The 56,545-nt window shown below is 55.5% G+C and carries 55 protein-coding genes and 1 pseudogene (1 of these 56 running past the window's edge); 22 read left to right on the top strand and 34 right to left on the bottom strand.

All coding sequences use genetic code 11. From position 1 onward, the window contains the following. Positions 1-3 precede the first annotated feature (3 nt). Positions 4-438, top strand: coding sequence for a translesion error-prone DNA polymerase V autoproteolytic subunit (gene umuD, locus RVY89_RS08890; protein ID WP_024909162.1), 435 nt, complete (start codon positions 4-6; stop codon positions 436-438). Next, on the top strand, positions 422-1,684 hold the full coding sequence (umuC, locus tag RVY89_RS08885; RefSeq protein ID WP_484827575.1) for a translesion error-prone DNA polymerase V subunit UmuC: 1,263 nt from the start codon (positions 422-424) through the stop codon (positions 1,682-1,684). The genes umuD and umuC overlap by 17 nt, the downstream gene beginning before the upstream one ends. Before the next feature lie 12 nt (positions 1,685-1,696). Here the strand turns inward: umuC and RVY89_RS08880 are convergent, their stop codons facing one another. Further along, entirely contained in the window at positions 1,697-1,966 is a 270-nt protein-coding gene (locus RVY89_RS08880) for a hypothetical protein (RefSeq protein WP_484827574.1), read from the bottom strand. Between the two features lie 82 nt (positions 1,967-2,048). Then, entirely contained in the window at positions 2,049-2,936 is an 888-nt protein-coding gene (locus RVY89_RS08875) for a LysR family transcriptional regulator (RefSeq protein ID WP_484827573.1), read from the bottom strand. Positions 2,937-3,033: 97 nt separating this feature from the next. On the opposite strand from RVY89_RS08875, the gene RVY89_RS08870 reads away from it, so the two are divergent. After that, positions 3,034-4,089 carry an SDR family oxidoreductase gene (locus tag RVY89_RS08870; RefSeq protein WP_484827572.1) on the top strand — a complete coding sequence of 352 codons (1,056 nt, stop codon included), beginning with the start codon at positions 3,034-3,036 and terminating at the stop codon, positions 4,087-4,089. Positions 4,090-4,164: 75 nt separating this feature from the next. Continuing rightward, positions 4,165-4,611, top strand: a complete 447-nt coding sequence (locus tag RVY89_RS08865) for a hypothetical protein (protein WP_484827571.1) — start codon at positions 4,165-4,167, stop codon at positions 4,609-4,611. 66 nt (positions 4,612-4,677) lie between these two features. Here RVY89_RS08865 and RVY89_RS08860 read toward each other — a convergent pair whose 3' ends face one another. Then, positions 4,678-5,658, bottom strand: a complete 981-nt coding sequence (locus RVY89_RS08860; RefSeq protein ID WP_484827570.1) for an NAD(P)H-dependent flavin oxidoreductase — start codon at positions 5,656-5,658, stop codon at positions 4,678-4,680. A gap of 128 nt (positions 5,659-5,786) precedes the next feature. On the opposite strand from RVY89_RS08860, the gene RVY89_RS08855 reads away from it, so the two are divergent. Further along, positions 5,787-6,671: a LysR family transcriptional regulator gene (locus tag RVY89_RS08855; RefSeq protein WP_484827569.1), complete on the top strand. Its 885-nt coding sequence runs from the start codon at positions 5,787-5,789 to the stop codon at positions 6,669-6,671. Here the strand turns inward: RVY89_RS08855 and RVY89_RS08850 are convergent. Next, positions 6,643-8,097 carry an aminotransferase-like domain-containing protein gene (locus RVY89_RS08850; protein WP_484827568.1) on the bottom strand — a complete coding sequence of 485 codons (1,455 nt, stop codon included), beginning with the start codon at positions 8,095-8,097 and terminating at the stop codon, positions 6,643-6,645. The genes RVY89_RS08855 and RVY89_RS08850 overlap by 29 nt on opposite strands. Positions 8,098-8,193: 96 nt before the next feature. Between RVY89_RS08850 and RVY89_RS08845 the strand changes: the two genes are divergently transcribed. Continuing rightward, on the top strand, positions 8,194-8,961 hold the full coding sequence (locus tag RVY89_RS08845) for an arylamine N-acetyltransferase family protein (RefSeq protein WP_484827567.1): 768 nt from the start codon (positions 8,194-8,196) through the stop codon (positions 8,959-8,961). Between the two features lie 49 nt (positions 8,962-9,010). Here the strand turns inward: RVY89_RS08845 and yajD are convergent, their stop codons facing one another. Next, the gene (yajD, locus tag RVY89_RS08840) at positions 9,011-9,358 is read right to left on the bottom strand and encodes an HNH nuclease YajD (protein ID WP_006808895.1); all 348 of its coding nucleotides are present in this window, start codon (positions 9,356-9,358) and stop codon (positions 9,011-9,013) included. Positions 9,359-9,536: 178 nt separating this feature from the next. On the opposite strand from yajD, the gene RVY89_RS08835 reads away from it, so the two are divergent. Both RVY89_RS08835 and RVY89_RS08830 read left to right on the top strand, forming a co-directional pair. Continuing rightward, positions 9,537-10,562, top strand: a complete 1,026-nt coding sequence (locus RVY89_RS08835; RefSeq protein ID WP_484827566.1) for an LLM class flavin-dependent oxidoreductase — start codon at positions 9,537-9,539, stop codon at positions 10,560-10,562. A gap of 25 nt (positions 10,563-10,587) precedes the next feature. Beyond that, a complete protein-coding gene (locus tag RVY89_RS08830; RefSeq protein ID WP_484827922.1) occupies positions 10,588-11,535 on the top strand; it encodes a zinc-dependent alcohol dehydrogenase family protein in 948 nt (315 codons plus the stop codon). Between the two features lie 3 nt (positions 11,536-11,538). Here the strand turns inward: RVY89_RS08830 and RVY89_RS08825 are convergent, their stop codons facing one another. Then, complete coding sequence (locus tag RVY89_RS08825; protein ID WP_484827565.1) at positions 11,539-12,573, bottom strand: AI-2E family transporter; 1,035 nt, start codon at positions 12,571-12,573, stop codon at positions 11,539-11,541. A gap of 133 nt (positions 12,574-12,706) precedes the next feature. On the opposite strand from RVY89_RS08825, the gene RVY89_RS08820 reads away from it, so the two are divergent. From RVY89_RS08820 to RVY89_RS08805, 4 genes are all read left to right on the top strand, one after another. Next, a complete protein-coding gene (locus RVY89_RS08820) occupies positions 12,707-12,877 on the top strand; it encodes a protein YdgV (protein ID WP_085930315.1) in 171 nt (56 codons plus the stop codon). 117 nt (positions 12,878-12,994) lie between these two features. Beyond that, positions 12,995-13,357: a multidrug/spermidine efflux SMR transporter subunit MdtJ gene (gene mdtJ, locus RVY89_RS08815; protein ID WP_484827564.1), complete on the top strand. Its 363-nt coding sequence runs from the start codon at positions 12,995-12,997 to the stop codon at positions 13,355-13,357. After that, entirely contained in the window at positions 13,344-13,673 is a 330-nt protein-coding gene (mdtI, locus tag RVY89_RS08810) for a multidrug/spermidine efflux SMR transporter subunit MdtI (RefSeq protein ID WP_008502462.1), read from the top strand. The genes mdtJ and mdtI overlap by 14 nt, the downstream gene beginning before the upstream one ends. 84 nt (positions 13,674-13,757) lie before the next feature. Next, a complete protein-coding gene (locus RVY89_RS08805) occupies positions 13,758-15,920 on the top strand; it encodes a bifunctional diguanylate cyclase/phosphodiesterase (RefSeq protein WP_484827563.1) in 2,163 nt (720 codons plus the stop codon). A 1-nt stretch (position 15,921) separates the two neighbouring features. On the opposite strand, the gene RVY89_RS08800 is transcribed toward RVY89_RS08805, so the two are convergent. From RVY89_RS08800 to puuD, 10 genes are all read right to left on the bottom strand, one after another. Then, complete coding sequence (locus RVY89_RS08800) at positions 15,922-16,743, bottom strand: trypsin-like serine peptidase (protein WP_045910375.1); 822 nt, start codon at positions 16,741-16,743, stop codon at positions 15,922-15,924. A 102-nt stretch (positions 16,744-16,845) separates the two neighbouring features. Further along, positions 16,846-16,929, bottom strand: coding sequence for a small membrane protein YdgU (gene ydgU / locus RVY89_RS08795; RefSeq protein ID WP_021241182.1), 84 nt, complete (start codon positions 16,927-16,929; stop codon positions 16,846-16,848). Positions 16,930-17,022: 93 nt separating this feature from the next. Then, on the bottom strand, positions 17,023-17,490 hold the full coding sequence (asr, locus tag RVY89_RS08790; RefSeq protein WP_371897579.1) for an acid resistance repetitive basic protein Asr: 468 nt from the start codon (positions 17,488-17,490) through the stop codon (positions 17,023-17,025). A 174-nt stretch (positions 17,491-17,664) separates the two neighbouring features. Beyond that, positions 17,665-18,204, bottom strand: coding sequence for a thioredoxin fold domain-containing protein (locus tag RVY89_RS08785; protein ID WP_484827921.1), 540 nt, complete (start codon positions 18,202-18,204; stop codon positions 17,665-17,667). A gap of 156 nt (positions 18,205-18,360) precedes the next feature. Continuing rightward, complete coding sequence (locus RVY89_RS08780) at positions 18,361-19,848, bottom strand: carboxypeptidase M32 (RefSeq protein WP_484827562.1); 1,488 nt, start codon at positions 19,846-19,848, stop codon at positions 18,361-18,363. Between the two features lie 150 nt (positions 19,849-19,998). Next, on the bottom strand, positions 19,999-21,270 hold the full coding sequence (gene puuE / locus RVY89_RS08775; RefSeq protein WP_484827561.1) for a 4-aminobutyrate transaminase: 1,272 nt from the start codon (positions 21,268-21,270) through the stop codon (positions 19,999-20,001). Between the two features lie 25 nt (positions 21,271-21,295). Beyond that, a complete protein-coding gene (locus RVY89_RS08770) occupies positions 21,296-22,576 on the bottom strand; it encodes an NAD(P)/FAD-dependent oxidoreductase (RefSeq protein ID WP_484827560.1) in 1,281 nt (426 codons plus the stop codon). Beyond that, positions 22,573-24,066, bottom strand: coding sequence for an aldehyde dehydrogenase PuuC (puuC, locus tag RVY89_RS08765; RefSeq protein WP_484827559.1), 1,494 nt, complete (start codon positions 24,064-24,066; stop codon positions 22,573-22,575). Before puuC ends, RVY89_RS08770 begins: the two co-directional genes overlap by 4 nt. Before the next feature lie 157 nt (positions 24,067-24,223). Further along, on the bottom strand, positions 24,224-24,781 hold the full coding sequence (gene puuR, locus RVY89_RS08760) for an HTH-type transcriptional regulator PuuR (RefSeq protein WP_013096835.1): 558 nt from the start codon (positions 24,779-24,781) through the stop codon (positions 24,224-24,226). A gap of 25 nt (positions 24,782-24,806) precedes the next feature. Further along, complete coding sequence (gene puuD / locus RVY89_RS08755; protein ID WP_063143032.1) at positions 24,807-25,571, bottom strand: gamma-glutamyl-gamma-aminobutyrate hydrolase; 765 nt, start codon at positions 25,569-25,571, stop codon at positions 24,807-24,809. A 214-nt stretch (positions 25,572-25,785) separates the two neighbouring features. Here puuD and RVY89_RS08750 point away from each other — a divergent pair, with 214 nt between their 5' ends. From RVY89_RS08750 to RVY89_RS08740, 3 genes are all read left to right on the top strand, one after another. Next, positions 25,786-27,204, top strand: a complete 1,419-nt coding sequence (locus RVY89_RS08750) for a glutamine synthetase family protein (protein WP_029739362.1) — start codon at positions 25,786-25,788, stop codon at positions 27,202-27,204. 172 nt (positions 27,205-27,376) lie between these two features. Then, the gene (locus RVY89_RS08745) at positions 27,377-27,571 is read left to right on the top strand and encodes a YmjE family protein (RefSeq protein WP_484827558.1); all 195 of its coding nucleotides are present in this window, start codon (positions 27,377-27,379) and stop codon (positions 27,569-27,571) included. After that, entirely contained in the window at positions 27,561-28,952 is a 1,392-nt protein-coding gene (locus tag RVY89_RS08740) for an APC family permease (RefSeq protein WP_484827557.1), read from the top strand. Before RVY89_RS08745 ends, RVY89_RS08740 begins: the two co-directional genes overlap by 11 nt. A gap of 73 nt (positions 28,953-29,025) precedes the next feature. On the opposite strand, the gene RVY89_RS08735 is transcribed toward RVY89_RS08740, so the two are convergent. Next, positions 29,026-30,279, bottom strand: coding sequence for an MFS transporter (locus RVY89_RS08735; protein ID WP_484827556.1), 1,254 nt, complete (start codon positions 30,277-30,279; stop codon positions 29,026-29,028). A gap of 121 nt (positions 30,280-30,400) precedes the next feature. On the opposite strand from RVY89_RS08735, the gene RVY89_RS08730 reads away from it, so the two are divergent. The 3 genes from RVY89_RS08730 to bioD all read left to right on the top strand — a co-directional run bounded on the left by RVY89_RS08730 (position 30,401) and on the right by bioD (position 33,474). Then, complete coding sequence (locus RVY89_RS08730) at positions 30,401-31,333, top strand: LysR family transcriptional regulator (RefSeq protein ID WP_484827555.1); 933 nt, start codon at positions 30,401-30,403, stop codon at positions 31,331-31,333. 94 nt (positions 31,334-31,427) lie between these two features. After that, positions 31,428-32,648 (top strand): sugar metabolism global transcriptional regulator Mlc, encoded by a 1,221-nt coding sequence (mlc, locus tag RVY89_RS08725; protein ID WP_023311510.1) that lies wholly within the window; start codon positions 31,428-31,430, stop codon positions 32,646-32,648. A 130-nt stretch (positions 32,649-32,778) separates the two neighbouring features. Beyond that, positions 32,779-33,474: a dethiobiotin synthase gene (bioD, locus tag RVY89_RS08720; RefSeq protein ID WP_484827554.1), complete on the top strand. Its 696-nt coding sequence runs from the start codon at positions 32,779-32,781 to the stop codon at positions 33,472-33,474. On the opposite strand, the gene clcB is transcribed toward bioD, so the two are convergent. From clcB to RVY89_RS08675, 9 genes are all read right to left on the bottom strand, one after another. Next, entirely contained in the window at positions 33,409-34,719 is a 1,311-nt protein-coding gene (gene clcB, locus RVY89_RS08715) for a voltage-gated ClC-type chloride channel ClcB (RefSeq protein ID WP_484827553.1), read from the bottom strand. The genes bioD and clcB overlap by 66 nt on opposite strands. 101 nt (positions 34,720-34,820) lie before the next feature. Continuing rightward, on the bottom strand, positions 34,821-35,969 hold the full coding sequence (osmV, locus tag RVY89_RS08710; protein WP_473721994.1) for an osmoprotectant ABC transporter ATP-binding protein OsmV: 1,149 nt from the start codon (positions 35,967-35,969) through the stop codon (positions 34,821-34,823). Next, the gene (gene osmW / locus RVY89_RS08705) at positions 35,969-36,616 is read right to left on the bottom strand and encodes an osmoprotectant ABC transporter permease OsmW (RefSeq protein ID WP_023311514.1); all 648 of its coding nucleotides are present in this window, start codon (positions 36,614-36,616) and stop codon (positions 35,969-35,971) included. The genes osmV and osmW overlap by 1 nt, the downstream gene beginning before the upstream one ends. Positions 36,617-36,624: 8 nt before the next feature. Continuing rightward, positions 36,625-37,524, bottom strand: a complete 900-nt coding sequence (osmX, locus tag RVY89_RS08700; protein WP_484827552.1) for an osmoprotectant ABC transporter substrate-binding protein OsmX — start codon at positions 37,522-37,524, stop codon at positions 36,625-36,627. A gap of 18 nt (positions 37,525-37,542) precedes the next feature. Beyond that, on the bottom strand, positions 37,543-38,253 hold the full coding sequence (gene osmY / locus RVY89_RS08695) for an osmoprotectant ABC transporter permease OsmY (RefSeq protein WP_484827551.1): 711 nt from the start codon (positions 38,251-38,253) through the stop codon (positions 37,543-37,545). Positions 38,254-38,529: 276 nt separating this feature from the next. Further along, positions 38,530-39,267, bottom strand: a complete 738-nt coding sequence (locus RVY89_RS08690) for a YoaK family protein (RefSeq protein WP_484827550.1) — start codon at positions 39,265-39,267, stop codon at positions 38,530-38,532. A 159-nt stretch (positions 39,268-39,426) separates the two neighbouring features. Next, entirely contained in the window at positions 39,427-40,050 is a 624-nt protein-coding gene (locus tag RVY89_RS08685) for a glutathione S-transferase family protein (protein WP_484827549.1), read from the bottom strand. Between the two features lie 72 nt (positions 40,051-40,122). Continuing rightward, positions 40,123-41,319, bottom strand: coding sequence for an MFS transporter (locus RVY89_RS08680; RefSeq protein WP_484827920.1), 1,197 nt, complete (start codon positions 41,317-41,319; stop codon positions 40,123-40,125). 49 nt (positions 41,320-41,368) lie between these two features. Further along, positions 41,369-42,496, bottom strand: coding sequence for an alpha/beta hydrolase (locus RVY89_RS08675; protein WP_484827548.1), 1,128 nt, complete (start codon positions 42,494-42,496; stop codon positions 41,369-41,371). A gap of 113 nt (positions 42,497-42,609) precedes the next feature. On the opposite strand from RVY89_RS08675, the gene RVY89_RS08670 reads away from it, so the two are divergent. Continuing rightward, positions 42,610-43,494 (top strand): LysR family transcriptional regulator, encoded by an 885-nt coding sequence (locus RVY89_RS08670; RefSeq protein ID WP_484827919.1) that lies wholly within the window; start codon positions 42,610-42,612, stop codon positions 43,492-43,494. A gap of 43 nt (positions 43,495-43,537) precedes the next feature. On the opposite strand, the gene RVY89_RS08665 is transcribed toward RVY89_RS08670, so the two are convergent. Together RVY89_RS08665 and cspE are read right to left on the bottom strand one after the other, a co-directional pair. Further along, entirely contained in the window at positions 43,538-43,696 is a 159-nt protein-coding gene (locus RVY89_RS08665) for a YnfU family zinc-binding protein (protein WP_213329513.1), read from the bottom strand. 207 nt (positions 43,697-43,903) lie between these two features. Continuing rightward, a complete protein-coding gene (cspE, locus tag RVY89_RS08660) occupies positions 43,904-44,116 on the bottom strand; it encodes a transcription antiterminator/RNA stability regulator CspE (RefSeq protein WP_484827547.1) in 213 nt (70 codons plus the stop codon). A 425-nt stretch (positions 44,117-44,541) separates the two neighbouring features. Here cspE and RVY89_RS08655 point away from each other — a divergent pair. Beyond that, positions 44,542-44,856 (top strand): annotated as a pseudogene (locus tag RVY89_RS08655) (hypothetical protein); the annotation flags it as partial. A 75-nt stretch (positions 44,857-44,931) separates the two neighbouring features. Here the strand turns inward: RVY89_RS08655 and RVY89_RS08650 are convergent. From RVY89_RS08650 to RVY89_RS08630, 5 genes are all read right to left on the bottom strand, one after another. Further along, positions 44,932-45,342: a YybH family protein gene (locus RVY89_RS08650; RefSeq protein WP_484827546.1), complete on the bottom strand. Its 411-nt coding sequence runs from the start codon at positions 45,340-45,342 to the stop codon at positions 44,932-44,934. Between the two features lie 443 nt (positions 45,343-45,785). Further along, positions 45,786-51,680, bottom strand: a complete 5,895-nt coding sequence (locus RVY89_RS08645; RefSeq protein WP_484827545.1) for a DUF3320 domain-containing protein — start codon at positions 51,678-51,680, stop codon at positions 45,786-45,788. Between the two features lie 697 nt (positions 51,681-52,377). Beyond that, positions 52,378-52,569: a DUF6500 family protein gene (locus tag RVY89_RS08640; protein ID WP_484827918.1), complete on the bottom strand. Its 192-nt coding sequence runs from the start codon at positions 52,567-52,569 to the stop codon at positions 52,378-52,380. A gap of 119 nt (positions 52,570-52,688) precedes the next feature. Next, complete coding sequence (locus RVY89_RS08635; protein WP_484827544.1) at positions 52,689-53,006, bottom strand: YebG family protein; 318 nt, start codon at positions 53,004-53,006, stop codon at positions 52,689-52,691. Between the two features lie 77 nt (positions 53,007-53,083). Then, positions 53,084-54,064, bottom strand: coding sequence for a nitrilase family protein (locus tag RVY89_RS08630; protein ID WP_484827543.1), 981 nt, complete (start codon positions 54,062-54,064; stop codon positions 53,084-53,086). A gap of 100 nt (positions 54,065-54,164) precedes the next feature. On the opposite strand from RVY89_RS08630, the gene RVY89_RS08625 reads away from it, so the two are divergent. Next, on the top strand, positions 54,165-55,079 hold the full coding sequence (locus RVY89_RS08625; RefSeq protein WP_484827542.1) for a LysR family transcriptional regulator: 915 nt from the start codon (positions 54,165-54,167) through the stop codon (positions 55,077-55,079). On the opposite strand, the gene RVY89_RS08620 is transcribed toward RVY89_RS08625, so the two are convergent. Next, positions 55,003-55,353, bottom strand: coding sequence for a helix-turn-helix domain-containing protein (locus tag RVY89_RS08620; protein WP_484827541.1), 351 nt, complete (start codon positions 55,351-55,353; stop codon positions 55,003-55,005). The two genes, RVY89_RS08625 and RVY89_RS08620, sit on opposite strands and share 77 nt — an antisense overlap. A 337-nt stretch (positions 55,354-55,690) precedes the next feature. Here RVY89_RS08620 and oqxA point away from each other — a divergent pair, with 337 nt between their 5' ends. After that, a protein-coding gene (gene oqxA, locus RVY89_RS08615; RefSeq protein WP_484827540.1) for a multidrug efflux RND transporter periplasmic adaptor subunit OqxA crosses the window boundary here: on the top strand, positions 55,691-56,545 show its 5' portion. It continues 321 nt past the right edge of the window; only the first 855 of its 1,176 coding nucleotides appear in the window; its start codon is at positions 55,691-55,693; the stop codon falls past the right edge of the window.

The following is a 56,545-nucleotide window of genomic DNA, read 5'->3' as shown; positions in this document are numbered from 1 at the left end:
ATTATGGACACTCTCTTTTCTTATCACCCAAACCAATCTATTGAATTACCGTTGTTTGCAGAGCGTGTAGCCTGTGGTTTCCCCAGCCCGGCGCAGGATTATGTGGAGGATCGTCTCGATCTTAACCGGCTGGCAGTGAGACACCCCAGTGCGACCTATTTTATCAAGGTGAGTGGAGACTCCATGATTGGCGCGGGGATCGGCGACGGCGATCTGCTGGTGGTTGACCGCTCGTTAAATGCCGAACATGGGGACATCGTTGTGGCGTCGGTCGCCGGTGAGTTTACGGTGAAGGAGCTACAGACGCGCCCGGTTCTGAGGCTATTGCCACATAACGCCCGGTATCAGCCGATTACCTTTCAGTCCGAAGAGGAGCTGCAAATCTTCGGTGTCGTCACCCACACGCTTAAAACGCATAAACATGTTCGCGCTGGTTGATGTGAACAGCTTCTATGCCTCCTGCGAGAAGGTATTTCGCCCCGATCTTGAGGGGAAGCCCATCGTGGTGGTGTCCAACAACGACGGCTGCATTATTTCACTGTCGCGGGAGGCAAAGCAGTTCGGCATAAAAATGGGTGAGCCCTATTTTAAATTCAAAGAGAAGCTATACCCGTCGCGGGTTTACGTCTTTAGCTCGAACTATGCGCTGTATGCCGATCTCAGCAGTCGGGTGATGCAGACGCTGACCGATCTCGCTCCGGCCATAGAAATTTACTCGATTGACGAGGCGTTCGTGAACGTTTCAGGGATCGGTAACTGCCTTGCACTGGAAACGTTCGGACACCAGATGCGCACGCAGGTCTTAAAAAATACGGGCTTAACCGTTGGCGTCGGCATTGCCCCGACAAAAACGCTGGCAAAGCTGGCCAACTATGCGGCGAAACGGTGGGCCAGTACCGGCGGCGTGGTCGAACTGTCGGGCCGCGAGCGGCAGCGTAAACTGCTGGCAAAGGTTCCGGTAGAGGAGGTATGGGGCGTAGGGCGGCGCATCACGAAAAAACTGAACGCGATGGGGATTACCACGGCGCTGGAGCTGGCGGAGGCCTCCTCGTGGGTCATTCGCAAACATTTTAACGTGGTGCTGGAGCGTACGGCGCGCGAGCTTCGCGGTGAGCCCTGTCTTGACCTGGAAGAGTACACCCCCACGAAGCAGCAAATCATCTGTAGCCGTTCGTTTGGACACCGTATTACGCAATATGAAGAGATGCACCAGGCGATTTGTGCCTATGCGGAACGCGCCGCAGAGAAACTGCGCGGCGAGCATCAATACTGTCGTTTTATCAGCGTGTTTGTGCGCACCAGCCCGCATGCTGACAACGAAATTTATTACGGCAATCAGGCTTCCGTCACCCTGATGACGCCCACCAATGACTCGCGGGATATCATCCGCGCCGCCACGGAGGCGCTGGGGCGGATATGGCTCGACGGGTATCGCTATATGAAGGCCGGAGTCATGCTGGCGGACTTTTTCAGCAGCGGCGTCGCCCAGCTTAACCTGTTTGACGATAATCGCCTGCGCGCCAACAGCGCGGCGCTGATGGAGATGATCGACAGCGTAAATCACTCCGGCAAAGGGAAAATATGGTTTGCCGGGCAGGGAATTGAGAAATCCTGGGCGATGAAGCGTGAGATGCTGTCCCCGGCCTATACGACGCGGTACGCGGATTTACCGGTGGCGAAGTAGAGGATGGCTGCGTTATTTCTTTTGCGCCAACCAGGTTGCCGCAGCCGTCAGTACGCCGATCCACGGCATTTGGCCCGCTCCGGCCAGAAAGTTATGGCGATCGATCTCATTATTTTTGCGGATATCCGCAAGGCGGGTCAGCGCCTCTTTTTCATCCGCAGCGCCGATCTCCTCAAACTGTTTATCAAACCCCTGAGCGATGAGCTGAGCAGCCGCATCGGTGTTTGCGCTCTCAATCGCAATGAGGTTCGGGCCTTTTTGGAAAAAACGGTAATCCGGCATAAGTGCTCCAGAAAGAGGGTATACGGTAAAAACACTCTATTCTTTGCGGTTAAAAAATGCACGTGATTTACGGCGAAAACAATCAGTTTTTCTTTATTATTTCAGGCAGTAACTGCTCAATCACGCTGACGACCTTTCTGACGCGTTGCGGTATAAAGCGGGCATCTGGATAGACGGCGTAGAGAAAGCGATCGGGTAACCGCCAGTCGGGCAGCACCGGTACCAGCGTGCCGGTTTGCAGCGCGCGTGTCACGAGCGGCTGCTGCATGCCGCCGATACCAATGCCGGACTCCAGCGCCTGTAGCAGCGCCTCACTGGTGTTGGCACGGAAAACGGTATTCACGTTGACCTCGACCGTCTCCTCGTCAGACATCAGGCGCAGGGGAGCACCCAGCGGAATGCCGCTGAACCGCACGTGTGGCAGCGTCGCCAGCTCGCTGACGGCGCGTACCGCCTGAAAGCCGGGGGCGGCAAACAGCTTGGTTTCAATACGCCCCAGCACGCGAGCCGCGTGCGCCTGCGGAGGCTCGCTGCTCAGCCGTATCGCGACATCCACGCCCTCCGTCACCAGATCGGCAAGGCGGTCATCCAGGGAAAGCATCAGCTGCAGTTCGGGATGCAGACGCTGCAGCGCCAGCAGATGCGGCAAAAAAATCTGCCCCAGGCCGCTCGGCAACTGGACATGGACGCGTCCCTGAACGCTATGATCGACAGGATGTAAACGCCTCTCCGCTTCCCCTATGGCGTCCAGCACAAGCTGCATATCACGCCGGTAACGTTCACCCTGTTCGGTCAGCTTCATCGTACGCGTCGTACGGTGCAGGAGTACCACACCCAGCGATTCCTCAAGCGCCGCGATCTGTTGACTGACGGCGGACTGCTTAATACCGGTCTGACGGGCAGCCGCTGAAAACGAGCCCGCTTCAGCGACGCGCAGAAAGGTAGAAATGGCATTGAGCTTATTATTCATTTAATGATTCTGCTTATAAGTGCCATCAGTTTCAGGGGATATCTCCAGAAAAAATAATATATCACACTGCGTCTGTCACCCTTTCCGGAGAAACACCATGAATAATAGGCAACAACACAACGTCGCCCTGGTCGCGGGCGCCAGCGGCATTGTCGGCAGACAGATGGTCAACACGCTCCTGCACCATCAGTGGCAGGTGATTGGCCTTAGCCGCCATGCCGGGTCGCATCCTGACGGCATTCCGATGGTCAAGATCGATTTACTGGATGAAAAGGACAGCGCCCGGGCGCTGCGATCCCTGGACGGTGTCACCCATCTCTTTTACAGCGCCTGGGCGAACGCGCTGAACTGGGAAGACATGGTTGAGCCGAACGTCACCATGCTGCGTAACCTGGTCAGCACCCTCGAAACAGCGGCACCGCTGCAGACGGTAAGCCTGATGCAGGGCTACAAAGTCTACGGTGTGCATCTGGGGCCGTTTAAAACGCCGGCGCGCGAAAGCGATCCCGGCGTACCGGGTGCCGAATTTAACGCCGCGCAGCTCGCGTGGCTCAGCCAGTTTCAGCGGGGGAAAGGCTGGCACTGGAATGCCATCAGGCCGGGTGTGGTGGGGAGCGCGGTGCCGGGCAATGCCATGAACCTTGCGCTGAGCATCGCTCTGTACGCCTCCCTGTGCAAGGCGCTGGGGTTACCGCTGCGTTTTCCCGGTTCAGAACAGACCTGGCACAGCATCGTTGACCATACCGACGCCGGGCTGCTGGCCGAGGCCACATTGTGGGCCGCCGCGTCACCTGCGGCACAGAATCAGGCCTTCAACGTAAACAATGGCGATATATGGCGCTGGAGCGAGCTCTGGCCGCGCATCGCACGCTGGTTTGACCTGGACTCTGCACCGCCGGTGAGGCTGTCATTTCATCAGCTGTTTACGGACTATCGCGGCGTATGGCGCGAGCTTGCCGGAGAGCGGCTGGTGGAAGCGGATATTCTGCAGCTGAGCGACGGGCGGTTTGCCGATTTTGTCTTTAGCTGGAACTACGACATGTTTGGTGACGGGAGCAAGCTGCGCAGGGCGGGCTTTACGCAAATGCAGGCGACGGATGAGATGTTTTTCCACCTGTTCGCGCAGCTGAGAGCCGCGCGGATTATTCCCTGACCGTAAGGGTTGTTGTCATCAACGATCGGCGCGTTATACTCACGCGTTAAAATGAATGTATTGTGGGGCAGGGATATGCACGAAAGTCTAAAATTGATATCAGTCGCTCTGCCCCTCATTGCGCTTCTCATTCTGTTAAGCTTTTTGGTCAGACGCATTCGCCAGGCAAAACGTATCATTTCAGAACGTAACGGGATGAAAAAGATATCTGCCAACCCCTCAATATTTGGCGGGAATGCAGGTAAAACCTGGTTTTATGATGACCAGTTTTTATATGAAGTTAAAAACAACGCCACCCGTAAAATTGCGCTGGCTAACATCATTAAAATCAGACCGGGGAATACAGAGATAAACAGCAGACGGGTCTGGATTGTTATTTACCGTGATGGTGTTAGTGAAAAGCAGGTGCAGTTTTATAACAATCTCACCCTATGGAATCATAACTTCACGGCTTTTCTGGCGGCGATAAAAAGTGCCAATCCTGACGCTGTCATTAAAGAACGCTCATTCCTCAATCTATGAAAAAGGACCGCAGACGCTTTGCGGACGCCGCACGCGGGCAGCGTCCATAGCATCAGGGTTAAGAGCTTACTCAACCGTTAACGCATCGACAACCTCGGCCACGCTTTTCACGCTGCGGATATTCCCGATCCCCGTGCCGAGCGCGATATAACCTTCATCGGTATTATTTTCCAGCATGCCCAGGCGCAGGCCTCGTAATCCTCCCATCGCCTTGCCCAGCGCTTCGTTGCTTGCGCCTGCTATATCCATCGCCGCCAGTTTTTCCGCCAGCCTGCCGGGAAGAGAACGATAGTAGTGGGGAACGGTACGGAAAAGCAGCAGGTCCAGGCCGTTGGCGGCAACAATTTTCTCTTTGACCTCCTGCGGCACGCGGCTTTCTTCGGTGCTGATAAAGACCGAACCGGCAAACACGCCTTCCGCACCTAACGCATGCGCCGCTCTGGCGGTGCGATTATCGGTAATACCGCCCGCCGCCATCACCGGAACATGCTTCACGGCGTCGGCAATCAGCGGCACGATGGAAAAGGTGCCCAGCGCCGTTGCGGGTAGCGTCCCGCCCTCGTCAAAACCGGTGGCGACGATAATGTCTGCCCCCAGATCTTCTGCGAGACGTGTGTTCTCCGGCGTTGGGTTGATGTCGCGGTAGATAATGGCGATACCCGCCTCTTTTAACTCATTGAACAGCGCGGGAATAATGCTGCCTTCCCCGTAGCCCGTATACACAACGACCCTGACGCCTTCCTCTTTTACCACCTTAAGAATTGGCCCGGTCCAGACGTCATTAACGGCGGTGGGGATCAGGTTCACGCCGAAGGGTTTTTCGGTCAGCCGTTTGGTTTTCCGAATTTCCTCCCGCATTTTTTCGGCGGTCGCTTCCGGGGTGGAGACCGCGGTATCGGCGGTTAACCCTGCGTTGGGGCCCAGCACGCCGAGTCCTCCGGCATTGCTGACCGCGGCAACTAAGCGGGCATCGGTAAGCCAGGATAACGGTCCCTGAATAACAGGCTTTTCGATACCCAGGATCTGACAGATACGGTTATTTTTCATAGCAGACTCTCCCTTACGTTTGAATGGGGGAGAGTGTATGGTGCAATATTGTTAGGAAAAATAGCCTAAAAGATTCATCACTGTTATAAAATCAATAACAATATCCCGTTCGCGGTTTGAAATCCTTTATGCAAATAAACCTCTTTGAATCTATTCGAATTTTTATTGAAATTGTCGAGTCAGGCAGTCTTACCCAGGCTGCGGAGAATCTGCAGATCCATCGTCCGGCAGTCACCAAAGCGCTGCAGCTTCTGGAGCAACACAGCGGCACGCGGCTCCTGCAGCGCACAACGCGTCGGATTAGCCTGACGCCGGATGGGGAAGCGTTTTATCGCCGCAGCAAACCTCTGCTGGCACAGGCAGACGAATTACTGGAGGCGTTTGGTACGGACCGGGCAATACACGGTCAGCTGCGCGTGGATATGCCGGTCTCTTTTGCGACGCTGCGGGTGATACCCAATCTGCCTGATTTTTATCGTCAGCATCCTGAGATAGACATCATTCTGAGCAGCTCTGACCGCCGTCGGGATATGCTGCGGGATGGCCTGGACTGCGTGCTGCGGGTGGGCGAACTGGACGACGGCGACTATATCGCACGTAAAATCGGGGACATCAAAATCACGACCTGCGCCAGCCCGGCCTGGCTGGCAAAACACGGTACGCCAGAAACGCCGGATGATTTACGCAAGCATCAGGCCATCAACTGGATTAATACCAGAAGCAGACATATTCAGCCGTGGACGTTTACCACGCCAGAAGGCGTCGCGGAGATGACGTTGCCCGGTAAGCTCGTGGTGGATAACTCCGAGGCCTACATCGCGGCAGGCCTGGCCGGGCTCGGGGTAATGCAGGGGATGAATCTCTTTCTCCAGCCTTACATTAACCGCGGCCTGCTGGTTGAGGTCTTGCCAGCCTATCGCTCGCCGGACCGCAAGCTGTCACTGCTCTACCCACACCGTCATCTCTCCCGTAAGGTGCGGGTCTTTACCGAATGGCTGGAGAGTCTGGTGTGAAGACGGCCAGTTCATGGCATAAAGCCCCAATCTGCCCTACGGCATTGAGCAGTCGGGGCGTTGGTTCGTTTGCGCAGTTTAGCCGCAGAAAGTGCGTAAGTTCTGCGCCAGGAGAAAACAGGGGACCGGGGCTGACGCCAATTCCCAGCGCCAGCGCGCGACGATGCACCTCCAGCGCGTTGACCTGCTGAGGCAGTTCTACCCACAGCAGGAAACCGGCAGCGGGCACGTTAACGCGCGTACCGGGCGGAAAGCTCGCCTTGACCTGCGCCACGACGGCGCGAACGCCCTCTGCGATCCGGCGCTTCAGCCGCTTCAGATGGCGATCGTAGTCGCCGTTCGCCAGAACGTCGCTCGTCGCAGCTTCCAGCAGCGGCGCACCTGCCCAGTCTCCGGCCATGCGGGCCTGCAAGATATGCGTGTAATAGCGTCCGGCGGCGATCCAACCGATTCGCCACCCCGGCGCAAGCGTTTTAGACAGGGAGCTGCAGTAAATCACATTCCCGTTCTGGTCGAAGGCTTTGCAGGCCGGAGGGCGTTGCCCCTCGCCGACCAGGTCACCGTAAACATCGTCCTCAATCAGAGGAATCCCGGCCTCTTCAAGCAGGGCAACCAGTTCCTGCTTACGCGCGACGGGCATGCTGGCACCCAACGGGTTTTGCACGGTGGGTGAGGCCAGGACGGCAGCGGGGCGATGGCAGCGAATGGCGTCCGCCAGCGGTTCCAGCAGCAGGCCTTCCACAGGGTCGGTGGGGATCGCCAGGGCCTTCAGGCCTAAATCCTCCAGCAGCAGGAGCGTGCCGAAGTAGGCGGGCTGCTCAATCGCCACCACATCACCCGGCTGACAAACGGCACGCAGGGCCAGGCGCAGCGCCTGCGTCGCGCCTGCGGTGATAATAAGATCGTCCGCGCCGAAACGGGCTCCCCACTGTGCAGAACGCGCGGCAATCTTACTTCGCAAATCCCGCCTTCCCGGAGGCAGGCTGTAGCTCTGCCCATGCGCGTCCAGACGACGCCCCGCGGAGTGCAGCGCCCGCTGCAGCGCATCTCCTGGCAGCCACGCGGGATCGGGCAGGGCAGCACCCAGCGGGATCAGCCGGGCTTCTGCACTGCTGAACAGCGACCGGGCCACGGCGGACAGGGTGACGGGGACCGGGCCTGCCGGGGAACGCGCGGGCTCCGCACGCGGTGGCAGGCTGGTCTGGCGGATGTAATAACCCGAACGCGGGCGCGCAACGATCAGCCCTTCAGCCTCAAGGCAGCGAAGGGCCTCCAGCGCCGTCGGGAGGCTAACGCGCTCGCGCTCGGCGAGTTTACGCGCGGAGATCATCCTGTCACCGGCGCGCAGCGCGCCAGACGTAATGGTAAGACGCAGCATATCCGCAATTCGGCGATAGTGAGGAGAGGAGTGGGACGGGGCAGACATGGGTATCTGTTCAGGCTAATTTTCGATAAAACTGACTATACAGCCAATGATGCGCGCCATCTATAGTGTCCGCCATGTTCAGGACAAGGAGGCACTATGCACAGCGATAATTTCAATATTTCCACCTATTTCAAACGCATAAACTACACCGGACCGGCGGCTGCCGATACGGCCACCCTGCATGCGCTGATGCGCCATCAGCTCTTTTCCGTCCCCTTTGAGAATCTGGACGTGCAGGCGGGCAAAGTTGTCTCGCTGGAGCCAGACGAGATTGCCGATAAGGTGTTAACGCAGGGGCGCGGCGGCTACTGCTATGAGGTAAACGGGCTTTTTGCCATGGCGCTGGCGGCGTTAGGGATACCTTACCGCTTCGTGGCGGCGCGTCCGATGTTCTACCCTGCGCGGCGGCCGAAAACCCATATGGCGCTCATCGCTGAGGTAGATAGCCGACTGTGGCTTTGCGACCTCGGGTTTGGCAGCTACGGCATTCGTGCGCCGATGGCGCTGGACACGCTTGACGTAGATATCCCCCAGGATTTCGACACGTTTCGCCTGAGCCGCAGCGCGGAGGGTGAGTATTTGCTCGAGGCGAAGGTGGAAGGCGAATGGGCCCGGCAATACGGCTTCGATCTCACGCCTCAGGAGTGGATTGATTTCGTTCCGGCCAACTACCTGAACTCTACGCACCCGGATGCGATCTTTGTGCAGAAGCGGGTGGTGGTGCAGCACAGCCCGGAGGGCCGCCAGATTTTACTGGGCGATATGCTGAAAACCATCACCGCAAACGGCACTGAGACGCGGAAACTGGCGGAGGATGAAATTCGGCATGTCCTGAAGAACAGTTTTGCGCTGAAAGTCGCGTAAAACAGAAGGGGGCCTGTGCCCCCTGAAATGCAGGTATGGGTAGCGAAGGTTACTTCTTCTTATTCATCATCGCTTTTAAATCGGCAAACGGGTTAAACGTGGCGACGCCCACGTCTTTTTGCGCGTCTTCCCCGGCGACTACGGTGGTGCCGTACTGATCCGCTTCGGTGTATTTCGAATGCTCGTGATCGTGGCAAAACAGGCACAACAGCTCCCAGTTGCTGCCATCTTCCGGATTGTTGGTATGGTCGTGATCGATATGGTGAACCGTGAGTTCACGCAGATTGGAATAGACAAACTCGCGCGAGCAGCGTCCGCACACCCAGGGATAGATTTTTAATGCTTTTTCGCGATAGCCGCTTTCCAGCCGCGCGTAGTTTTTAGGGATCAGAGCCATTGCCGGTTTTACCTGCCATGAAAAAAGTGGGGGATATTATATCCCATTATGGGGCGGAATGACGAACCACGCTATTCTGTCAATTTATTTGATGCTTTCCGTTAAATAAACGGCATTTATTCTTACCGGGTAATGCGTAAAGTGGACAGAACGCAATGCATTATCAGGACACATGGTTATGAAAAAGATCGGGTTTTTATCCTTTGGTCACTGGACGCCTTCACCGCAGTCCGGCACGCGCTCGGCGGCCGATACGCTGCTGCAGTCCATCGATTTAGCCGTGGCGGCTGAAGAGCTGGGGGCAGACGGCGCCTATTTCCGCGTGCATCACTTCGCGCGACAGCTTAGCTCGCCGTTCCCACTGCTGGCCGCCATTGGCGCAAAAACGAAGACCATCGAAATCGGCACCGGCGTAATCGATATGCGCTATGAGAATCCGATGTACATGGCTGAAGATGCGGGTGCGGCGGACCTGATTTCCGGCGGTCGCCTGCAGTTGGGCATCAGCCGTGGCTCCCCGGAGCAGGTTATTGATGGCTGGCGTCATTTCGGCTATGTCCCGCAGGAAGGGGAAAACGAATCGGATATGGCGCGTCGTCATACCGAGGTGCTGCTTGAGGTGCTGCGTGGGGAAGGGTTTGCCAAACCGAACCCGCAGCCAATGTTCCCGAATCCGCCGGGGCTGCTGCGCCTGGAGCCTTATTCAGAAGAGCTGCGCGAGCGTATCTGGTGGGGTGCCGGTTCCAATGCGACGGCCGTGTGGGCAGCAAAACTGGGCATGAACCTGCAAAGTTCAACCCTGAAGGACGATGAAACCGGTGAGCCGTTCCATATTCAGCAGGCAAAACAGATCCGCGCGTACCGTCAGGCCTGGAAAGAGGCTGGGCATACGCGCGAGCCGCGCGTGTCGGTTAGCCGCAGTATTTTTGCGCTGATGGACGACCGTGACCGGATGTATTTCGGTGCCAGCCGTAACGACAGCGATAGCGTGGGGTATCTTGACGAGAAAACGCGCGCCATCTTCGGGCGCAGCTATGCCGCGGAGCCGGACAAGCTGGTTGAACAGCTGAAAAAGGACGAGGCGATTGCCGAGGCGGATACGCTCTTACTGACCGTACCGAACCAGCTGGGCGTGGATTATAATGCGCACGTGATTGAGTCTATTCTCAAACATGTCGCACCGGCAATGGGCTGGCGCGAGTAGTTCCGCTATCAGCCTTGAGATCGTAATGGAAAATCTGGCCCTCTGGTATCGCCGTTTTGGCGAGCCAGAATCTGTTCTGCAACCTGAAATCGCGCCGCCGGGCGCGCTTGCGCCGGGCCAGCTCCGCGTGCGGATGCTGTATTCCCCGGTCAACGCGTCCGATCTTATTCCCATCACCGGCGCCTATCGCCACAGAACCCCGTTACCGTCGGTAGCGGGGTATGAAGGTGTCGGGGTTGTCACCGAGGCGCCCGCCTCGTTTAAGCATCTGGTGGGCAAGCGCGTCCTGCCGCTGCGCGGTCAGGGCACCTGGCAGCGCTATGTGGATTGCCCGGCAGAGTATGCGATATCCGTTCCGGACGCTGTCGACGCACATCTGGCCGCGCGGGCCTATATCAACCCGCTGGCGGCGCAGATGATGCTGACCCGCTACCCGCCTCGTGGAAAGCGGGTCTTGCTCACGGCTGCCGGATCGGACTGCGCCATTCTGCTGGGGCAGTGGGCGCGTCAGGCGGGGGCGGAAGCGGTGTACGGAATTCACCGTTCTGCCGTGCATGCTGAACGGCTGGAGGCGATGGGCATCACGCCTGTCGCGCAGCATGACGCAAACAGAATCGGCACCGTCGCCGCCCGTAGCGATATCGTCTACGATGCCACCGGCGGGCCGCTTGCGGAAGCGATCCTCAGCGTCATGCCCGAGCAGGGCATGTTTGTCTGCTACGGGCTGCTGTCCGGGCAAACCTTCACACAGCGGCGGCCCGTGCCGCGCGTGGCGTGGTTCCATATCCGAAACGGTCTGGATGCGCTCGGCGCTGAGGCGTGGCGCGCGGAGTTCGATCGCATCTGGCTGACGTTGCCCGACAGTGAGTACAGCGATGTTAAGGTGTACCCGCTGGCGGATTGGCAGAAGGCGCTCAGCGCTTATCGTGAAGGAGGAAGGACCCGCAAGCCCCTCCTGTCGATGGCGGAATGACGGCTATTTATGGCTCATATCGCTCAGCAGCACGGCGATGCTTTGCCCGCCCGCCGTCTGCTCCAGGCTAATCTTGACGATGATGGTGAGCGGGACGGAGAGCAGCATCCCAACCGGCCCGAGCAGCCAGCCCCAGAATATCAGGGACAAAAAGACCACCAGCGTGGAGAGTCCCAGCCCTCGACCCATCATGCGTGGCTCAAGAATGTTACCGAACACCAGATTGATGACCAGGTATCCGGCCAGCAGGATCAGCGCGTCATAAAGCCCGCTGAAAACCAGCACCTGAAGAATAGGGGGGATCGCCGCCAGCACGGAGCCGATGTTGGGAATGTAGTTAAGCGCAAACGCCAGTAACCCCCAGACAAACGCAAAGCGAACGTCCAGCGCCAGAAGCATCACCCAGACGACAACGCCCGTCACCAGGCTAATGGCGGTTTTCAGCACCAGATAGCGGGAGACGCTGTCCAGCGCGCGCTGAATCGCCCCCATTCCTTCAACCGGACGGACCATTATCTGCTGCAGCTTTGCAGGAAGCTGCGGCACCTCCAGCAGCATAAACACCACCGTTAAGAACAGCAGGAAAATGGAGGTCATGGCATTGGAAAGCTGCGCCAGCAGGCTGGTGACGATCGTCATCGCCGCGTTGGGGTCGATATATTTCAGCAGTTCTTCAACCGAGACTTCGATACCCGCACGCTGCAGCCAGGGCTCCAGCTGCAGCAGCGGTATTGCCAGCGAAGAGCGGTATTTCGGCAGCGTTCGCGCCAGTTCATTGAGCGAGGTACCCAGATAAGCCACCAGCAGTACCATCGCCACGATAATGATGCTGATAAGCAGCGTGATGGCCAGCACGCGCGGAATGCGTAGCCGCGTCATGCGCTGTACCAGCGGGTTGAGGATCACCGCAATAAACAGGGCCAGAATAAAGGGCACAATAATGTCGGCGGCGAAGCGCACGCCCGTCAGTATGATCACCAGCATGCCCAGCATGATGACAATTTTTAACCCGTTCAGGGTAATGATGGGTTTAGCCATGGTGACTCCGAAATTTTCTTTATATTTATAATAAAGGTGAAAGGCATTGCAATAAACTAACCAAAATCAAACGGGATGGGTAAAGAATTGCAAAGACTTTGAGTAAAATCCTGGCTTATGGTACAAATTTGGTGTGTTTAACTACCGAGGACAATTTTCATCCGCAAAGACGAGAAGCAACAACGCGGATAATTGTAATTTTATGGACAATATGTTCAGGACGTACTCTTCAAACAATACTGCTGTATACTCCACCTCTTTCTGCCTGCTTTCTGGTGAGCAACACTGGCGCACCGCACTATAGTCATTTCTTCTGCCTGAGCTGGCGCTAAGCGCTTAGCTGTCTGATTTCAATTCGTATTTTTTGGTTTGCTGCACGCAGCGGGCCACGATGGATTATATTCTCAAGCAGGAGAAAAACATGTTTTACTGGATCCTATTAGCGCTGGCTATCGTCGCTGAAATTACCGGCACGCTGTCTATGAAATGGGCAAGCGTCAGCGATGGCAACACCGGTTTTATTTTGATGCTGGTAATGATTTCGCTTTCTTATATTTTCCTCTCGTTTGCGGTGAAAAAAATTGCGCTGGGCGTCGCGTATGCACTGTGGGAAGGGATCGGTATTTTGTTGATCACGCTGTTCAGCGTGCTGATATTTGACGAAACATTAACAACAATGAAGGTCGCCGGGTTAACGACGCTGGTCGCGGGTATTGTGCTGATTAAATCGGGCACCCGTAAACCTGCCAAACAGCAGAAGGAGCAGAACCATGCAACAGTTTGAGTGGGTTCATGCTGCCTGGCTGGGGTTCGCCATCGTGCTGGAAATTCTGGCGAACGTCCTGCTGAAATTCTCCGATGGTTTTCGCCGTAAACTCTACGGCCTGATGTCGATTGCCGCGGTTCTGGGGGCGTTCAGCGCGCTGTCCCAGGCGGTAAAAGGGATCGATCTTTCGGTGGCCTATGCGCTGTGGGGCGGTTTTGGTATCGCCGCCACGCTGGCCGCAGGCTGGGTGCTCTTCGGTCAGCGTTTAAATAACAAGGGCTGGATGGGACTCATCCTGCTGCTTGCAGGTATGATTATGATAAAACTTGCCTGACGTTCATAAAGCCATCCTTTACAGGCAGCGAAATTCGCTGCCTGTATTACGCTTAGAAAAGCAAAACCTTAAAGAGGATGGCTGATGTATCGCACATTAAGCTGGCGCAATATTCCCACCGCGAGAACGTTGTTTGCCATGGTCTTTATGGCGGGCATCGGCTTAATCATCTCCGTCGTCGCACTCCTCTATCTTTCCCTGCATCTTATCAGCACCAAAACCAATGAAATTGATGAACACCGCACGGCGCTTTCCGTACAGGGTGCCATTCAGACATCGGTTAACCGCGTCTCCTCGCTGGTGCTGGATAACGCCGTCTGGGACGATGCGGTGCGGGAGGCCTACCGTCCCACGCTCGATACCGACTGGCTGTATAACACCTGGGGCGCCGGCTTTAAAATCAACAACCTCTATGATGGCACCTTCGTGCTTGATGAGCATTTCAATGTCATCTGGGGATCGTATCAAAGTCAGCCATTTCAGGAGACGAATCTCGATTTTTTCGGTAAGGGGCTGAAAGCCCTTATTGCTCAGCACGCGCGCGCCCTATCAGGCGATAAAAATATCTATGCCGGGATCAGCAAAACGCGAAGCGGCGTCGCCTTTGTGGGTATTGGGCTGATTCGCCCGATGGTCGGAAGATTAAAGGTTACCGACGGAACGCGCCGCTATCTGGTGATCACCCGTCATCTGAACGCCAGGATCTTGTCCGAACTGGGGGCGACCTTTCAGATCGATAACCTTCACTTTACGCCGGAAAAAATTAACGAACTGAGTATGCCGCTGCGCAGTTCGGCAGGGGAGCTGCTGGGCTATCTTAACTGGCAGGCACGGCTTCCTGGGGCGCAGGCCGCCCGGGCGGCATCCTCTGATATCACGCAGATTGTTGTGCTGGCATCGGCCCTGATCCTGCTCTTTATTCTGGTGAGCAGCGTGGGGCTGTACAAGCTTGCGCGAGGAGAAAGCCAGGCGCGTCTGGTGGCGAGAACGGACTGGCTAAGCCATCTGCCGAACCGACGAGCGCTCATCGAAGCGCTGGATCGGGTGAGTTTGCGCGGGGATATCGACGTCAAAAGCGTGGTGTTTATCGATCTGGATGGTTTTAAAGACGTGAATGACATCTACGGCCACAGCGTCGGAGACGATCTCATCGTGGCGATTGCGAAAACGCTGAGTGAACGCGTGCCGCCGGGGGGAATGCTGGCGCGTATGGGCGGGGATGAGTTTGCCATGACCATCGGCGGTGATGATGCAGAGGCGCAGGCCACCGCCTTTGCCGTTTCGGTGCTGGATTTTCTCACCACCCCGATTCAGCTGGGGGAACGCACGATCCATATCGGGGCCAGTATCGGTATCGCCAGCGGAACTCTGATTGAATGCACCAGCTCCGAGCTGTTTCGCCGCGCCGATATTGCCATGTACCATGCCAAAATGAGCGGGAAAGGGCGTATCACCCACTACGACGCGGAGCTGAACAACGTCCGGGAACGCAAGCTGGCGATTGAAAATCAGATTCGTGACGGTCTGGAACGCGATGAGTTTGATGTCTGGTATCAGCCGATTATTGACGCCCACAGCCAGACAATGATCAGCGTCGAGGCGCTGGTCCGCTGGCCGCGTCGCCCTGACGGGCCGCTTGGGCCGGATATTTTTATCACCATCGCGGAGACCAGCGGTCTGATTTACAAGCTGGGCCAGTTTGTGTTGCAGCGGGCCTGCCAGGATCTGCAGCCGTACGGCGACTTAAAGCTCTCCGTTAATATCTCCCCCGCGCAGTTTCGCGATCCCGCCTTCGAAGACAAAGTGGCCAGCGTGCTGGAGACCACCCGTTTCCCGGCCCAACGACTGCAGCTTGAGGTCACGGAGTCCTATGTGCTGGAAAACCCGGAGCGTGCCCGCATGGCGATAGCCAATCTTAAAGCGTTGGGCACCGCGGTGGCGCTGGATGATTTTGGGACCGGCTATTCCAGCATTGGCTATTTGCGGCGTTTTAACTTCGACACCATCAAGATCGATAAATCCCTGGCCGGGCTGGTGGACCACGATGAACAGGCGGCCGCGCTGGTGAGCGGCACGGTGCGGATCGCCAATGCGCTGGGCATGGCTGTGGTGGCAGAAGGGGTGGAAACTGAGAAGCAAATGAAACTGCTGCGGCTGGCTGGCTGCGATCAACTGCAGGGTTTTTGGTTCAGCCAGCCGATGCCGATTGGGTCAATAAGAGCGTTACGAAAGGTCAGACGCTGCTGATTTACTGCTGCGCCAGCGCTTCCAGCTTGTCGCGAAAACCGGTCACGGACAAGGCCCGGTTATCTGCACGCCAGCGGTCTTTCGCTGCCGGTGCAGAGCTCTGGACACCAATCAACTGCCAGCCGTTATCTGTTTTCAGCATCAGCGGTGAGCCACTGTCACCCGGCAACGTATCGCACTGGTGCGAGAGTACGCTGGTTTGCGCCCAGCCCGTCACAATACAGTCGGAGTGCGTATAAAGCGTATCCAGATGATCGACAGGGTAGCCTGACTGCGTCACCTTTCGGTCGGCGGCCTTTAGCGCGGCGGTGAGTGCGTCTTTATCGCCGTCAAATAGCGGAAGCGGCGTAATGCCGGAAGGCGGGTAGCGTAAAACGATCAGGCCAAAGTCCCATGAGGCGGCTGCCGGTGGCACGATCCAGCCGTCACCATCCGGTTTCAGGCGTTTGCCGAGAGACGGATCGACCCGGCCTTCAATGCCGTGAATTTCATAGCGCCAGGTTCCTTTTTGCGACACAAACCGCAGGGCCACCGCTTTATCCGGCTTGCCGTTTGGCGGCGTTAACAAGCAGTGGCCTGCCGTCAGGGCAAGCTGAGGGGTGATCAACGTCGCAGTACATAAGTTACCGCTGGCGGTTTCCAGTTGACCTATAGCATCCCAGGGCGCCTGGGTGGGATCGGCGACGCGCGTGCGATCGTCATGACCGAAAAAAAGCGTCTTTAGCTCTTTCGCGCTAATGGTGTCATCACCGCCATCATCCGCATGTGAGAATCCAGAAAAAAGACCAAACGTTCCCAGTAACAACACAACAGATTTACGCATATCACACTCTGGTGGGGGTAATTATGATTATTAAAAGTGAACCCTATGAAAATACTATAGACGGGACAGCGCTAAAGTGGGAGTAAAATCAGCGTGCTACAATCAGGAAAGATAAAAATGGCTTGCGATGAGCGCGCATAAAATAAGCAGGATCAGAATCAGCTCAAACCGATAGCGTCGCAGCATACGCCCTCCGGATATAAAAAAACGGCGCGGAACCTGTCCGGTTCAGCGCCGGTTTACCAACGTGCCCCGAAGGGCACGGTTAAGCTTGTACTCTTACGCAGCTGGCTGTGCAGCTGGTTTAGCAGCTTCGTGTTTTACTGCTTTTTTGTGATGCTTTTTAGCAGCCTGAGCTTTCTGTTCTACAGCCGGTTTGGTCGCTTTTTTGTGGTGCTTTTTAGCGGCCTGTGCTTTCTGCTCTACAGCCGGTTTAGCGGCTTTTTTGTGGTGGTGCTTTTTAGCAGCCTGCGCTTTCTGTTCTACAGCCGGTTTAGCGGCTTTCTTGTGGTGCTTTTTGGCAGCCTGAGCTTTCTGCTCGGTTGGTGCTGCGGTTGCTGGTGCAGCGGCTTCTTTTTTCGCTGCAGCTTTGTGATGTTTCTTATGGTGAACCGCTTTTGCTGGCGCAGCGGTGGTGGTTGCAGCAGGTGCGGCAGCCGGTGCAGCAGTTGCGGTAGTGTCAGCAGCAAATGCAGCAGAAGACAGACCCATAGCAGCGGCAACAACCAGAGCTAATACTTTATTCATTCTCATACCCTCGAATTTGGTTTTTCATTTAACCCCACTGCGGGGCCGTTGAAATAACTATATCCCTGTAAATTCGAGGTTTCCGTGAGTGATTGGTATCGGCGTGTAACGGAATGTACAGAGGGGAGAAAAGTGTACGAACAGGTCAAACGCCGCTGCTCGTACAGGTCTCTGTTATCTTTTCAGGGTGGCCAGAATAGCCGCCGGAGACTGACTGCCTATAATCGACCGTGATTCAGGCTCAATGACCACCATTACCGGGGTGATGCTAATGCCCAAACGTTCTGCCAGAGCAGATTGCCGCGCGATCAGATCGGAGCACGCTGTCGTGGTGTCGTTATTCGGTAAAAATCCCGCCATCGCTTGTTGCAGACTTTTGACCTTATCGGTTGAACACCAGACGCGTCCCATATCTTCAATTACCGAGTCGCGAATGGCGCTGGGCGCAACGGTCAGAAACGACATCGTCAAGCCGGCATCCGTATATTGCTTAACGTTTTTCACAACATTGCTGCAGTAAATGCACTGATTATCAATAAACACCAGCAGCTTATATTTTTCAGCGGGAGCCTGAAACGTGATGGGCTGGAGGTCTGCAAGAGAGCGGGTAATATCGTTGAACGCGTCTTGCGGGGTATTATCCGTGGCTGCGAAAGCACTTAAACTGGTCGCACACAGAATCGCTAACATCGTTTTCATTATGCCTTTCATCATTGATCCCTTTATTTTTTCAATCCTGGCCTGATAGCAGTCTAATTGTGTCGGAAGGACACGCATTCATACACCCGGCGCAATCATGGCAACATGTGCTAAATCATATTCTTATTGAAAAGGGTGAGAAGAGTGCCGGAGCAGGCTCCGGCAGAGGGATTAAAGATAACGGGAGGTCAGATGTTCGCGGAAGTAACGGATATTCAGATCTTCGCCCGTCGCCTGGGTGATTAATTGCGACGTGCTGAAGCGGCTACCGTGCTGCCAGATGTTCTGACGCAGCCACTCAAAGAGTGCGGAAAAATCTCCTTCAGCGATGGAGTCCTGCAGACCTGGCAGTGCGGTGCTGGCGGCATGGAACAGCTGCGCGGCGTACATAGCGCCAAGCGTATATGACGGGAAGTAACCAAAACCGCCGTCGGTCCAGTGAATATCCTGCATACAGCCGTTGCGGTAGTTATCTTTGGTGGATAATCCGAGCCAGGCCTGCATTTTCTCGTCCCACAGGGCGGGAATATCGTCCACTTCGATCTCGCCGTTGATCAGCGCACGCTCAATCTCATAGCGCAGCACCACGTGTGCCGGGTAGCTCACTTCGTCCGCATCGACGCGGATATAGCCAGGCTTCACGCGCTGGTTCCAGGCAATGAAGTTCTCTTCGCTAAACGCCGCCTGGCTGCCAAAACGGGCGTGTACCGCAGGGAGAAGATGCCTGAGGAAGGCTTCACTGCGTCCCAGCTGCATTTCAAAGAACAGGCTCTGTGACTCATGGATCGCGGTTGAGCGCGCCAGGGCAATCGGCTGTCCTGCCCACGCGCGCGGCAGGTTCTGTTCGTAGCGGGCGTGTCCGGTTTCGTGGATCACGCCAAACAGCGCGCTGAGCAGTTCATCCTCGTCATAGCGCGTGGTAATGCGCACGTCTTCCGGGACGCCGCCGCAGAACGGGTGCGCGCTTACGTCAAGGCGACCGCCGTTAAAATCGAAGCCAAGCATCTTCATGGCTTCCAGGCCCAGCTCACGCTGGGTTGCCGTCGGGAAGGGGCCCTGCGGGGGAATAAACGACCGTTGAGCCTGTTTTTCCACCACCTTTGCCAGCAGGTCCGGTAGCCAGGACTTCATATCGCCGAACAGAACGTCCAGACGCGCGCTGGTCATGTCGGGTTCAAAAATGTCCAGCAGCGCGTCGTACGGCGTACAGCCTTTGGCTTCCGCCCGCAGGCGAGCCTCTTCGCGGCTGAGTTTGACCACCTCTTTCAGGTTGGCGGAAAAACCCTGCCAGTCGTTGGCGGGGCGCTGAGTACGCCAGGCGTGTTCACACCTGCTGCCCGCCAGGGATTTCGCTTCCACCAGCGATTCCGGCAGAAGGGTGGCCTGCTGGTAGTGGCGCGTCATTTCGCGCAGGTTGGCCTGTTCGACATCATTCAGATCTTCACCTGCCGCCGCCGCTAAGAGGTCGCCGACTTTTTTATCGGTCAGGATCTGGTGTTGCAGGACGCTCATCTCCGCGAGTGCTTCACCGCGCGCGGCGCTGCCGCCCGGCGGCATCATGGTGAACATGTCCCAGCTGGCGATGGAGGAGAGGTGCGAGAAGCGGGAGAGGCGCTGGAAGGTTTTCACAAGTGACTGATAGGCTGATATTTTTTGCAATTCTTATTTCCTCATGCCGGGGATGTGTTTCAGGGAGCATACAATGAAACCGACCAAATTCCCCAACATTTCCCACGCGGAGGAAATCTGTGTCGATTTCCTCCGTTGAAACCGTCCCCGGCATTCCGGGAGACGGTTTTCGGTGGGCACTTAGTCCTTATCACGCATAACCTGTTGCAGGATCGCCAGCGCCTGAGTGAACTGGGCATCCGGAATGGTCAGCGGATAGAGGAAGCGGATCACGTTGCCGTACTGGCCGCAGATCAATAATAGCAGGCCCCGGGCGAGCGCCTTTTGCTGGATCGCCTGCGCGATGGCGGCCGAAGGCGCGCGGCTTTCGGGATCAAAAAACTCCGCCGCAATCATCGATCCTCTTCCCCTTATCGCCACGAGCGCAGGGAAGCTGCCCTGAATCTCCTCCAGCGTGGTTTTCAGCCGATCGCCCAGATGACGGGCGCGCGCGCACAGCGACTCGTTGTCGATAATATTCAGCACCGCGTGCGCGGCGGCCACCGCAAGCGGGTTGCCTGCATAGGTCCCCCCCAGACCGCCGGGAGCCGGCGCGTCCATGATTTCGGCGCGGCCCACCACGCCGGACAGCGGCATTCCGCCTGCCAGGCTTTTAGCCATCGTCATCAGGTCGGGTTTGTCCGCGTAGTGTTCCATGGCAAACAGCTTACCCGTTCGGGCGAAGCCGCTCTGCACTTCGTCGGCAATCATCACGATCCCGTGCTCATCACAGATACGGCGGATGGCGGCCACCAGCTCTGGCGGGGCGACGTTGAATCCGCCTTCACCCTGAATGGGTTCAAAAATAATCGCCGCTACCTGTTTCGCCTCAATATCCGCTTTGAAAAGGCGTTCTATCGCCGTGATGGCATCCTGCGTCGTGATGCCGTGCAGCTCGGAGGGATACGGCACGTGATAAACCGACCCCGGGAAGGGGCCAAATCCCAGCTTGTAAGGCGCGACCTTGCCGGTTAACGCCATGGTCATATAGGTTCGGCCGTGAAAGCCTCCCCCGAAGGCAATCACACCCGGTCTGCCGGTGTGGGCCCGGGCGATTTTAATGGCATTTTCCACCGCTTCCGCGCCCGTTGTGAAGAACGCCGTCTTGGCCGGGCTCTGCACCGGGGCCAGCTCGTTAAGTTTTTCGGCTAATGAAACGTAGCTTTCATACGGCACAATCTGATAGGCCGTGTGGGTGAACTGGTGAAGCTGTTTTTCTACTGCGGCCACCAGTTCAGGATGACGATGGCCGGTATTCAGTACCGCGATCCCGGCGGCGAAATCAATGTAGTCGTTGCCTTCCACGTCGGTAAGCGTGGCATTCTCCGCCGTGCGGGCAAAGAAATCACACATTACGCCTACGCCGCGCGGGGTGGCAGAAAGTCTGCGCTGATGAAATTCCTGGTTACTCATGTCAGATACCCTTTTGTCGAAACGATCATACGCCAAGACGATCGCGCAGGCTGTAATACGCCGCGCCCATCGCCGTGAATGGAATCCGCAGGCTGCGACCGCCCGGGAAGGGGTAGTGCGGGAGTTTGGCAAACGCGTCAAAGCGCTCAGCGTCACCGCGCAATAGTTCTGAGATCAGCCGTCCGGCCAGGTGAGTGCAGGTCACGCCGTGGCCGCTGTAGCCCTGCATGTAATAGATGTTTTTATCCAGACGACCAAACTGCGGCATACGCGACAGGGTCAGCAGGAAGTTGCCCGTCCAGCGGTAGTCGATTTTGACGCCTGCCAGCTGAGGGAAGGTTTGCAGCAGCTTTGGCATCACCAGGCGCTCGACATCGTCCGGATCGCGTGCGCCATAGACTACGCCACCACCGTACAGCAGGCGATTGTCGGCGGTGAGACGGTAGTAATCCAGCAGGTAGTTGCAATCTTCCACGCAGTAGTTGTTGGGGATCAGCGTGCGGACGACCTCTTCCGGCAGCGGGGCGGTGGTCACCACCTGGGTGCCGCATGGCATGCTGCGTTTTGCCAGTTCAGGTTCTATCTTATCGCCCAGATAGGCATTGCCGGCGACGATCACGTAGCGGGCCGTCACCTGGCCATGCTGCGTGCTCACCACGGCCGGGCTGGTGTGCTGAATGGCTGTCACAGGGGACTGTTCATACACCCGCCCGCCGTTCAGGCGAATGGCGTCCGCTTCGCCGATCGCCAGGTTCAGCGGATGAATATGCCCCCCGCTGCGGTCCAGCAGCGCGCCGGTATAGCGCTCGCTGTCTACCTCCCGGCGGATGGCGCTGGCGTCCAGCAGCTCCAGCTGCGTGTTGCCGTAGCGTTCCCAGTTCGCCTTTTGCTCCTCCAGCGTCTCCATCTGCTTATGGTTTAACGCCACAAACAGCCCGCCGGGACGATAGTCGCACTGGATCTGATAGCGCTGGATACGCTCCCGAATGATATCCCCGCCTTCAAACATCATGCTCCCGAGCATTCTGGCGGCATCGGGACCGTAGTTTTTCTCGATCACATCGATATCGCGGCTGTAGGAGTTAACCAGCTGGCCGCCGTTGCGTCCGCTGGCGCCGAAGCCGATGCGCGCCCCTTCAAGGAGCACCACGTCGTAGCCCATTTCGGCGAGATGCAGCGCGGAGGAGAGGCCGGTATAGCCGCCGCCCACCACGCACACGTCACAGCTGATGGACTCGTTAAGCGTCGGGAAGGGTTCGTAAGCATTCGCGCTGGCCGCGTAGTAGCTGGTGGTATGTTCGGTCATGATTGAGGCTCCAGGGCAATCCAGATGGTTTTCAGTTCGGTAAATTTTTCCAGCGCGTGCAGGGACTTATCGCGACCGTTGCCGCTCTGCTTATAGCCGCCAAAGGGAACGGTCATATCACCGTCGTTATAGTTATTGACGAAGACCGAACCGGCCTTCAGGCGGCGGCTCATGCGGTGCGCGCGGGAGAGATCGCGGGTCCATACCGCCGCGCCAAGCCCGTATTCACTGTCGTTGGCCAGCGTTAAGGCTTCCTCTTCGGTTTTAAAACGGGTGACGACCAGCACCGGCCCGAAAATCTCTTCCCGGCACAGCGGGGAGTCAGGCTCGATGTCGACAAAAATGGTTGGACCGACTGCGGAAGGCCATGATTGTTCCCGCCCGTCCAGCAGAAGCGTGCCTTTCCGGGTTCCCTCGCGAATGAACGTGCGGACGGTATCGGCGTGCGCAGCGTCGATGAGCATTCCCATCGTGCTGTCGGGGTCGAGCGGATCTCCCGGCTGCCAGTGCCGAGCCTGCGCTTTTAGCTTTGCCAGGAAGTCATCGGCGATGCTGTCTTCGAGCAGCAGGCGGGTACCGGCGATACAGACTTGTCCCTGGTTATAAAAAATCCCGGCGGCGGTCGCGCTCACGGCCTTGTCCAGGTCCGGACAGTCGGCAAAGATAATGTTGGCACTCTTGCCGCCTGCCTCCAGCCAGACGCGCTTCATGTTGCTTTCACCCGCGTCCTTCAACAGCTGCTTGCCGGTACGGGTAGAGCCGGTAAACGTCAGCACCTCAACCTCCGGATGCAGCGCCAGCGCCTGGCCCGCTTCGTGGCCGTAACCGCTTATCACATTCAGCACGCCATCCGGCAGGCCCGCCTCTTTCGCCAGCCCGGCCAGCCGCAGGGCGGAGAGCGGCGATTTCTCCGACGGTTTCAGTACCACGCTGTTGCCCGCGATCAGCGCCGGGCCCAGCTTCCAGCAGGCCAGCAGCAGCGGGAAGTTCCAGGGGACGATGGCCGCAACAACCCCGATGGGCTCGCGCACGATCATCGCCAGCTCGCCCGGACCCGTAGGCGCTACTTCGCCGTAGACTTTATCCGCCGCTTCGGCGTACCAGCGAATGGCGCGCGCCGCGCCGGGAATATCGTCGCGCAGGCTGTGGCGGATGGGTTTACCGGTGTCCAGCGTTTCCAGTAAGGCCAGCTCTTCACTATGGCGTTCCATCAAATCGGCGAGCGTATTTAGCACGGCCTTGCGCTGCGCCGGAGACGCCTGTGACCAGTCACCGCGCTCAAATACCTCACGCGCGGCCTGAACTGCACGGTCCACGTCCGCCTGCTTGCCCCTGGCCACGTTCGCCAGCGTCTGCCGGGTAGCGGGGTTGACGGTTTCAAACGTGGCATTATCGGCGGCGTCACAATAGGCACCGTTAATAAATAACCGGGCCTCAATGGCGCTGTTTTTTACTTTATCCTGCCAGTAAGTCAGGTGCTTAAAATGCATATTCACTCCTTTCTTTCGCAATCAGATAAATAAAGGCATGGCCGTTTCAGGCAATACGAAGCCGTGGGGCATCCCGGGAATTAACCCGTTAAATGCCGACATCGATCGTTTTTATTTGTCCCGGCGTAAGCGTGCTTACGCCGGGACTGAGTGGTAATTAGAACGTGGTGGGGGTGTGGGCACTGATAATGCGGCAGATGCCTGCCGAGGTGTTGCTGAAGCTGTGCGGTATGCCGGTATTGATGGCATAGCTTTGCCCCGCAACAAGGTGATAAGGCTGGCCATTAATGGTCAGCACTATTTCACCTTCCAGTATCGTACCGATCTCCTCACCCTGATGTTTGATCCTCTCTCCGGTCGTGGTTCCAGGCTGGTAAGTTTCAAAAATCATCGCCAGCGTACGGTTCGGATTTCCGTTATGAACCAGCTTCATCGAAACCCCCTGACTGCCTATTTCGATAAGGTCTTCCTGATTAATAACCACCTGCGGTTCATCAGGTTTTTCCGGTTCCGAAAAGAATTCCGAGAGCGACAGCCCATAGACTTTCAGCAGCTTTTGCAGCGTACTGATGGCAGGACTAACTTTATCCTGCTCAATGGTGCTGATGGCACTGTGTGTTAACCCAGACAGTTCGGCGGCACGCCGCTGCGAGAGACCCAGCTGCTGGCGGATCTCTGACAGACGTTTCCCTGGCGCCAGTCCGTCATCGCTCATAGTTGCATTTCCTTTACGATAGTGGTCAAAGCCGTTGCTTCTCGGCAACGTGGCTTTGACAGGCGGTGATAAAACCTTCAAACAACATGCGTGACAGGGCGTACTCGCTGCTGTTCCATTCGGGGTGCCATTGCACGCCGAGGGCAAAAGGATGGTCATGAACGCTAACCGCTTCGACCAGTCCGTCCGTCGAGCGGGCCTCCACGCGGAGCCGTGGTCCTAACGTTCGTGCGCCTTGCCCGTGTAACGAGTTTACCCAAAATTTGTTACAGCCTGGTATTAATTGAGACAGCAGTCCTCCTTCCTGAACCTGAACTTCATGAGAAGGGGCGTATTGTAGCTCAACCGGCAGTTCAGCATCCTCCCGATGTTCAAGCAGGTCGTTCTGCTCGAACAGGCGGCGATACAGCGTTCCTCCCGTCGCAACAACCAGCTCCTGCAGCCCCCGGCAGATGGCGAAAATGGGGATGCGCCTTTCGAGCGCGGCGGCAATCAGCGCCATACTCAGAAGATCTCGCCCGGGATCGGCGTTAGGCTCATCGCCGTTTTCACCATAAAGGTGCGGCTGCACGTTACTTGGGCTGCCCGGCAGGTAAATCCCGTCCAGGGTTGGCAGCAGAGCGGTCATTAGCTCTGGCTCTGCCAGCGCATGCGGTAAGGCGATAGGTAAGCCCCCCGCGTTAATAACGGCATTCAGGTATTTTTCTTGCAGGGTTTGGGTCTCATGACCCTTAAGCCTGTTTCTACACATCACCACGCCAATAACTGGCTTGTTCATTATATTTTCCATGATCGCCCTCACAAAGTGGACTAAATTTAGGCCATTCTCACCTCTGAAACGGCCTTTTCGTTCAATATTTTCTCAATCTAGCAACGGGATCTGCCTTTTGCAAACTTAATTTAACATTTGACAAACAATTTGTTTGCATACAGATTCGATAGAGTGGACATTATATTTGACAGTCCTGAGCAGCGAACGCAAAACCCAAAAACGGTGGTAAATCATGGAAACCAATATCGTAGAAGTTGAGAACTTTGTGCAGCACACGGATGAGAGGCGGGGCAGCGCCTTTACGCAGGAAGTGAAGCGCTATTTAGAAAAGTATCCTGACACCCAGTTTATTGACGTCCTCCTGACCGACCTGAACGGCTGTTTTCGCGGCAAGCGCATCCCGGTTGCCGGACTCAGCAAGCTTGAAAAAGGCTGCTATTTCCCGGCATCGGTTTTCGCCATGGACATTTTGGGTAACGTAGTGGAAGAGGCGGGCCTGGGGCAGGAGCTCGGCGAGCCGGACTGCATCTGCGTGCCGGTACCGGGCACCCTGACACCGTCCGCCGCCGACCCGGAATATATTGGTCAGGTGCAGCTCACCATGGTCGATGAAGATGGCGCTCCCTTTGACGTTGAGCCGCGGAACGTACTCAACCGACTCTGGCAGCAGCTGCGCCAGCGCGGTCTGTTCCCCGTGGTAGCGGTAGAGCTGGAGTTCTATTTACTTGACCGTAAACGCGATGCCGAAGGCTATCTGCAGCCCCCCTGCGCGCCGGGCACCGACGTGCGTAACACGCAGAGTCAAGTCTACTCGGTTGATAACCTGAACCACTTTGCTGACGTGCTGAACGATATTGACGAGCTGGCGCAGCTGCAGCTGATCCCTGCCGACGGGGCAGTGGCCGAGGCCTCCCCGGGCCAGTTTGAGATTAACCTGCACCATACGGAAAACGTGCTTGATGCCTGCGATGATGCGCTGGCGCTAAAACGTCTCGTCAGGCAGATGGCGGAAAAACATAAGATGCACGCCACGTTTATGGCAAAGCCGTATGAAGAGCACGCGGGCAGCGGGATGCATATCCACATTAGCATGCAAAACAACCGAGGCGAAAACGTGCTCGCAGACGCCAGCGGCGAGGATTCCGCGCTGCTGAAACGCGCGCTGGCCGGGATGATCGATCTGATGCCGGCGTCCATGGCGCTGCTGGCACCGAACGTCAACTCCTACCGCCGTTTCCAGCCGGGAATGTACGTGCCGACGCAGGCGTCATGGGGACACAATAATCGCACGGTTGCCCTGCGTATCCCCTGCGGAGATCGCCATAACCATCGGGTCGAGTACCGGGTGGCGGGAGCAGACGCGAATCCATATCTGGTGATGGCGGCGATTTTTGCCGGCATTCTACATGGGCTGGATAACGATTTACCCCTGCAGGAAGAAGTTGAAGGCAATGGTCTGGAGCAGGACGGGCTGCCTTTCCCGATCCGTCAGAGCGATGCGCTGTGGGAATTTATGCAAAACGATCATCTTCGCGAGCGGCTGGGCGAGCGTTTCTGCCACGTCTATCACGCCTGCAAAAATGATGAATTGCTGCAGTTTGAACGGCTGATCACCGAAACTGAAATCGAGTGGATGCTGAAAAACGCCTGATAACGTGCCCCGGTAAGGGGCCGCTTTGTTTCATCGCATATGTATCACCCAACGGCCTGCGCGGAGCCTGGCCTAACTGTTCGCTGGCACGCCAGCTATCTCCCGGGAGTCGCGTTATGGAGCGCAGGCGGCACAGGGATTTTCTTAACGACACTGTGTGACGAGGTAGGAAATGATGCAGATGTTCAACTATCCGCAGGGCGAAGGGGGCCAGTCAGGCTCCTGCTGTGAGTGCGAGCCTGAGATGGTGCGCTGGTACGATCGCGTTTGTTCTTTACAACTTCCCCCTTTGCTAAGCAGGTTTGCGTTAAGGTCAACGCAATTGCAAACCACGGTAAGCATGGGGGGGACGGTTTATGGCGACTAACACGTCTCTCGACTCGCCGGGCATGGCCGGAAGAACCCGGCTGCGCAGTTCCCTCAAGCTCTGGCAGGTAGTCATGATGGGGCTGGCTTACCTCACCCCCATGACCGTGTTTGATACCTTCGGCATTGTGTCCGGTATCAGCAATGGCCACGTGCCCGCATCGTATCTCCTGGCGCTGGCTGGCGTCATGTTTACCGCCATCAGCTACGGCAAACTGGTACGACAGTTCCCGGAAGCGGGCTCTGCGTACACCTACACGCAGAAATCGATCGGACCCCATCTGGGTTTTATGGTCGGCTGGTCATCGCTGCTGGACTATCTCTTTCTGCCGATGATCAACGTGCTGCTGGCGAAGATCTACCTTTCCGCGTTGTTCCCTGAAGTCCCGCCGTGGGTCTGGGTGGTGGGGTTTGTGACGATCCTGACGCTGGCGAACCTGAAGAGCGTTAATTTGGTCGCCAACTTTAACACCCTGTTCGTACTGGTGCAGGTCGCCATCATGGTGGTGTTTGTCATTCTCGTGGTGCATGGCCTGCACAAGGGTGAGGGTGTCGGCACCGTCTGGTCGCTCCAGCCGTTTATCAGCGAGAATGCACACCTGATCCCGATTATTACCGGCGCGACTATCGTCTGCTTCTCTTTCCTCGGCTTTGACGCGGTCACCACGCTGTCGGAAGAGACGCCAAACGCGGCGCGGGTGATTCCCAAAGCCATTTTCCTGACCGCACTGTATGGCGGGCTGATATTCATTGTTGCCTCATTTTTCATGCAGCTCTTTTTCCCGACGATCGCGCGCTTCAAGAATCCGGACGCCGCGCTGCCGGAAATTGCATTGTACGTGGGCGGCAAGCTCTTCCAGTCGGTGTTTCTGTGTACCACGTTTGTAAATACGCTCGCTTCAGGCCTGGCCTCGCACGCCAGCGTCTCACGCTTGTTGTATGTGATGGGGCGTGACAACGTCTTTCCGGAGCGGGTGTTTGGCTACGTGCATCCGAAATGGCGTACGCCAGCCCTGAACGTCATTATGGTAGGAATAGTGGCGCTGTCGGCCCTGTACTTTGATCTCGTGACCGCGACGGCGCTGATCAACTTCGGCGCGCTGGTGGCGTTTACGTTTGTTAATCTCTCTGTGTACAACCATTTCTGGCGGCGTAAGGGGATGAACAAAACGTGGAAAGATCGGTTCCACTATCTTCTGCTGCCGCTCATTGGTGCCGTAACGGTCGGCGTGCTGTGGATAAACCTCGAAGCGACGTCCCTGACGCTTGGCCTCATCTGGGCGGCACTGGGGATCCTTTACCTGACCTGGCTCACGCGCCGTTTCCGAAAACCGCCTCCGCAGTTTGAAGCCGGTAAGATAGAGCAGGCCTGGGATTCCTGAACGAAAAACGGCACCAGTACGCTGGTGCCGTTTAGCTGGAGCTCATCTTACCGGACGTCCGCCCGCAAGCATATTATCTCAGACGTTTATGAAGGCTTGCGCCCACCAGCAGTGCGGCACAGAGCATCAGCGCGATAAATCCGCCCACGCCGTTCCAGCCGTAGTTATGCCAGAACACGCCGCCGAGCGTCCCGGCGATGCTGGACCCCAGGTAATAGCTAAACAGATAAAGAGACGATGCCTGGCCTTTGGCGCGACGCGCGCGCGGGCCAATCCAGCTGCTGGCGACCGAGTGGGCGGCGAAGAACCCTGCGGAGAAGAGCAGCATCCCGGCAAAGATAAACCACAGCGAGGAAAAGAGCGTCAGCAGCAGGCCGACCAGCATCACCGCCGTGAAGAACAGCATGACCGGGCCGCGTCCATAGCGTGCGGTCATCGCCCCGGCTTTCGGTGAGCTCCACGTACCGGTCAAATAAGCAACCGAGAGCAAACCGACAGCGGCCTGATTCAGATGCCACGGAGAGAGCATCAGGCGGTAGCCTATATAGTTAAACAGCGTGACGAAGGAGCCCATCAGCAGAAAGCCGATCAGAAACAGTCGCGGCAATCCTTTGTCGCGCCAGTGCAGGCGGAAGTTGATAAACAGCGTTTTTGGGCGCAGCGATGTCGGGCGGAAATGACGCGATTCCGGCAGAATTTTCCAGAACATCAGGGCGGATGCCAGCGCGAAACAGCCGATGACCGCCAGCGCAATACGCCAGCTAAAGAAGTCCGTAAAGACCCCGCTCAGCAGGCGACCGCTCATCCCGCCAATCGAGTTCCCGCTGATGTAAAGCCCCATAGAGAAAGCAACAAAGCTCGGGTGGATCTCCTCGCTGAGGTAGGTCATGCCGACCGCCGCCACGCCGCTAAGCGAGAGCCCAATCAGCGCGCGCATCACCAGAATGCCGTGCCAGCTGGTCATCATGGTTGAAAGTAACGTACAGACCGAGGCCAGCATCAGCGCGGTCACCATTACCGGTTTACGGCCAATGGCGTCGGACAGCGGCCCGGTAAAGAGCAGGCCAATCGCCAGCATGCCGGTAGAAATGGAGAGTGAAATGCTGCTGCTGGCAGGCGATACGCCGAACTCATGGGAGAGAACGGGCAGGATCGGCTGTACGCAATAGAGCAGGGCGAAGGTGGCCAGACCGGCGGAAAAGAGCGCCAGCGTGACGCGCATAAATTGGGGTGTACCACGTTTAATGAACTGAACCGGCTGCGATGATGCAGGTAAATCATTGATATCGCTTGCCGGATCGATATCAATGGTAGTTGTACGACTCACACAGTTTCCTTGCTTAAACATCCCCGTGATTTCTGGTGACGGGTATGACCACGTCTTCAGGGTAGGAAAATGCAAATATTCTGTCTAATATATTAATAATCTCAAATGATACGTTAAAAATATGAATATCGAGCTGCGTCATCTCCGCTACTTTGTCGCCGTCGCCGAAGAGCTGCATTTTGGCCGCGCGGCGGCGCGGCTGAATATCTCTCAGCCGCCGTTAAGCCAGCAGATTCAGATCCTGGAGCAGCAGGTCGGGGCGCGCCTGCTGGCCCGTACCAACCGCAGCGTAAGCCTGACGGCGGCGGGTAAACAGTTCCTGATCGACAGCAGGCAAATTCTGAGCATGGTAGATGACGCCGCCGCCCGGGCAGAACGGCTGTATCTCGGGGAAGCCGGAGAGCTGCGCATAGGGTTTACCTCGTCCGCGCCGTTTATCAGCGCCGTCTCGGAGACCCTTTCGTCATTCCGCCGCCATTTCCCGGATGTTCACATACAGACGCGCGAGATCAACACCCGCGAGCAGATTGCGCCGCTTAATGAAGGTTCGCTGGATTTGGGGCTGATGCGTAACACCCAGCTCCCGGACACGCTGGCGTGGGAGGTGATCCTGCGCGAGCCGCTGATGGCCATGATCCCGCACGATCACCCGCTGGCGTCGCGTCCGGCGGTTTCGCTGGCAGAGCTGGCAAAAGAGCCATTTGTCTTTTTTGACCCGCAGGTCGGAACGGGTCTGTATGACGATATCCTGGGGCTGATGCGCCGCTACGATCTTGCCCCGGTCATTACCCAGGAAGTCGGGGAGGCGATGACCATTATCGGCCTGGTCGCCGCCGGGCTGGGCGTGTCTATTCTTCCGGCCTCCTTTAAACGGGTACAACTGCGCGAAATGCGCTGGGTGACCATCGCCGAAGAGGATGCCGTTTCAGAGATGTGGCTGGTCTGGTCAAAACATCGCGAACAGAGCCATGCCGCACAGCGCTTCAAACAGCAGCTAATTAGCGCCTCTGTCAGGCGGGATTTTCACGGAAAAGAGGGTGAAAATGTGCGGTAAATCACATGGCTAAGTAAATATTTGACGACGGCCATGGAAGTGCTTCACCATAGCAAACAGTTTATTTCGAAGCTCGAAAATAAGGGAGTACGAGGTGGTTGCTGATAGTCAGCCAGGGCATATCGATCAGATTAAGCAGACCAACGCTGGCGCGGTGTATCGCCTGATTGATCAGCTTGGTCCGGTTTCGCGTATCGATCTTTCGCGCCTGGCACAACTGGCACCTGCCAGTATCACCAAGATTGTCCGCGAGATGCTGGAAGCGCACCTGGTTCAGGAGACGGAAATTCAGGAGCCGGGCAGCCGTGGCCGTCCGGCAGTCGGGCTGGTGGTTGAGACGGAAGCATGGCACTACCTGTCACTGCGCATTAGCCGGGGAGAGATCTTCCTTGCGCTGCGCGACCTGAGCAGCAAGCTGGTGGTGGAAGACCGCCTTGAACTGCCGCTCAACGCGGAGGAACCGCTTCTCGACGCGATTGTTTCGCACATCGATCACTTCTTTATCCGCCATCAGCAGCGGCTTGAACGCTTAACGGCGATTGCCATCACCATGCCGGGGATTATTGATACCGAAAACGGTATTGTTCACCGCATGCCGTTTTACGACGATGTCAAAGAGATGCCGCTGGGCGAGGTGTTGAAAAATCATACCGGCGTGCCGGTCTATATTCAGCATGACATCAGCGCCTGGACGATGGCGGAGGCGCTGTTTGGCGCGTCCCGCGGCGCGCGGGATGTGATTCAGGTGGTTATCGACCATAACGTCGGGGCGGGCGTGATTACCGACGGACGACTTCTCCACGCCGGGAGCAGTAGCCTGGTGGAAATCGGCCACACCCAGGTCGACCCGTACGGCAAGCGCTGCTACTGCGGGAACCACGGCTGTCTCGAGACCATTGCCAGCGTGGAAAGCGTGCTGGAGCTGGCGCAGGTCCGGCTCAGCCAGTCCATGAGCTCCTCGCTGCACGGACAACCCTTAACGGTGGATTCTCTCTGCGCCGCCGCGCGTCAGGGCGATCTGCTGGCGAAGGACATTATTACCGGGGTGGGGAATAACGTTGGCCGAATTCTGGCCATTATGGTGAACCTCTTCAACCCGCAAAAAATCCTCATCGGTTCGCCGCTCAGCCAGGCAGCGGAGATCCTCTTCCCGGCGATCTCGGCCTGTATTCATCAGCAGTCGCTTCCCGCCTACAGCAAAAATATTGCGGTAGAAAGCACCCAGTTTTCCAATCAGGGGACCATGGCTGGTGCGGCGCTGGTCAAAGATGCCATGTATAACGGCTCGCTGTTGATCCGCCTGTTACAGGGTTAACTCTTTTCCGCAGATGTAAGAAAAATTGCGCTATCTCAAGCCGGGTAGCGCACGCATCCCGTAGACTTCCTCCACTGAATTATTTACCTGGTTTATATTTTCGAAGCATACCCAAGAGGTGGAGTGAGTCATGCTTAAGCGTTTCTTTGTTACTGGTACAGATACCTCTGTCGGCAAGACCGTCGTATCCCGCGCATTGCTGCAGGCGCTGGCAGCAAGCGGTAAACGCGTGGCAGGGTACAAACCGGTCGCAAAAGGCAGTAAAGAGACGCCAGAGGGATTGCGCAATAAAGACGCCCTGGTGCTGCAAAGCGTCTCGTCACTGGAACTGCCTTATCACGCGGTCAATCCCATTGCGTTAAGCGAAGAAGAGAGCAGCGTAGCACACAGCGGCCTGATTAATTATCCCCTGTTGTCCGACGGCCTGGCGAACCTGGGCGAGAAGGTTGACCACGTGGTGGTTGAAGGGACGGGCGGCTGGCGTAGCCTGATGAACGACCTGCGCCCGCTGTCTGAATGGGTCGTGCAGGAGCAGCTTCCGGTGGTGATGGTGGTGGGGATCCAGGAAGGGTGCATCAACCACGCGCTGCTGACGGCGCAGGCGATCGCCAATGACGGCCTGCCGCTGGTTGGCTGGGTAGCCAACCGCATCAACCCGGGCCTGGCGCACTACGCGGAGATCATCGACGTGCTGAGCGCTAAGCTGCCCGGACCGCTGGTGGGTGAACTGCCTTATCTGCCACGCGCCGAGCAGCGCGAGCTAGCGCAGTACATCGATCTCTCTGCCCTCGGTGGCGTGTTGACCGTAGACAGAGTCGTGGCGTAACGTCCGCGACAGCACTGACGCCACCACGCAGGCGACCAGCAGGCCGGGCAGTAAAAAATACTGCCCGGTCATTTCACAGACCATCAGCGCCGACATAATGGGCGCATGCGTGGTCGCGGCGAGTAGCGTTGCCATCCCTGCCAGCCCCAGCAAAATAGCCGTTTCAGAACCCGGCAGCCAGAGCGCGAAAAGCTGCGCGAACAGCATCCCCGTTGCCATACCGACAAACAGCGTGGGCGTAAACACCCCGCCCGGCGCGCCCGATCCGCTGCTCGCCAGAACTGCCAGCAGCTTACAGATGAATACCCCGGCAATCACCGACAGCAGCGGCGGCGCGAGCAGAAAAGCCTGCACCACGCTATAGCCGTTCCCCCACACCTTCGGCGTCAGGAGAGACAGCAGCCCGACGATCGCACCGCCCAGCGCTAATTGCCACGGCGGCGAAAGCCTGAGGCGCAGGAAAAGACCGTGGCTGAACGCCATCAGCCACATCAGCAGCGGCCCGCAGAGACCCGCCACCAGCCCCATCGCGACCAGCAGGGCATAATCAGCTCCGGTGAGGAGGCCGCTCAGATGGACCGCGTAGAGCGTGCCGGCACCCGGGGCCAGAAGCTGCGTCGTGAGCAGCGCCACTACCGCCGCGACAACCACAGGGCCGAGCGAGGCCAGCATCAGCGTGCCAAACAGAATCTCCGCAATGAACAGGCTTCCGGCAAGGGGCGCATGGTAAGCGCTGGCCATCCCGGCGGCGGCACCACAGGCTATCCACAATTTCCATTCGGATTTGGGCGTAAAGCGCCGGGCAAAAAAGGAGGCGGCGAGGGCGGCAAGCAGGATCATCGCCCCTTCACGCCCGATGGCGCTGCCGCTGGCAACGACCAGCAGTGAGGCAAGGGATTTAACCAGGCTGGCGCCGTAGTCAAGCTGACCGTCACCGGTCTCCAGCGCTTCCATGTAGTCGGTGGGCGCATGAGGCCGCTGGGAGGTCAGCCGTTGCCATCCCCATAGCAACAGCCCGGCAGCCAGCCCGCCCAGCGCGGGCGTCAGGGCGCGCCGCCAGGGTGGGAGCGAGGCGGCGGCATTCACCAGGCTGCCGCTGTCGTTGCTGAGAAGCAGCCACTCCAGCAGGTACATGCTGTGGCGGAACACCGCAACGGCCAGCGCGGCCAGCACGCCGGTGACGGTGGCAATCAGCAGTCGGCGAAACATCGCGCGGATGTCGGGGTACGTATGAAGACGTTGCATGGGTCGCGAGTCAACGGGAAAGATACAATATTGTGGCGGCAAATCGTGGGGTTAGCAAAAGGTATGCGGCGAAAAAGCCGGGCGATGCCCGGCCAGAAAGGTTAGCTGTCGCTATGAATATTCAGCGCCCGGCGCGTACGTCCTGAACTGAGATACTCGGCAATATAGTCCTGAGAAATCTCGCCGTTGTAGCGCCCGTCCTCATCCACGATCGGCATCCAGCTGGTGTTGCTCTCATACAGGCGTGACAGCACCACGCGCAGGTTGTCTTCCGCTTTGCCGGTCATGCGGAACGGATGCAGGATGTCGGCGCAGGTCCCGCTGGCGTTTCGCGCTTCGCGACGCTTCACAAAGCCCAGCGGTTTGCCGTGCTCGTCGACCACCGTAACGGCACGAATGTCATTATCATCCATGGTCGCAAAGGCTTCGGGAAGCGGCGTAGAGCCCCGCACCGTGATGGTCGGTTGCTGGTCGGTGACGTCGCCCGCCGAGACCAAAAGCAGACGCTTCAGGGTGCGGTCCTGGCCGACAAACGAGCCGACAAACTCATTCGCCGGTTTCGCCAGCAGCTCGTCCGGGCTGGCGCACTGCACTATTTTCCCCTGACGGAACACCGCGATACGGTCGCCGAGCTTCAGGGCTTCGTCGATATCGTGGCTCACCAGCATGACGGTTTTTTTCAGCTTGCGCTGCATCTCCAGGAACTGGTTCTGGATCACCTCGCGGTTGATCGGGTCCACCGCGCCAAAGGGTTCATCCATCAGCAGCACCGGAGGATCTGCCGCCAGGGCACGGATTACGCCGATACGCTGCTGCTGGCCGCCGGACATCTCGCGCGGGTAGCGGTTGAGAAACTTATGCGGATCCATCGCCACCATATCCATCAGCTCTTCGGCGCGGGTTTTGCAGCGCGCTTTATCCCAGCCCAGCATGCGCGGCACGACGGTAATGTTCTCTTCGATGGTCATGTTCGGGAACAGGCCAATCTGCTGGATCACGTAGCCGATGTTGCGGCGCAGGGTGACGGTGTCCATCCCGCTGGTGTCTTCGCCGTTGATCAGGATAGTCCCGCTGCTTGGGGTAATAAGGCGGTTAATCATCTTCAGGGTAGTGGTCTTCCCGCAGCCCGAGGGGCCGAGCAGGACGCACATTTCCCCTTCGGGCACGTTCAGGTTGACGTTGTCGACGGCCTTAAAGGTCTGGCCGTGCTTCTGTGAAAATTGTTTGGTGAGGTTTTCCAGTTTTATCATTATCGAATCCCCTTTGGAGTCAGAACCACCTGCAGACGGTGTAGCAGCCAGTCGAGCACAATCGCTAAAAGACAAATCATCAGCGCGCCCGCAATCAACATGCGAATATCGCTTCCGCCGATGCCGTTGAGCAGCAGCAGGCCCAGACCGCCCGCGCCGATCACGGCGGCAATCGCCATCACGCCGATATTCATCACCACGGCGGTGCGGATCCCGCCGAAAATCACCGGCAGCGCCATCGGGATTTCAACCCAGCGCAGGCGCTGCCAGAAGGTCATGCCGATGCCGCGTCCGGCTTCGCGAAGGCCCGGCGGCAGGCTGTCGAGCGCCGTATGGGTGTTACGCACAATCGGCAGCAGCGAGTAGAGAAACACTGCCGTAATCGCGGGCAGGGCGCCAATCCCCTGACCGATCAGCGAAAACAGCGGGATCATCAGGCCAAACAGGGCGATGGACGGAATGGTCAGCACGATGGTGGCTATCCCCAGTACCGGCGTTGCCAGCCACCTGTGGCGGACAATCAGAATGCCCAGCGGGACGCCGATGATGATGGCTAAACCTACGGCCAGCGCCACCAGCCACAGATGCTGCAGCGTCAGGGTTAACAGGTAGTCCCAGTTGTCCAGAATATAGTGAATCGTCTCCATAGCGCCTCCTACAGCAGCTGTTTGCTACGCAGGAAATCACGGGCGACCTGCTGCGGTGACTGATGGTCGATATCCACCTTCTTGTTCAGATCGGTGATAACGTCGTTGTTGAGCTGGGCCGAGAGGGTGTTGAGCGCCTCTTCCAGACCGGGGTTGGCCTCCAGCGTGTCTTTACGTACAACCGGGGTTACCGCATAGCTCGGGAAGAAGCCTTTATCGTCCTCCAGCACCTTGAGGTCGAAGCCCTTCACGCGCCCGTCGGTGGTATAAATCAGCCCGGCGTCAACGAAGCCGTCGCGCACCGCGTTATAGACCAGACCGGGGTCCATCTGACGGATCTGCGGGCGGTCCAGATCCATCTTATAGGCGGCCTGAAGCGGCTTCATGCCGTCGCTGCGCCCGGCAAATTCGAGGTCTAAGCCCAGCAGCCAGTTTTTATCCGGATCGGTTTTACGGATCTGTTCAATCTTCGCCACCATCTCCGACATGGTGTTGATGTGTTCCGCCTCGGCGCGCTTGCGCTGCATGGCGAAAGCGTAGGTGTTATTCATGTTGGCGGGCTTGAGCCAGACCAGACCGTGCTTCGCGTCCAGGCGTTTAACCGTCTCCCAGGACTCCTCTGGCGACATGCGCTTGTTGATGTGGTTAAAGATGATTAATGACGTGCCGGTATATTCCCAGGTCATATCAATCTGTTTGTTGATCATCGCGTTACGGGAAATCACCGTGGCGATGTTGGTTTGCGGCTGAACCTGGAATCCTTTCTTTTGCAGGTACTGCACGGTCATCGCCGAGAGAATGTGCTGCTCGGTAAAGCTCTTGGTCGCCAGAATCAGCGGGGCCGCCATCGCCTGGCTGGAGAACAGCGCCGCGGCACACATCGCCGTCAGGCCGGATATCAGTCTCATAAAAGCTCCTTGTTATTGTTATCGAGCGAGATGGGGACTCATCACGCGACCCAATGCCGCCAGCAGGGTATCGAGGATCAGGGCGAACAGGGCGGTGGCCGCCGCGCCGAGGATCAGGGTCGGGAAATCGTTCAGGTAAATACCGGGGAAAATCAGCTCGCCGTAGCTGCTGGCACCAATCAGGAACGCCAGCGGCGCGGTACCGACGTTAATGGCGGTGGCGATGCGGATCCCCGAGAGCATGACCGGCCAGGCGGCTGGTAGCTCAACCTGACGCAGACGCTGCCATTTGGTCATGCCAATCCCATTTGCCGCTTCCAGCAGCGACGGCGGGACCGAGCACAGCCCGGCATAAGTATTACGCACGATCGGCAGCAGCGAGGCGAGGAATAGGGCGATAATGGCGGGCTTATCGCCAATGCCGATCACCACCATCGCCAGCGCCAGAACGGCCAGCGGCGGCAGCGTGTTGCCGACGTTGAAGATTTGCATCACATATTCGGCGATACCCCGCGCGGCCGGACGGCTCAGCAGAATACCGGCTGGAATACCCACCAGCAGGGCAAAAAACATCGACGAGAAAACCAGAATCATGTGCTGTTGCCCGAGATAGACCAGGTCAACCTGGCGCGCCCTTATCGTCTCAAGCCCAATGCCCCAGACGAGAAGGGCGAGGACCACGAAAATGGCGCCGACAAACAGCAGCGAACGTTTGAGTAATGGGTGCATTGCGGTGTGTCTCCCTGTGCGCATGCGTTATAGCAACCACCGGTTGCCTGTTGTTATGCCATGTTTCGGCAGGGGTATTTCACCTATAGCAAGCGTTTGGGAAGGGTTCCAGCGAAGGGGTAAAATCAGTAACCCTATGAAAACAGTGACAACCTGGGGTTAAGCCTTATGGCATAAGGGCTGATTAAGGGGGAGGCAGAATAGTCCTAAAGCGAATTTTTAGGTGTGACAGTGTCACATCTAAAGGGCTCTTACGCCGAATACAGGCCATTATCTTCATAGAGGGGCGCGAACCCGTCGAACCCGCGACGAGACGGTGATAATTGAGACGGCGGCGACAACCGCGAGCATCACACCCAGCGCCAGCATGGCGTTGAAGCCAATCCATCGGAAAAGCAGCAGCCCCGCGATACCGCCCGTAATAAACGAGAAAAGGGTGGTTAAGTGGGTTTGCAGCTGACTTTTTTGCGCCGCCGTATCTTTGGAGTAATCCCTGCGCAGCATCGCCACCATTACGGAGGCCAGGGAAATCCCCGCGTCCGTCAGCGTGCCGGTAATGTGCGTCGATCTCACTCGTCCGCCGGAAAGCTGCGTGGAGGTTGAATTATGAATGCCCATCAGAAAGCAGAGAAAAAGAATAATCTCTCGGTTGCTGGTGAGCGCATGAAAATACATTTCGTAGAAGGAAACGCCGGTCAGTAATATCCCCTCGACAAACAGGATCTGGCAAAAAACCAGCCTGACGTTATGAATAATGCCCCATATCACGATCGTGCGCGCAATAATGGCGCCTGCGACAAAGGAGAGAATAATCGAGCCGAAGAAAATAATATCGCTCAGATCGGTGGAGGAGACTTCGCTGGATAACTGTGAGGTGTTGCCGGTCATGTGTGAGGGGAAAAAACCAAATGCCCCGAGGGCGATGGCATTCAGCAAACCTGCCGAGGTCGCAAGCCAGAGAGCAAGCCGGCGATCCTCCTTATGCGTTCGTTCTTTCTTGAGTTTAATCAGCAAGAATACCTCCGGGTTGAGCTTTGCCTGATTATTCAGGCTAGCAAAGCGGTGCAACGGGCTGTCCAGGAGATGGCTTAATTATTATTCCCTCTGACGACTTTTAGGGTTTAGTAATTAAATAAAACAGCCTCGCTGCGGTATTCATTCAGATGTTAAGTTTCACACCATGCCGTTATTGCCATGACGCAAAAATGCCGGACGCTGGTTAAGGCGCTCGAACCAGGCCTCAATGGCGGGCACGTCGGGCTTATCAAAGGGCGTCATCTTCCAGCGATTCACCGACAGCCCAAGCACCACGTCCGCGAGGGTAAACGTCTCGCCTGCCGCAAAGGCCCCGGTGCGCTGCAGCTGGTTTTCCAGAATGGTGATGCAGTGGTTCCACTCTTTTATTCCCGCCGCAATGCGCTCAGGGTCGTTAAAGTCCGGGTTTTTACGCCCCAGCGCCGGGAAGACATAGCGCCAGGCGTTGTTAAATTCGGTGGCCTGCCAGTCCATCCAGCGTTCAACGTTGGCGCAGGCCTGCGGTTCTGCGGGCAGCAGGTCGTGACGTCCGGCCTTGCGCGTCAGATAGCGGCAGATGGCGTTGGACTCCCACAGCACGAAATCGCCATCAATCAGCACCGGCACCATGGCGTTGGGGTTCAGGGCGCGGAAGGCATTCGTTTCCGTTGAGGCAAAACCGCTGCCGTAATCTTCCTGTTGATACGCGATGCCTGCTTCTTCGCAGGTCCAGAGTACTTTACGCACGTTGATGGAGGTTGTTTTGCCGAGGATATTAATCATGTCGCCGCTTCTCTTCAGAGTGATGAATCGTTTAAAAACAATACACCAGCGGTGAAGAAAAGCGTCAACAAATCATCCGGCGAGTAATTTGTGACGACGCGAAAGCAGAAGCGTCAGCACTACCGCGCACAGCAGCAACATGCCGCTCAATGCAAACGTGCTCTGCCAGCCGAGATGGTCGAATACCAGGCCACCGGCCGTTGAACCCAGCGCAATAGAAAGCTGGATCAAGGCGACCATTAACCCGCCACCGGCTTCGGCATCTTGCGGCAGCGTTCGCGCAATCCATGTCCACCATCCCGTTGGCGCCGCCGTCGCCAGCATCCCCCAGAAGCCTAACAGCAGGGCAACGATCCACACGCTGTGACCGGTCAGTATCAACACGCCTGCTATGACGGCCATCAGCAGGGGTATGGAGATTAATGTCAGATAAAACGCGGCGTTCAGGGCCAGAGCAACGAGCAGTGTGCCAACAAAACCCGCGACGCCGATGGTGAGTAAAATCAGCGATAGGCCGGAGGGGGTGACCTGCGTGACGGTTTCAAGAAACGGACGCACATAGGTAAACAGCGCAAACTGTCCCATAAAGAACAGGCCGCAGGCCAGCAGACCGATGGAAACCACCCGTTGGCGGAATAGCCGAAAGACGGATGCGCGTGACGCCGAATTTTTATTGCCGTTCATATCGGGCAGGCTAAAGCATTGCCAGAGGAACGCCACTATCGCCACGGGAACCAGGCACAGGAAGGCGCCGCGCCAGCCGATGGTGGCGCCGAGATAGCTCCCGAGCGGGGCGGCGACTACCGTCGCCAGCGCGTTCCCCCCGTTGAATATCGCCAGCGCGCGCGCGACCTGATGCTGCGGAACGAGGCGAATGGCCGTTGCGGCAGACATGGACCAGAACCCGCCTATAGCGATACCGATCAGCGCGCGGCCAGTCATGTAAACCAGATAGTTTGGGGCGAAAGCGATAATCATCCCCGAGAGCGCCATCAGGAGCGTCATGCCCAGCAGAAGGTGTTTGCGGTTCATATTCCCGGCAAGCCGGGAAAGGAAGAGGCTGGTCAGAACCGCCAGCGCGCCGGAGATGGCGATTCCCTGGCCAGCGAGCCCCTCCGTAACGCCCAGATCTCTGGCAAGGGGGGTAAGCAGGCTGACGGGCATAAATTCCGAAGCAATCAGGACGAATACGCACAGGGTCATGGCAAAAATACCGCCCCAGTGCGCGCGTTCCTCATTCTGTGAGGTGGTAGGGTTCAGAGTGGACATTGTCATCTTTAACGAAGGGCCGCCCGCTCAACACGGGCGGCGGAGGGGTTTATTTCAGGCTGGTTTTGAAGAACTGCTCAAACTGGCCGAACGGGATCTTCCCGGCAGCATTGTCGTAGAGATCGACATGGTTTGCGCCCGGAACAATCACCAGTTCCTTCTGCTTGCTGCCAACCGCTTTAAACGCATCTTCTGCAAAGTAGCGGGAGTGTGCCTTTTCACCGGTTACGATAAGCGTCGGGATAGTAATTTCCCCGGCGTAGCTCAGCAGCGGCATATTCATAAAGGATAATGGCGTGGTCGCGGTCCACGCGCCGGTGGAGTTGACGGAGCGCGCGTGGAAGCCGCGCGGCATGCGGTAGTAGTCGTAGAACTCCTTCAGTACCGGATGCGGGTCTGCTGGCAGCGCCTCTGGCAGAATACGTTCTGCTGCCGTCACCTTGCCGTTCTCATTGACATAAATGTCATGGCCGCCGTGCGCGAAGGTACCGTTCTCAGCATCTTTCCAGCGTTGTGCGTTGAGATACTGCAGAACGGCACGGCGGTCAGACGTTGAATAGCGATCTTTCCCGTCGCCCACGCCGTGGCCCATCGCCCGGCTCATGTCGTACATCACGCTGGTGGCGACCGCCTTCACGCGGGTGTCCATGGAGGCCGCATTCAGCGCCATACCGCCCCAGCCGCAGATGCCGAGAATACCAATGCGGTTACGATCAACCTCTTTCTGCAACCCCAGGAAATCCACCGCCGCGCTGAAGTCCTCGGTGTTGATATCCGGAGACGCAACGTTGCGCGGCTGGCCGCCGCTTTCGCCCGTATAGGACGGATCGAACGCCAGGGTCACAAACCCATTCTCCGCCAGTGTCTGCGCATACAGGCCACTTGACTGCTCTTTGACCGCGCCAAACGGCCCGCTGACCGCAATCGCCGCCAGCTTGCGGTCACCGCGGTTTTTGGGAAGATACAGATCGCCTACCAGGGTGATCCCGTACCGGTTCTTAAAGGTCACCTTACGGTGATCGACTTTTTCACTTTCGGCGAAGGTTTTATCCCATGTGCTCACCATCGAAACAGGTGCGTTTGGGTTAGTGGTTTCTGCATAACTCATTGTTGTCACTCCACTTAATGATGCGCATAGCAGCATCGCAACGGACAATTTTTGGGTGAATGTTTTCATGAAAATGGACCCCAGGTTGTTGTGTTGCGGTCATTATAGTTAGCAGAAATAGTGCTGATTAGAGGCCGAAAGCTGCTAGGATTCATATCATATTGTTATAAATAGGGGGCATGATGGCGAAGCGGGAAAACTACAATGAGCTGTACCTGTTTATGCAGGTGGTGCGGGAAGGGAGCTTCACGGCGGCTGCGCAGCGGCTCGGGCTGGCGCAATCCGGGATCAGCCGCTCGGTTCGCGAGCTGGAGGAGCGGTTGGGCGTTCAGCTTCTGGTCCGCACCACGCGCAAGCTGTCGCTAACCCACGCCGGAGAACAGCTTTACCGGACAGCCGAATCCGCGTTCGATACGCTCGATACGGGCCTGGCGACGCTGGCACACTATCGTCAGACGCCGTCCGGCACGGTGCGTATTAATGCCAGCCAGCACGCTATCGACAAATGTCTGCTGCCAAAGCTCGCCATCTTTAAACAGCGTTACCCGGACATCAGGCTGGAACTGATGAATGAAAGCCGCTTCGTCGACATTATCGCCGAGCGGTTCGATGCGGGTGTCAGACTGGGGCCGGAAGTGGGGCAGGGAATGATTGCAGTGCGTATCACGCCTGATATGGAAATGGCCGCAGTGGCTGCCCCGGAACACTTCAGACGCTACGGTTTTCCCCAGACGCCTGCGGATTTAGTGGCGCATCCGTGCATTGCCTACCAGCTTGCCGACGGTAGTGACTATCAGTGGGAGCTGGTGCAGGACGGGAAAAAAATCACCCATCGGCCAGAGGGGCAATGGGCGCTGTCTGACAGCTACATGGAAGCCGAAGCCGCCCGGCTGGGGCTTGGGCTGGCCTATGTCCCGGTGGAGCTGGTGGCTGACGATCTGGAGCGCGGAACGCTGATCCGAGTGTTGCAGCGCTATAGCCTGCGCATGGACGGGTTGTATCTCTATTATCCGCACCGTAACGTGTCGCCTGCACTGAGGGTGGTGATCGATACGCTGAAAATATAGCTTTATTTCAGGGATAAAGAGAATGGTAGGAGCACGCCTTCATTCATTTGGAAGATTTAAAGAGGGTATTGCAAGACGGACAGACAAGTTGAGAGCCTTTCTGAACGCGGCTAAAGCTGTGTTCTGAATCTTTTGCACAGCCTGGACATGTGCATTTCACTAAATAATTACGATGAGTTTGTGTTTTTTTACGTACTGACATAGAGAGCTCCTGCTATAAGGGGACAAAAAAATACACGATTAAAATGATGATTACTTATTTTTATAACAATATTTGAAGAGATGAAGACGTCAGGAAGTATAAATAAAAAACCCGCTCGGGGCGGGTTCATTTTATTATCAGTAGCACATAACTGCTCAGGCCGACGCCTTCATCGCTATCGTAAGCGCCACTGATAATGAGCACCTGTTACAATGCAGTGACGTTACCGGCCGCAGGGCCTTTAGCGCCATTTTCAATGGTGAAGGACACTTTCTGACCTTCATCCAGAGTTTTAAAGTTATCGCCCTGGATTGCAGAGAAATGCACGAATACATCTTTGCTGCCGTCTTCAGGAGTGATAAAGCCAAAACCTTTATCTGCGTTGAACCATTTTACTAAACCAGTCATTTTATTAGACATAGATAATTCCTTAATTTATGAGCCACATAGTGCGGCGATGATGGCCTGTATTGAGAGAGTTACTTATTTGGCACTTAGGAGAAGGCTCATGAAGAAGGGATATCTAAGGATAACACCTGAACTGAGGACTGCTTTACTAAAACTGCTTTCATAAGGTCTGTTTTCCAAACCGATGACGCTATTAAGACATAGAATATTTATTACAGCAATGTAAATGTTATTTTATTTTAACCATTTAAACACCCGGATGGCTGAACGGCTGATAATATCCTTAATACCATATTAGCTGCCGCGGCCTGGCAATAACCCAATATCCGCACAGTTTTGCAAGCTTCCACCCTATGACGACTCAAGAAGTTTCAGGAGCGTTTTTCTTTAATGAGTAGCCATGCGGGTCGTTGTTTTGTCTGCTTTCGTGCTGCCGAGACTGCGCCGCGCTGGTGAGCGTGCTGATCGAAATCGAGGATGCGAAGATGTTTACTGCGCTCTGCGAGCGTCTGCTGCACGCCCTGCGTAAGCTAAGAGAACTGTGCAATGTCGATCTGCCGCCAGACCTGATCGCGCAATTGATCATTGGTGAGAAACTGAACTCCTGCGTGCCGGACTGCTGGCAGGACACCCTGACGCAGGTGGACTACGTTCTGGCGCTGATACAGGCGGTGATGGGTGGAACGCTGCCCGCTCACGTAGCGAAAGAGCTGACGGGCCTGCTGCACGATATGGTGTGGCTGCTGACTTAGTTTGTGAAGGAGCCGCGCATTACTGCGCATTAAGGGGCTGGCGTGGAGGGGCGGCAGCGCCCTTTGACGCTGTAATTAACGCGATCGGTTCCCGGTATCCAGAAGCGACGTACCGTAGGAGTTATCGATCGTACAAAGCCAGCGACCGTCGCTTTCCAGTCGAAAAACATAGGTCGCGCGGCGCGACATTTCCGTTATTCCACCCTGACCATCAGCAAAACGCAGAACGGTTTCCATGATAACGAGGGCATTACCACCACCTTCGATCACCTGCATCTCCCCTTGTTCGACGATCAGCTGGTCCTGAAAATAATCTGAGATAGCAATAAACGCGTTGCGGATGTTTTCTTTGCCTTTAACCGTCATGCCGGGCTTGACTACCAGAGCCGCGTCTTCGGCGTAATACTCTATCAGGGCGTCATAGTTTTTGGTGGTGATGGCGCGATCGCAGGATTCGATGATCTGGCGTAGCGGATGTGGGGTCATGCGCGTTTCCTCGTTGTAGTGGGTAACGCGCATTAACATAACAGTCTGGTGTGTTTGTATAGCTACCAGGTTTTATGGCGGGGCGTTATGGGAAAGTTGAGGGGGCAGATAACGTTAGGTCTGCTATGAGCGAGGAGCGGAAGTTCGCGATTCTTTAAAAACTTGTTAAAGGCCACTAGCGTAGCCGGGTATGAATCAGTGAGGGGCTGCTAGCGGCGTCACGAATCCCTGGATAATGGGACAACGGCAAAGCTGGTTAAATCCATATCTCCGAGCATCGGAAATGAACCGGATATTGGATGCTGCTATTTGTTCCATTTTTTTTCGAATATTCATCGCATCCAGACCAAGGCGGTTAAATTTGCGCTAGTGGGGAAAAACAAAGGACTGAAAAAAAGAATAGAGGCTATTCCTTTCGATAACCCAGGAATAGCCTGTCTGACCTACAGTAATGACTCCAGTTTTTGTCGTGCCTGGCTTGTTAGCCGCTTAATGCCCAACGATCGGGAGATCTCTGCAATTTGGTTCTCACCTTTAATACTCAACACCAATGCGCGTAACTCTTCAGCAGGGATGGCATCAATCTGGCGAATATCATTTTCTGTCGCAGGCAAACGGAACGTATTCCAGTCTGCCTGCTGAGTTGTTGACTGCCATACAAAATTTTCACCAAAATGATCTGTCGCAACATGATAGTGCTGATCCACCAACTCCATCACTCTTTCCCGAATTAGTCTGCCAGCACGATTGAAACCGTGTACGCGTGCAATGCGCTGTACCAAAGTCGTTTCCAGCAGTGGAGATTCAGCTTTCACCACTGAGTCGATGAGTCCTCTCAGCGTTTCGTCATATCCACCGATGTAGAAGCGTTCGGCATCAACTCTGTTGTTCCATTCTTGCAGGTCATTAACGATGTATTTAGCGCCCTGAGCGAGTAGGGGAATTTCCAGGGTCGATGATGAGGCGTATTTGAGCTCTGGCACAGCGGTCTCTGCGCTATCGTCGTCTTCAGGCTCTTTGCTCGGTTGCTTTATCACTTCTACAGAAGCGGAGATCTCTCCATCGTTGGCACCTTGTATTTTGAAGGTAGTTAAGGGGAGATCATCCGACTCTGCAACCGCAGTTCTTTCAACGTTAATATCAGCAGATTGTTCTGCTTCATCTGCGCGCATTGCATCAGTAGCTCTAGAATCCTCAAGCAGATTGCGAATGGCCGAATCAAGTCGCTCAAGCGCACCTTCTTTATCAATCCACCACTCCGTTGACCATAGGCGTAATAATTTCCATCCCAAGCCTTGCAGAATAGCGCTGCGAACTTTATCACGATCGCGGGCTGTTGCAGCACTATGATAGGTGGCACCGTCACATTCAACGCCGACTAGGTAATCACCCGGTTTATCCGGATGAACGATCCCCAGGTCAATACGGAAACGGGATACGCCTATTTGCGGAACAACATGCCAGCCTTTCCTTCTCAGGCCATTAGCAACAGCTTCTTCAAAAGGTGAGTCATAGCCGCCAACCGATCCACGAACAGCCTGCGCCAATGCTACCGGGCCCCTTTGAGCAAATTCTATGAAATGCTTAAGGTCGGCGACAGCACGTGCGCTGGTTCGATTGAGATCGATCATCGAAGAGTCAAATGAGGTAAATACCATCATCTCCTGGCGCGCACGCGTGACGGCAACATTCAGGCGTCGCCAGCCTCCTTCACGATTGAGTGGACCAAAACTCATAGACATCGTATTGGCACCGGGCTCGGTAGGGCCGAACCCTATACCGAGCATAATTAGATCACGCTCATCGCCCTGAACTGTCTCAAGGTTTTTAACCACCACGGGTTCATCAAGCTCTTGCTGAAAGAAGGGCTCGATTGCTGGATGTTGCTGATGGGCTCTATCCAGCAAGTCATTGATCAGCTTTTGTTGTTCAGTGTTCAAGGTAATAATGCCAATTGACTTACCTGAAGCAACAAATTTTTTATCAGTTAGACGTTTTACGGTCTCTGCGACAATGGCTTCGGCTTCGGCTTGATTGTGACGACCTTTACCTTTCGAATAAACGCCTGCGACCTTGCACCACTGAACAGCACTCTGTCGTGTTTCTGACGCAGGGAAGGTGATCAGGTTGCCATCATAATAACGATGGTTAGAGAAGGTGATCAAACTTTCATGCCGACTACGGTAGTGCCAACTCAGACTATGATTGTATAACCCGGCGGCAAGGCATTCATCCAAAATGCTTTCCATATCCTCTTCCACATCATCGTCGACATCACTTGCCCCTCGATTGAAGAAACTGGTTGGCGGCATCTGACGTGGATCGCCAGCCACGACAACTTGTTTACCACGAGCCATTGCGCCAATGGCGTCCCAAGGGGAAATCTGTGATGCTTCATCAAAGATTACTAGATCAAACAAAGCTTGGCTGGAAGGCAAAAATTGAGCTACGGAAAGAGGGCTCATAAGCATGCAAGGTGCTAGTTTAGACATTGCATCACCCATCTCTGCGGCCATTTGCCGTACAGGCTTATGACGACGAGATTTTTGTAATTCATGTTTCAGTAAGGCAAAACCTCCCTGTTTGGCTATTTCATTTTTTGCGGGGATTACGCCGCATAGACGAGCTCGAATATAACGAACTGTTAGCTTTGCCAGTCGATCGGTATGCTGGCGATAGGCCTCAATATCACTCATATGCTCGGCAGGAACAAAATTATGGAGTAGTGGTTCCGCATCAATGACCCAGGAGGCGAACCAGCGACAGTAGGCTGTTTCGAAAATCTCTAAGGCACTTGTTTCTGAGGTATCAAGGCTAGCAAGCTCATCCAGCATGGGCATCATCCCCTGTGAAATAGCTTCCTCCCGCACGCGACTCCAGTCACTCCATGCTTTCAGTGCGGATGAATTCTGTATTATGTTTTGCGCACAGTTCCGCAATGTGGGGATCGATGGATTTTCTTCTTGCGTTTTTATCAGGCCACAGAAGGTTGTTTTGGCTTCGCTAAACCCGATAAGTGCAGTACGGAGGCTCTGGCAAGAATTCGCAACTATACCGGTCGCCCCCAGCAAATCATTACCATCAATAACTAGGGTTTTAACGGCATTGCGAATCCGTGCAAGTTGTTGTGGTGAGGACGCTAATGTGCCGAGTTTGTTGCGGATCTCTTCTGCAAGTGTCAGTGTCGTTGCTAAGTTTTCGCAATCTGTTTCCAGACTGTTCCAGCCCGGGAGGGTTGCCGTCTCGCTGCTTATCGCAGATAGTCGTTGTGACAACGGCTGTAGCAGATCAATAACAGGTAAATCGGCAGCCAAATCCGGTGCTGAACTGAGAGCATGTTGCTGCATTACTCCCTGGATAACTTTTTTGCGCGCGCTGGTGGCAAAGAACCAGAATTTTTTACCCGCTTGTGTTAGTGCTTGACGGATTTGTGGCACATTGATGTGCTGCCAGCTATCTGCAGGATAGTTGACTGACAACTGTTCTTTGATGTTTGTTATCTCCTGAAGCAGAGCGATTGCAGTATGGCCTGCCTGAATGCGAGCTGCCGCATCGGGAGTGAACATAAAACTGAGATCGATTCCACCGGCTTTGGTCAGGAGTTCACAAAAAGCGAGCAGTTGTGCCAGTTTTGCTGGCTCTTTGCGATCCAATTCAATTCCACTTGTCTCGAGTAGCGTATCAGCCGCATGCTCCAGGTCTTCTATTTTTCCAGGTAGTGCTTTCGCGCTGACAATAAGTGATGACTGCCATCCGTTCGTCCAGTCTGTTTGTGCAATAGCGGCAAAATGTTCACCGTGTTGTTGAAAAGCAGCACGGTTAAGCTCTAGGCGTCTGGCTATCTGCCTGAAATATTCCATTTGTTCTGCTGTATGCAGCGTATAAGCTGGCCATGTAAATCGCGGTGTTGCTGCACTGGCATCTTTTATGACTCGACCCATTGCATAATGTAGCGTTAAACCATTAGACCAACGTTTATGAAGCAAACGAACAACGCCATTAAGTTTGTCACGAAGAGTTTGCAACTTGCTTGCTTCCTCATCCCATTCTTGGGTGGTCAGCACGTCTCTCACATCCCACGCGCGTTCAAGTTGCTTTAGAAAATCCATTTTCGAGGTTTTACTGGAGTGTAACTCTAGGCAAAACTCACCTAATCCTTGCGCCTCCAACCTGCGGTAAACGACATCCAGAGCGGCTTTTTTTTCAGCTACAAACAGCACACGTCTGCCCAGTGCAAGGTTGTGCGCAATCATATTGGCTATAGTTTGCGACTTGCCTGTCCCGGGCGGTCCGTCAAGCACAAAGTCGCGACCTTTTGCGGACGCCACTACTGCTGCAACTTGCGAGGAGTCTGCAGGTAATGGCAAAAAAAGCTCCTGTGTTCCTATTTCGTTATCCAGTTCATCGACATCTATGATTTCACCGCTCTTTTCCAACGTGGCATTTTCCTGCCCACGCTCAACCAGGTATTTAACCAGCGGGCTTTCCATCAGTTGCGGTGTGCGGTCGACGAGATCCTTCCACATTAGATATTTGGCGAATGAAAAGGTACCGATCACGACATCGCGAGTGACCTCAAAGCCTGGAATATCACGGACTGCGCGGCGTATAACATTCCATATACCATCAACATCTATACCGCTTTCATCGGTTGGTAACTCGCCATCTAGCCCGTTGATTGTTAGCGCGAAATCGTTTCGCAGTAGCTCGAGTAGAGTCAGATTGAAGCGAGGTTCTTCTTCCAGCAAACGCATCGTCACGCCAGAGAGCGCACTTTTCCGATCCAACTGAATGGGCAGAAGAATGAGTGGAGCGAAATAACTTTTAGGGTCATCGGCAGCCTTTTTCCATTTAAGGAAACCGACCGCCAGGAACAGTGTATTGGCACCGCCTTCTTCGAGATCACTTTTGGATTTGCGATAGAGATCAATTAGAGAAGATTCCAGCCGTTCTTTTTCAAGAGAGGAGACAACTTCGCCACGTTCCAGCGCATTTTGTGCATACTCATCACGTAAGTTCTCATGCGTCTGTTGCTGGTATAATTCTGCGTCTCGACCGCCCGTTTCGAGATTTGGCAAAGAAACAATACGCAGACGCTTACCTTCCGCAAGTTTATCTTCAAGCATCCCGGGGTTAGCACATAATAATCGGATGCCTTTAGCGCTTTCCGGCAAATGTAATAGGCGGTTCCGGGTTGTTAAATCTAACAATTTTCGTTGCCATTGGACCAGTCGGCTTGTTGCACCTTTTTCATCTGCGATGTCGAGCTCAATATCAAATGAAGGTAGCTGCGGCGCATCTTCAAATCCATGAGAAATAATCTGTTCCGTATCCTCACTCTGACCAGTCGCACCTAATGTTCCCAGTGCTAATGGGCGAATTTTTTGCATTCGTGCGCGGCGTACATCAATGGCGGCGTAGAATTTTTTTTCTGTCAGATGCTGTAAAGCCTCTACGGAAGCTTGAGTAAATGATGCTGGGTGCGCTTGTGTTGCCAGTGTCGTTTCAAATACGACCATCTCTTTTAAATCGATTCGTTTACGTACGGCTGAGACATCTTCGGTAACAAGTTGCGCAAACTCTTGCGGTTGTAACCACAGGCCGACAAAAGCATGACCTTCCGTTAACAAGACCAGTGGGTTTAGGCCGAGTTGTTCTAGAGCGGATGCAAATAGGAGTGTGGTATCCAAACACGTGGCAATCCTTGCTTCAACGATGGTTCCGGGTGTTCGAATCTTCTGGCCGTTGTGTTCGAAGCTGGCAGGGGGAAGCGCATAACTGATATTCATGTTACAAATGGCAGTCCACAGGGCGGAGGCTATCTCCCAGACCCGAGTTCTGGATTTGCTTTCGTAACCATCCAGGGCTTCTCTTTTCCCTGCGCTACGAAGTACATCTGATGTGGCTTTGAGCAGACGATCAATCGCAGGGTCGTTAGGCGTAATGAAAGATGGCAACAATTCAACCATCGCATCGCCGCCCCATTCATTTTTTGCCAGGGCTTCAAGCGGATAATTAACTGTAAAAAGTTCATCCTCTCCCTGACGTAAACACAATGTAATTTCGCACACCACGCTTTCAGTCAACTCAGCCAGCCATTTTGCATCAAGCTTAATATCGCGATCACGGATATCGAGTGTGGAATGAGGAAGCAAGCGATCAATTTTCCACTGTTTTGCTTCCAGCACTGCAGGTGTTGTCTGCAAATGCAATGTTAAGTCCTGGTACATTTGATCAGATTCGTTATGTAGTACCAGTTCGCGTAACAGAGGAACTGCATTTTGATGTGAGGTGAATCCCAGCTTATGGGCGACACTGACAGATATCTTTAGGCTCATAAAATTCCGTCTCCAATGAGAATATAATACTCAGGCTATGTTTATTGATGGAGCAACCCGGTGTAGGACAGATCCTGCTGAATGGGGCTACCAGGCCAACTTTTAGTCGACATGATACATACCCTTAAAAATTGTTTTGATGCTTTATACGAAAGGATTAAAGACGCCTAAGCCACATGAAACTTAAGATTTATCCGCAGTTCACAAGGATCTGTTAGCGATTTAAGCAATAAGATTGCGGATTGTTCCAGCTTCGATAATCCAGTTATTGGCAGGATAAAGAGGGTAATCATCCCCTCGCTGGATATATTCATTAAAAATTAACGGTTAAATATTACCAGGATATTTTCTCTACGTGATATTTGTCTATGTATGATGACTAAAATACTTACTGTGAGCCGATATTTCTCATTTGTCTGTCATCACATCGGTGGTCATCGCAGAAAACGACTTGGGTACATCGGGTAATTGGAAGCACTATAAAACTACTGATAACGTTAGAGTTAAGAGTACTGAACATTCGTGTCTTCAGAGTGTAATGTGCTTTTAAATAACTGACTAAACCAGGTTTACGTCGCCTCTATTGCACCCAGCCGTTACGTGCGCAGCGACGATTGGCAGACTGGTCTCAGAGGAGTTATGCGACGGCCAGAGCGATGAAATCCCGCAATGCTACCGGCCATCCCGCTTTAGCGTGTTAAAGGGCTGAGACGAGGTTTCTGATCTTTTCAGCCTTTTCAAAATGGTCCAGCTTCATCTCCATAATCCACCAGTGCGCCACTTCCATAAGCAGTTCCGGATCGTCATTTTTATTAGCAAAAAAAGCATAAAACGAAAGCCCAACATCGCTTCCCTTAGAGACAATTTTTGCATCACAGATCCTGATGATTTTTTTTCCTTCACTCCTTGCCGCACGTCATATCCTTTACTTTCTTCATGTTCGGGCTAAAAAAAGCCGCAAGCAGATGTCTGCTTGCGGCTTCCGGATCGGTGATGATTTTCTGACAATCAGGCCGCTTTCACAGCCCTGATTTTTTTCGCGTCAGCCGCGTCGGATTCAGTTTGATCCGCTGCAGCTGGAGCGTTGAGGTCCGGAAGCTTGCTGGTACGCAGAATATGCTGCACGGTCTCTTTCTGCTCGGCGAGATACAGGCCAAGATTTTCAGCCTGCGTTTCATCCATCTGCATTCCGCTTTGCAACAGCCAGTCGGTGAACGCGTCTGCCATATCGAGCAGCTTGTCGTGAGCGTCAGCCTCTTTCTTACTGGCAAATGTCATTTTCTCTTCACCTTTTCTTACGACAACAAATTTTGTTTCAACAGCCATTTTGCACACCTCATACTGTAATTATATACAGTATAGCAGCTCCGGGCTTATGTTTCAGCTAAAAATTGCACACATTTTTAGCGGGCAGGGGGGACATTCGAAAAGCGTGCGCTGATCGCATCACGTTCATAGCCCTGCGGCTGCGTCAGTATCTGGTATAAATCAGGGCGGCGACCGTGGATCCAGCGGCGTCCGGTGCTCATAGCAAGCAGGCTTAAATCGAGTTCAGCGCTCACCATCGCATCTTCAGCCGCCCAGGTTTCGTTCACGATCCTGCCATAGGGGTCGAGGATCATGGCATTGCCTGTACGAACTTCGTCATCATCGGCACCGACACCGTTGCTAAAGAGAAGAAATAACCCGTTGTCATGGGCGCGGGCAGGCAGCCAGCGCATGAGCCATCCCCGACCGCTTGGCCCTTTGAATGCAGCCGTAATTTCTTCCTTGCGCGTTTCCCGCTCCTCCCAGAGCGCCAGCGGAACAGGCTTCATCCCGTGAGGGCTGCGGGAATCGGTACCGCCTGTTTGATGCGGCGCGAGAAGAATATCGGCACCCAGTAGCGCCGTCGCGCGCACATTTTCGACCAGATTATTGTCCCAGCAAATCAGGATACCGACCTTCACGCCCCACGGCGTATCAAAAACGGTAAAGCTGTCCCCGCTGCTGATGGCCGGATGTTCAAAAGCATGGAGTTTACGATGCGTATGCATTGAGCCGTCCGGCATACAGGCAACATACGCATTGTAGAGTCGGCCGTCGTCGGCGCGTTCAATAAGACCGGCGCCAATAAGCATTTGATGTTTTATCGCCAGGGAACGAATGAGCGTCAGGGAAGGGCTGTCTGCAATCGACTCTGCCAGCGCAGACACCTCCGCTGCGGTGAGCTTAGGGACATGCCAGTAGCCGGTGATGCACATTTCAGGGAAAGTGAGAATGTTCACCTGCTCAAGCGCTGCCTGTTCAATAAATTTCTCCATTATCAGCAGGTTGTAGTGTTTGTTATTCGCCTGATGCTGAAACTGTACGGTTGCCGCCTTTAAGGATGTCAGTGCGTTCATGTTGCGTCTCCGGTTGTCATCGAGACTGAATTACATAACGATTGCCGATAACTGTATAATCAAATCATTTCCGAATTCGATAACCATCTGGAATGCAAAAATGAACACCAGGCTGCTAAAGGCGTTTTTGATACTGGCTGAAAAGGGTAATTATGCCGATGCGGCGCGGGCGCTATTTATCTCACAGCCGGCATTGACCAAACAGATTAATCTCCTCGAATCCCTGGTGAATATGTCGCTTTTTTCACGAGGTCGTCACGGCGCAATACTGACGGCCAGCGGCAGGCGTTTGCTGCCAGAGGCTGAGAAAGTGGTCAGGCAGACCCGGCAATTTATGCAGCACGCTGAGCGGGTATCGAAAGGTGTGGAGGGGAATATCGCCGTCGGGTTCGGACTTTCAAGCTTTTATCTGGCGCCACGCTGTATCGCTGACTTTCGTCGGGACTATCCGGAAGTAGAAATGTCATTGACGGATCTGCCTTCCTTCCAGCAGTACGAGCGATTGCAAAATGATGAGCTGCAGGTCGGTTTTGTCAGGGTTCCGCCCCCCGTGGCGCTTGAATACCTGCCGTTATTTACCGATCGGCTGGTCCTGGTTGCGCCCGCCGCGTCGCCAGCAATGTCTGCTGCAGAGTGGCTCACGAAACGCCCTCTGCTGCGGCTGTATGATGAGCGAGGGCGGGGTTTAAACGCGCAGATTGACCGCTTTCTGCATGACAACGGTCTTTTCGTCTCATCGACTCAGCTGACTGACGATATCCAAACTATCGTCGCGATGGTGGTTGCGGGTATCGGTGTGGCCATTCTGCCCACCAGCGTGACGCATATCGCGCCGCCGGAGCTAGTGATGATTCCACTAACGGGGGAGTCAATCAGCTGGAAGGTGGGCATCGCCTGGGACGCAAGCAGGGAGGATGTCATCCGTGACAACTTCATTGCTAGCGTAACTGCTGCGTTTCCGGGCCAGCCATGCTCCGCCGCCATGCCCCAGGCGCCTGACCATACTGACGCTTAAAGCTGCGGTTGAAGGACTGCTGTGAGTCAAAGCCCAGCGCGATCGCCACGTTCAGAATCGGTTCGTCGCTGCGGGATAACCGCTCAACCGATTTTTGCAGCTTTTGCGCGCGAATATACCCGGCGAGGGGATAGCCCGTATGCTCTTTGAACAGGCGCTGGAGGTGCCATTTCGAGTAGCCGGAACGCCTGGCGACGGTCTCAATGTCCAGGCGGCTGTCCAGGTTGTTGTCTATCCAGTCGAGTAAATCATGCATAAATGCGCCAGTGTTCATCTGGTTACCCCCACGCAGCGAATTAAAAAGTATCTTTTTCTGTTGCATTAAAAGGTGGCGCGTTTTTGTTGTAATTGCAAGTTTTATTGTTGCATTTAAATCCCTGAGCGAAACGGGTCTTTTCACATCCGCTCAAATAGCACATAAAGTGCAACAATTATTCTTGCACTTAGTTAAGCGCCTTCCTACAATCGCCGCGAATAGTGTATTCGCAACTGTTACAGTTTTGTGGCGATGAACGACACAAATGGCCTTAAGACAGCCCCCGGACAAAGGAAGTGGCGCGGTGCCTCCTGCTGCGTCTTGCCCGGTGGCGATAATTATCGGAATAAAAATAATGAGCCTGCAAAAAACCTGGGGTAATTCTCATCTGAGCGCGCTGGGGGCAATGTTGCTCTCCGTGCTGCTCGTCGGATGCGATAACAGCGTCGCGCAAAATGCCGCGCCGCCTGCGCCCGCCGTGAGTGCCGCTGACGTGGTGGTGAAATCGATTAGCCAGTGGGATAGCTTTAACGGCCGGATTGAAGCGGTGGAGAGCGTTCAGCTACGCCCGCGCGTGTCCGGCTACATTGATAAGGTGAATTACACCGACGGCCAAGAAGTGAAGAAGGGCGAGGTGCTGTTCACCATTGATGACCGTACCTATCGCGCCGCGCTGGAACAGGCGCAGGCGAACCTGGCGAGAGCCAAAACGCAGGCCAGCCTGGCGCAAAGTGAGGCTAACCGTACCGATAAGCTGGTCAATACCAACGTTGTCTCCCGTGAAGAGTGGGAGCAGCGTCGCTCGGCTGCCGTTCAGGCGCAGGCCGATATTCGCGCCGCGCAGGCGGCAGTGGACGCCGCGCAGCTCAACCTGGACTTCACCAAAGTCACCGCGCCTATCGATGGTCGCGCCAGCCGGGCGCTGATCACCAGCGGGAACCTGGTGACTGCGGGCGACACCGCCAGCGTCCTCACCACGCTGGTCTCCCAGAAGACGGTTTACGTCTACTTTGACGTAGACGAGTCAACCTACCTTCACTATCAAAACCTGGCCCGCAGCGGGCAGGGAGCGTCCAGCAATCACACGGCGCTGCCGGTTGAGATTGGCCTGACGGGCGAGGAGGGCTATCCCCACCAGGGCAAAGTGGACTTCCTGGATAACCAGCTCACGCCAAGTACCGGGACAATCCGCATGCGCGCGCTGCTGGAT

This window comes from Enterobacter sp. 3U4 (assembly GCF_057224565.1).
The sequence above is the reverse complement of the archived record's forward strand: the minus strand, read 5'-3'. Positions and strand labels throughout refer to the sequence as shown.

Bases quoted from the DNA above. Each gene is read 5' to 3' on its own strand.
- RVY89_RS08625 (WP_484827542.1), top strand. From the start codon at position 54,165: ATGAACACCAGGCTGCTAAAGGCGTTTTTGATACTGGCTGAAAAGGGT.
- asr (WP_371897579.1), bottom strand. From the start codon at position 17,490: ATGAATAAAGTATTAGCTCTGGTTGTTGCCGCTGCTATGGGTCTGTCT.
- RVY89_RS08860 (WP_484827570.1), bottom strand. From the start codon at position 5,658: ATGAAAAATAACCGTATCTGTCAGATCCTGGGTATCGAAAAGCCTGTT.
- bioD (WP_484827554.1), top strand. From the start codon at position 32,779: ATGCTTAAGCGTTTCTTTGTTACTGGTACAGATACCTCTGTCGGCAAG.
- RVY89_RS08740 (WP_484827557.1), top strand. From the start codon at position 27,561: ATGGCGACTAACACGTCTCTCGACTCGCCGGGCATGGCCGGAAGAACC.
- RVY89_RS08645 (WP_484827545.1), bottom strand. From the start codon at position 51,680: ATGAGCCTAAAGATATCTGTCAGTGTCGCCCATAAGCTGGGATTCACC.
- yajD (WP_006808895.1), bottom strand. From the start codon at position 9,358: ATGGCTCTGATCCCTAAAAACTACGCGCGGCTGGAAAGCGGCTATCGC.
- RVY89_RS08835 (WP_484827566.1), top strand. From the start codon at position 9,537: ATGAAAAAGATCGGGTTTTTATCCTTTGGTCACTGGACGCCTTCACCG.
- umuD (WP_024909162.1), top strand. From the start codon at position 4: ATGGACACTCTCTTTTCTTATCACCCAAACCAATCTATTGAATTACCG.
- RVY89_RS08875 (WP_484827573.1), bottom strand. From the start codon at position 2,936: ATGAATAATAAGCTCAATGCCATTTCTACCTTTCTGCGCGTCGCTGAA.
- RVY89_RS08830 (WP_484827922.1), top strand. From the start codon at position 10,588: ATGGAAAATCTGGCCCTCTGGTATCGCCGTTTTGGCGAGCCAGAATCT.
- RVY89_RS08865 (WP_484827571.1), top strand. From the start codon at position 4,165: ATGCACGAAAGTCTAAAATTGATATCAGTCGCTCTGCCCCTCATTGCG.
- ydgU (WP_021241182.1), bottom strand. From the start codon at position 16,929: ATGCTGCGACGCTATCGGTTTGAGCTGATTCTGATCCTGCTTATTTTA.
- RVY89_RS08825 (WP_484827565.1), bottom strand. From the start codon at position 12,573: ATGGCTAAACCCATCATTACCCTGAACGGGTTAAAAATTGTCATCATG.
- RVY89_RS08665 (WP_213329513.1), bottom strand. From the start codon at position 43,696: ATGTCAGTACGTAAAAAAACACAAACTCATCGTAATTATTTAGTGAAA.
- osmX (WP_484827552.1), bottom strand. From the start codon at position 37,524: ATGAGACTGATATCCGGCCTGACGGCGATGTGTGCCGCGGCGCTGTTC.
- RVY89_RS08750 (WP_029739362.1), top strand. From the start codon at position 25,786: ATGGAAACCAATATCGTAGAAGTTGAGAACTTTGTGCAGCACACGGAT.
- osmY (WP_484827551.1), bottom strand. From the start codon at position 38,253: ATGCACCCATTACTCAAACGTTCGCTGCTGTTTGTCGGCGCCATTTTC.
- RVY89_RS08650 (WP_484827546.1), bottom strand. From the start codon at position 45,342: ATGACCCCACATCCGCTACGCCAGATCATCGAATCCTGCGATCGCGCC.
- puuD (WP_063143032.1), bottom strand. From the start codon at position 25,571: ATGGAAAATATAATGAACAAGCCAGTTATTGGCGTGGTGATGTGTAGA.
- RVY89_RS08730 (WP_484827555.1), top strand. From the start codon at position 30,401: ATGAATATCGAGCTGCGTCATCTCCGCTACTTTGTCGCCGTCGCCGAA.
- RVY89_RS08675 (WP_484827548.1), bottom strand. From the start codon at position 42,496: ATGAAAACATTCACCCAAAAATTGTCCGTTGCGATGCTGCTATGCGCA.
- RVY89_RS08670 (WP_484827919.1), top strand. From the start codon at position 42,610: ATGGCGAAGCGGGAAAACTACAATGAGCTGTACCTGTTTATGCAGGTG.
- RVY89_RS08850 (WP_484827568.1), bottom strand. From the start codon at position 8,097: ATGTCTGCCCCGTCCCACTCCTCTCCTCACTATCGCCGAATTGCGGAT.
- RVY89_RS08805 (WP_484827563.1), top strand. From the start codon at position 13,758: ATGTATCGCACATTAAGCTGGCGCAATATTCCCACCGCGAGAACGTTG.
- clcB (WP_484827553.1), bottom strand. From the start codon at position 34,719: ATGCAACGTCTTCATACGTACCCCGACATCCGCGCGATGTTTCGCCGA.
- RVY89_RS08845 (WP_484827567.1), top strand. From the start codon at position 8,194: ATGCACAGCGATAATTTCAATATTTCCACCTATTTCAAACGCATAAAC.
- RVY89_RS08770 (WP_484827560.1), bottom strand. From the start codon at position 22,576: ATGACCGAACATACCACCAGCTACTACGCGGCCAGCGCGAATGCTTAC.
- RVY89_RS08635 (WP_484827544.1), bottom strand. From the start codon at position 53,006: ATGGCTGTTGAAACAAAATTTGTTGTCGTAAGAAAAGGTGAAGAGAAA.
- mdtI (WP_008502462.1), top strand. From the start codon at position 13,344: ATGCAACAGTTTGAGTGGGTTCATGCTGCCTGGCTGGGGTTCGCCATC.
- RVY89_RS08785 (WP_484827921.1), bottom strand. From the start codon at position 18,204: ATGATGAAAGGCATAATGAAAACGATGTTAGCGATTCTGTGTGCGACC.
- RVY89_RS08620 (WP_484827541.1), bottom strand. From the start codon at position 55,353: ATGAACACTGGCGCATTTATGCATGATTTACTCGACTGGATAGACAAC.
- osmV (WP_473721994.1), bottom strand. From the start codon at position 35,969: ATGATAAAACTGGAAAACCTCACCAAACAATTTTCACAGAAGCACGGC.
- RVY89_RS08685 (WP_484827549.1), bottom strand. From the start codon at position 40,050: ATGATTAATATCCTCGGCAAAACAACCTCCATCAACGTGCGTAAAGTA.
- puuC (WP_484827559.1), bottom strand. From the start codon at position 24,066: ATGCATTTTAAGCACCTGACTTACTGGCAGGATAAAGTAAAAAACAGC.
- cspE (WP_484827547.1), bottom strand. From the start codon at position 44,116: ATGTCTAATAAAATGACTGGTTTAGTAAAATGGTTCAACGCAGATAAA.
- RVY89_RS08870 (WP_484827572.1), top strand. From the start codon at position 3,034: ATGAATAATAGGCAACAACACAACGTCGCCCTGGTCGCGGGCGCCAGC.
- puuE (WP_484827561.1), bottom strand. From the start codon at position 21,270: ATGAGTAACCAGGAATTTCATCAGCGCAGACTTTCTGCCACCCCGCGC.
- RVY89_RS08880 (WP_484827574.1), bottom strand. From the start codon at position 1,966: ATGCCGGATTACCGTTTTTTCCAAAAAGGCCCGAACCTCATTGCGATT.
- puuR (WP_013096835.1), bottom strand. From the start codon at position 24,781: ATGAGCGATGACGGACTGGCGCCAGGGAAACGTCTGTCAGAGATCCGC.
- mdtJ (WP_484827564.1), top strand. From the start codon at position 12,995: ATGTTTTACTGGATCCTATTAGCGCTGGCTATCGTCGCTGAAATTACC.
- RVY89_RS08680 (WP_484827920.1), bottom strand. From the start codon at position 41,319: ATGTCCACTCTGAACCCTACCACCTCACAGAATGAGGAACGCGCGCAC.
- osmW (WP_023311514.1), bottom strand. From the start codon at position 36,616: ATGGAGACGATTCACTATATTCTGGACAACTGGGACTACCTGTTAACC.
- RVY89_RS08855 (WP_484827569.1), top strand. From the start codon at position 5,787: ATGCAAATAAACCTCTTTGAATCTATTCGAATTTTTATTGAAATTGTC.
- RVY89_RS08745 (WP_484827558.1), top strand. From the start codon at position 27,377: ATGATGCAGATGTTCAACTATCCGCAGGGCGAAGGGGGCCAGTCAGGC.
- RVY89_RS08630 (WP_484827543.1), bottom strand. From the start codon at position 54,064: ATGAACGCACTGACATCCTTAAAGGCGGCAACCGTACAGTTTCAGCAT.
- RVY89_RS08800 (WP_045910375.1), bottom strand. From the start codon at position 16,743: ATGCGTAAATCTGTTGTGTTGTTACTGGGAACGTTTGGTCTTTTTTCT.
- umuC (WP_484827575.1), top strand. From the start codon at position 422: ATGTTCGCGCTGGTTGATGTGAACAGCTTCTATGCCTCCTGCGAGAAG.